The organism is Streptomyces sp. NPDC053474 (assembly GCF_044544845.1).
Lineage (GTDB): Bacteria > Actinomycetota > Actinomycetes > Streptomycetales > Streptomycetaceae > Streptomyces.
Genome location: NZ_JBITXV010000013.1, coordinates 227189 through 283883, shown reverse-complemented (window position 1 = coordinate 283883; position 56695 = coordinate 227189). Strand labels below are relative to the sequence as shown.

General features: G+C 73.4%; 47 protein-coding genes (2 of these 47 cut by a window edge). 25 read left to right on the top strand and 22 right to left on the bottom strand.

Going from position 1 to position 56695, the window contains the following annotated elements; genetic code table 11:
• Positions 1-1004 carry the 5' portion of a beta-ketoacyl-[acyl-carrier-protein] synthase family protein gene (locus ACIG3E_RS29520; RefSeq protein ID WP_399622531.1) on the bottom strand. 316 nt of this gene lie to the left of the window's left edge, so the window shows 1004 of its 1320 coding nt (coding positions 1-1004); its start codon is at positions 1002-1004; its stop codon lies off the left edge, out of view.
• A 260-nt stretch (positions 1005-1264) separates the two neighbouring features.
• Here ACIG3E_RS29520 and ACIG3E_RS29515 point away from each other — a divergent pair, with 260 nt between their 5' ends.
• From ACIG3E_RS29515 to ACIG3E_RS29505, 3 genes are read left to right on the top strand one after another with little or no spacing between them, the layout of a single operon-like run.
• Positions 1265-2584: a beta-ketoacyl synthase N-terminal-like domain-containing protein gene (locus ACIG3E_RS29515; RefSeq protein WP_399622530.1), complete on the top strand. Its 1320-nt coding sequence runs from the start codon at positions 1265-1267 to the stop codon at positions 2582-2584.
• An 11-nt stretch (positions 2585-2595) separates the two neighbouring features.
• Positions 2596-3630, top strand: coding sequence for a beta-ketoacyl-ACP synthase III (locus ACIG3E_RS29510; RefSeq protein ID WP_399622574.1), 1035 nt, complete (start codon positions 2596-2598; stop codon positions 3628-3630).
• A 60-nt stretch (positions 3631-3690) separates the two neighbouring features.
• Positions 3691-3921 carry an acyl carrier protein gene (locus ACIG3E_RS29505; RefSeq protein ID WP_399622529.1) on the top strand — a complete coding sequence of 77 codons (231 nt, stop codon included), beginning with the start codon at positions 3691-3693 and terminating at the stop codon, positions 3919-3921.
• Between the two features lie 157 nt (positions 3922-4078).
• Here the strand turns inward: ACIG3E_RS29505 and ACIG3E_RS29500 are convergent, their stop codons facing one another.
• Entirely contained in the window at positions 4079-5740 is a 1662-nt protein-coding gene (locus ACIG3E_RS29500) for an MFS transporter (protein ID WP_399622527.1), read from the bottom strand.
• A 155-nt stretch (positions 5741-5895) separates the two neighbouring features.
• Between ACIG3E_RS29500 and ACIG3E_RS29495 the strand changes: the two genes are divergently transcribed.
• Positions 5896-6567, top strand: coding sequence for a TetR/AcrR family transcriptional regulator (locus tag ACIG3E_RS29495; RefSeq protein ID WP_399622525.1), 672 nt, complete (start codon positions 5896-5898; stop codon positions 6565-6567).
• Positions 6568-6583: 16 nt separating this feature from the next.
• Here the strand turns inward: ACIG3E_RS29495 and ACIG3E_RS29490 are convergent, their stop codons facing one another.
• Both ACIG3E_RS29490 and ACIG3E_RS29485 read right to left on the bottom strand, forming a co-directional pair.
• Positions 6584-8776, bottom strand: coding sequence for an MGH1-like glycoside hydrolase domain-containing protein (locus tag ACIG3E_RS29490; protein WP_399622522.1), 2193 nt, complete (start codon positions 8774-8776; stop codon positions 6584-6586).
• 5 nt (positions 8777-8781) lie between these two features.
• Positions 8782-10098: a cytochrome P450 gene (locus tag ACIG3E_RS29485; protein ID WP_399622520.1), complete on the bottom strand. Its 1317-nt coding sequence runs from the start codon at positions 10096-10098 to the stop codon at positions 8782-8784.
• A gap of 140 nt (positions 10099-10238) precedes the next feature.
• Between ACIG3E_RS29485 and ACIG3E_RS29480 the strand changes: the two genes are divergently transcribed.
• Positions 10239-10646: a DUF3224 domain-containing protein gene (locus tag ACIG3E_RS29480; protein ID WP_399622517.1), complete on the top strand. Its 408-nt coding sequence runs from the start codon at positions 10239-10241 to the stop codon at positions 10644-10646.
• 82 nt (positions 10647-10728) lie between these two features.
• Here ACIG3E_RS29480 and ACIG3E_RS29475 read toward each other — a convergent pair whose 3' ends face one another.
• A complete protein-coding gene (locus ACIG3E_RS29475) occupies positions 10729-11571 on the bottom strand; it encodes a DUF1206 domain-containing protein (protein ID WP_399622515.1) in 843 nt (280 codons plus the stop codon).
• Between the two features lie 342 nt (positions 11572-11913).
• On the opposite strand from ACIG3E_RS29475, the gene ACIG3E_RS29470 reads away from it, so the two are divergent.
• Positions 11914-12651, top strand: coding sequence for a trypsin-like serine protease (locus ACIG3E_RS29470; RefSeq protein ID WP_242714561.1), 738 nt, complete (start codon positions 11914-11916; stop codon positions 12649-12651).
• A gap of 116 nt (positions 12652-12767) precedes the next feature.
• Here the strand turns inward: ACIG3E_RS29470 and ACIG3E_RS29465 are convergent, their stop codons facing one another.
• Positions 12768-13376, bottom strand: coding sequence for an MEDS domain-containing protein (locus tag ACIG3E_RS29465; protein ID WP_399622512.1), 609 nt, complete (start codon positions 13374-13376; stop codon positions 12768-12770).
• Positions 13373-13873 carry an STAS domain-containing protein gene (locus tag ACIG3E_RS29460; RefSeq protein ID WP_399622511.1) on the bottom strand — a complete coding sequence of 167 codons (501 nt, stop codon included), beginning with the start codon at positions 13871-13873 and terminating at the stop codon, positions 13373-13375. Before ACIG3E_RS29460 ends, ACIG3E_RS29465 begins: the two co-directional genes overlap by 4 nt.
• A gap of 505 nt (positions 13874-14378) precedes the next feature.
• On the opposite strand from ACIG3E_RS29460, the gene ACIG3E_RS29455 reads away from it, so the two are divergent.
• From ACIG3E_RS29455 to ACIG3E_RS29440, 4 genes are all read left to right on the top strand, one after another.
• Complete coding sequence (locus ACIG3E_RS29455; RefSeq protein ID WP_399622509.1) at positions 14379-14657, top strand: hypothetical protein; 279 nt, start codon at positions 14379-14381, stop codon at positions 14655-14657.
• A 271-nt stretch (positions 14658-14928) separates the two neighbouring features.
• Positions 14929-15288: a hypothetical protein gene (locus ACIG3E_RS29450; protein WP_138957777.1), complete on the top strand. Its 360-nt coding sequence runs from the start codon at positions 14929-14931 to the stop codon at positions 15286-15288.
• Between the two features lie 9 nt (positions 15289-15297).
• Positions 15298-15594, top strand: coding sequence for a hypothetical protein (locus ACIG3E_RS29445; protein WP_399622506.1), 297 nt, complete (start codon positions 15298-15300; stop codon positions 15592-15594).
• Positions 15581-16789 (top strand): ATP-binding protein, encoded by a 1209-nt coding sequence (locus tag ACIG3E_RS29440; protein WP_399622504.1) that lies wholly within the window; start codon positions 15581-15583, stop codon positions 16787-16789. The genes ACIG3E_RS29445 and ACIG3E_RS29440 overlap by 14 nt, the downstream gene beginning before the upstream one ends.
• Before the next feature lie 55 nt (positions 16790-16844).
• Here ACIG3E_RS29440 and ACIG3E_RS29435 read toward each other — a convergent pair whose 3' ends face one another.
• Positions 16845-18062 carry a S8 family peptidase gene (locus tag ACIG3E_RS29435; protein ID WP_399622502.1) on the bottom strand — a complete coding sequence of 406 codons (1218 nt, stop codon included), beginning with the start codon at positions 18060-18062 and terminating at the stop codon, positions 16845-16847.
• A gap of 429 nt (positions 18063-18491) precedes the next feature.
• Here ACIG3E_RS29435 and ACIG3E_RS29430 point away from each other — a divergent pair, with 429 nt between their 5' ends.
• The 5 genes from ACIG3E_RS29430 (at position 18492) to ACIG3E_RS29410 (ending at position 23657) form a co-directional block, all read left to right on the top strand.
• Complete coding sequence (locus ACIG3E_RS29430) at positions 18492-19820, top strand: ABC transporter substrate-binding protein (RefSeq protein ID WP_399622572.1); 1329 nt, start codon at positions 18492-18494, stop codon at positions 19818-19820.
• A gap of 9 nt (positions 19821-19829) precedes the next feature.
• Positions 19830-20792 (top strand): carbohydrate ABC transporter permease, encoded by a 963-nt coding sequence (locus ACIG3E_RS29425; RefSeq protein ID WP_399622501.1) that lies wholly within the window; start codon positions 19830-19832, stop codon positions 20790-20792.
• Entirely contained in the window at positions 20789-21676 is an 888-nt protein-coding gene (locus ACIG3E_RS29420) for a carbohydrate ABC transporter permease (protein ID WP_399622498.1), read from the top strand. The genes ACIG3E_RS29425 and ACIG3E_RS29420 overlap by 4 nt, the downstream gene beginning before the upstream one ends.
• Before the next feature lie 57 nt (positions 21677-21733).
• A complete protein-coding gene (locus tag ACIG3E_RS29415) occupies positions 21734-23056 on the top strand; it encodes an alpha-glucosidase/alpha-galactosidase (RefSeq protein ID WP_399622496.1) in 1323 nt (440 codons plus the stop codon).
• A gap of 112 nt (positions 23057-23168) precedes the next feature.
• Positions 23169-23657, top strand: a complete 489-nt coding sequence (locus ACIG3E_RS29410) for a cupin domain-containing protein (protein ID WP_399622495.1) — start codon at positions 23169-23171, stop codon at positions 23655-23657.
• Between the two features lie 57 nt (positions 23658-23714).
• On the opposite strand, the gene ACIG3E_RS29405 is transcribed toward ACIG3E_RS29410, so the two are convergent.
• From ACIG3E_RS29405 to ACIG3E_RS29395, 3 genes are all read right to left on the bottom strand, one after another.
• Positions 23715-29405 carry a hypothetical protein gene (locus ACIG3E_RS29405; protein WP_399622492.1) on the bottom strand — a complete coding sequence of 1897 codons (5691 nt, stop codon included), beginning with the start codon at positions 29403-29405 and terminating at the stop codon, positions 23715-23717.
• A 173-nt stretch (positions 29406-29578) separates the two neighbouring features.
• Positions 29579-31051 carry an alpha/beta hydrolase gene (locus ACIG3E_RS29400; protein ID WP_399622490.1) on the bottom strand — a complete coding sequence of 491 codons (1473 nt, stop codon included), beginning with the start codon at positions 31049-31051 and terminating at the stop codon, positions 29579-29581.
• 162 nt (positions 31052-31213) lie between these two features.
• On the bottom strand, positions 31214-32950 hold the full coding sequence (locus ACIG3E_RS29395; RefSeq protein WP_399622488.1) for a dihydroxyacetone kinase family protein: 1737 nt from the start codon (positions 32948-32950) through the stop codon (positions 31214-31216).
• A gap of 349 nt (positions 32951-33299) precedes the next feature.
• On the opposite strand from ACIG3E_RS29395, the gene ACIG3E_RS29390 reads away from it, so the two are divergent.
• Positions 33300-34100, top strand: coding sequence for a helix-turn-helix domain-containing protein (locus ACIG3E_RS29390; RefSeq protein ID WP_399622486.1), 801 nt, complete (start codon positions 33300-33302; stop codon positions 34098-34100).
• 156 nt (positions 34101-34256) lie between these two features.
• The gene (locus tag ACIG3E_RS29385; RefSeq protein ID WP_399622484.1) at positions 34257-35621 is read left to right on the top strand and encodes an FAD-dependent oxidoreductase; all 1365 of its coding nucleotides are present in this window, start codon (positions 34257-34259) and stop codon (positions 35619-35621) included.
• A gap of 58 nt (positions 35622-35679) precedes the next feature.
• Here the strand turns inward: ACIG3E_RS29385 and ACIG3E_RS29380 are convergent, their stop codons facing one another.
• The gene (locus ACIG3E_RS29380; RefSeq protein WP_399622482.1) at positions 35680-36702 is read right to left on the bottom strand and encodes a YncE family protein; all 1023 of its coding nucleotides are present in this window, start codon (positions 36700-36702) and stop codon (positions 35680-35682) included.
• A 320-nt stretch (positions 36703-37022) separates the two neighbouring features.
• Here ACIG3E_RS29380 and ACIG3E_RS29375 point away from each other — a divergent pair, with 320 nt between their 5' ends.
• The gene (locus ACIG3E_RS29375; RefSeq protein WP_399622480.1) at positions 37023-37619 is read left to right on the top strand and encodes an EF-hand domain-containing protein; all 597 of its coding nucleotides are present in this window, start codon (positions 37023-37025) and stop codon (positions 37617-37619) included.
• Here the strand turns inward: ACIG3E_RS29375 and ACIG3E_RS29370 are convergent.
• The 5 genes from ACIG3E_RS29370 to ACIG3E_RS29350 all read right to left on the bottom strand — a co-directional run bounded on the left by ACIG3E_RS29370 (position 37598) and on the right by ACIG3E_RS29350 (position 43772).
• The gene (locus tag ACIG3E_RS29370; protein WP_399622478.1) at positions 37598-38671 is read right to left on the bottom strand and encodes a hypothetical protein; all 1074 of its coding nucleotides are present in this window, start codon (positions 38669-38671) and stop codon (positions 37598-37600) included. The two genes, ACIG3E_RS29375 and ACIG3E_RS29370, sit on opposite strands and share 22 nt — an antisense overlap.
• Before the next feature lie 478 nt (positions 38672-39149).
• Positions 39150-41906, bottom strand: coding sequence for an ABC transporter substrate-binding protein (locus ACIG3E_RS29365; protein WP_399622477.1), 2757 nt, complete (start codon positions 41904-41906; stop codon positions 39150-39152).
• A gap of 147 nt (positions 41907-42053) precedes the next feature.
• A complete protein-coding gene (locus ACIG3E_RS29360) occupies positions 42054-42599 on the bottom strand; it encodes a YceI family protein (protein ID WP_399622475.1) in 546 nt (181 codons plus the stop codon).
• Between the two features lie 104 nt (positions 42600-42703).
• Positions 42704-43375 (bottom strand): molybdopterin-dependent oxidoreductase, encoded by a 672-nt coding sequence (locus tag ACIG3E_RS29355; protein WP_399622473.1) that lies wholly within the window; start codon positions 43373-43375, stop codon positions 42704-42706.
• Positions 43376-43577: 202 nt separating this feature from the next.
• Positions 43578-43772, bottom strand: coding sequence for a hypothetical protein (locus ACIG3E_RS29350; RefSeq protein ID WP_399622570.1), 195 nt, complete (start codon positions 43770-43772; stop codon positions 43578-43580).
• Between the two features lie 212 nt (positions 43773-43984).
• Here ACIG3E_RS29350 and ACIG3E_RS29345 point away from each other — a divergent pair, with 212 nt between their 5' ends.
• Positions 43985-44587: a hypothetical protein gene (locus tag ACIG3E_RS29345; protein ID WP_399622471.1), complete on the top strand. Its 603-nt coding sequence runs from the start codon at positions 43985-43987 to the stop codon at positions 44585-44587.
• Between the two features lie 36 nt (positions 44588-44623).
• On the opposite strand, the gene ACIG3E_RS29340 is transcribed toward ACIG3E_RS29345, so the two are convergent.
• Positions 44624-44785 (bottom strand): FCD domain-containing protein, encoded by a 162-nt coding sequence (locus ACIG3E_RS29340; protein ID WP_399622568.1) that lies wholly within the window; start codon positions 44783-44785, stop codon positions 44624-44626.
• A 14-nt stretch (positions 44786-44799) separates the two neighbouring features.
• Between ACIG3E_RS29340 and ACIG3E_RS29335 the strand changes: the two genes are divergently transcribed.
• From ACIG3E_RS29335 to ACIG3E_RS29325, 3 genes are all read left to right on the top strand, one after another.
• Positions 44800-45480, top strand: coding sequence for a TRAP transporter large permease subunit (locus tag ACIG3E_RS29335; RefSeq protein ID WP_399622469.1), 681 nt, complete (start codon positions 44800-44802; stop codon positions 45478-45480).
• Positions 45481-45563: 83 nt separating this feature from the next.
• On the top strand, positions 45564-46409 hold the full coding sequence (locus ACIG3E_RS29330; protein WP_399622467.1) for an aminoglycoside 6-adenylyltransferase: 846 nt from the start codon (positions 45564-45566) through the stop codon (positions 46407-46409).
• 178 nt (positions 46410-46587) lie between these two features.
• On the top strand, positions 46588-48438 hold the full coding sequence (locus tag ACIG3E_RS29325) for a serine/threonine-protein kinase (RefSeq protein ID WP_399622465.1): 1851 nt from the start codon (positions 46588-46590) through the stop codon (positions 48436-48438).
• Positions 48439-48459: 21 nt separating this feature from the next.
• Here ACIG3E_RS29325 and ACIG3E_RS29320 read toward each other — a convergent pair whose 3' ends face one another.
• Positions 48460-49254, bottom strand: coding sequence for a LysR substrate-binding domain-containing protein (locus ACIG3E_RS29320; RefSeq protein ID WP_399622463.1), 795 nt, complete (start codon positions 49252-49254; stop codon positions 48460-48462).
• A gap of 105 nt (positions 49255-49359) precedes the next feature.
• Here ACIG3E_RS29320 and ACIG3E_RS29315 point away from each other — a divergent pair, with 105 nt between their 5' ends.
• The 3 genes from ACIG3E_RS29315 to ACIG3E_RS29305 all read left to right on the top strand — a co-directional run bounded on the left by ACIG3E_RS29315 (position 49360) and on the right by ACIG3E_RS29305 (position 52146).
• On the top strand, positions 49360-49749 hold the full coding sequence (locus tag ACIG3E_RS29315; RefSeq protein WP_399622461.1) for a DUF5997 family protein: 390 nt from the start codon (positions 49360-49362) through the stop codon (positions 49747-49749).
• 152 nt (positions 49750-49901) lie between these two features.
• A complete protein-coding gene (locus ACIG3E_RS29310) occupies positions 49902-50729 on the top strand; it encodes a pentapeptide repeat-containing protein (protein ID WP_399622459.1) in 828 nt (275 codons plus the stop codon).
• Between the two features lie 184 nt (positions 50730-50913).
• The gene (locus tag ACIG3E_RS29305; RefSeq protein ID WP_399622457.1) at positions 50914-52146 is read left to right on the top strand and encodes a cytochrome P450; all 1233 of its coding nucleotides are present in this window, start codon (positions 50914-50916) and stop codon (positions 52144-52146) included.
• Between the two features lie 73 nt (positions 52147-52219).
• Here the strand turns inward: ACIG3E_RS29305 and fabD are convergent, their stop codons facing one another.
• The 3 genes in view from fabD to ACIG3E_RS29290 are tightly spaced (at most 4 nt apart) and all read right to left on the bottom strand, a layout consistent with a single transcriptional unit that may run on beyond the window.
• Entirely contained in the window at positions 52220-54136 is a 1917-nt protein-coding gene (gene fabD, locus ACIG3E_RS29300) for an ACP S-malonyltransferase (RefSeq protein ID WP_399622455.1), read from the bottom strand.
• A 4-nt stretch (positions 54137-54140) separates the two neighbouring features.
• Positions 54141-56495 (bottom strand): enoyl-CoA hydratase/isomerase, encoded by a 2355-nt coding sequence (locus tag ACIG3E_RS29295; protein WP_399622453.1) that lies wholly within the window; start codon positions 56493-56495, stop codon positions 54141-54143.
• Positions 56483-56695 carry the end of a hydroxymethylglutaryl-CoA synthase family protein gene (locus ACIG3E_RS29290; RefSeq protein WP_399622451.1) on the bottom strand. The gene runs 1053 nt beyond the window's last position, so the window shows 213 of its 1266 coding nt (coding positions 1054-1266); its start codon lies off the right edge, out of view — the gene reads right to left on this strand; its stop codon occupies positions 56483-56485. The genes ACIG3E_RS29295 and ACIG3E_RS29290 overlap by 13 nt, the downstream gene beginning before the upstream one ends.

Below are 56695 nucleotides of genomic sequence, written 5' to 3'. Positions count from 1 at the left end.
TCGTTCTTCGGTGTCGCGGTGCCGTGCGCGCAGAACCAGTCGACGTCCTGCGGGGTCCGGCCCGCGTCGTGCAGCGCTTCGGTGACGACCGCGGCCGTCACCTGGCCGCTCATGTCCATGCCGAAGGGGTGGGTGGCCTCGTTCAGCGCCCGGTGGGAGAGGAAGCGGGCGTATGCCGTGGCGCCGCGCGCCCGGGCGTGGCTCTCCCGTTCCAGGCACAGGGCGACGGCGCCCTCGCCGAAGGCGAAGCCCTCGCGGTCGCGGGTGTAGGGACGGACGGCGCGCCGGGGGTCGTCCGTCTCGGTCGACAGGACGCGGTCGCCCATCGCGCGGAAGGACCGGAAGACCAGGGGCGTCAGGGGGAATTCGTAGCCGACGACGACCACGGCGTCGGCGGTGCCCGCGCGGATCAGGTCGGCGGCGAAGGCGAGGGCGTGGTGCCCGCCGACACAGGCGCTGCTCAGCGTGGTGACGAGCCCGCGCACGTCGCCGTAGATGGCGGACAGGGTGGCCGGGGCGCCGGGCATGCCGCGCAGCATGGCGCCGCTGTCGCCGAAGTGGTCCGTGCCGCCCGGCTCTGGGGCCCCCTCGCCGTCGTCGGCCGTCAGTGCCTCGCCGACCCACTCCAGGGGTCCCCGGGAGGACGAGGCGATGAGGGACAGGCGGCGCGGGTCGACGTCGTCGGTTCCGAGCCCCGCGTCGCGGCGGGCCTCCTCGACGGCCGACATGGTCACCAGCGCGTCCCGGGTGTAGCGGGCGGCGAACTTCTCGTTCAGCTCCGGCAGGAACTTCCGGTGGTCGAAGTCGCGCAGTTCCGCGGCCGCGCCGACACCGGCGCGGTCCGGATCGACGCGGGTCAGACGGCCGATCCGGGAATGGCCGTCGCGCACGTCCTGCCAGAATTCATTGACGTGGGTCGCGCCGGGGAGCATGACGCCGATACCGGTGACCAGTACCGAGCCCCGGCGGTCTTTCCGTCCAGCGGATCCAGCCAGTTCAGCCATGCGGGAAAACTATCCGGCGGCTTCCCTGGCGGCATCGATCCCTCGGTACCCGGGAGAATTCGGCGCCAGTACGTGAAGTACCAATTATCTATGTCGGTACCAGCAATACCTGTCGGGCGCGGAAACCGGGTACCTGCGGCCGGTTACGCCACGGCAGGTCAGCGCCCTAACGTCGGCAGCCGTCACCGGCACGGTGCGTCAGCGTGCGCCCACCGCGTGCGGGCGGCCTGTCGACAGCGGCACGCAACCCAGGGAGTCTCATGGCGGACCAGCAACAGGATCCCGGTCGCGACACCTTGATCACGGGCATGGGATTCGCCCTGCCCGGCCCTGGCGGACTGTGCGCGACGTCCGCGGAATTCCTGGACATCGTCTCCACCGGCGCCTGCCACGTGGAAAACGACGGTGTCTTCTTCGGTCAGGTGCGCACCGATGTCGCGGATGTGCAGGAGCGCTATCCCGAACTTCCCGTCAAGGCCCTGAAACTCTATTCCCCGGTGCAGTTGCTCGGCCTCATCTCCATGGCGGAGGCCTGCGGCGACGCCGGACTCGACTGGCGTGCGGGCGCGCTGTCCGAGGCGGCGATCCTCGCCGCCCGCGACGGCGGTGACTGCTGGTCGGCCCAGTACGCCGACATCCTCGCCACCGACCGGGCCAAGGCCACCAAGGACGAGATCAACGAGCTCGGCACCCGGCTCGCCCTCACCGGCATCCCCATGGACGTGGCCAACGTCCAGGTGTCCGTCGTGGCCGGGACAGGACCCAACTTCACCGTCTCCAACGGCTGTACGTCGTCCGCGGTGCTGCTCGGCATGGCCCAGCGGATGATCGCGTGTGGTGAGGTGGACGTCGCGGTGGTCACCGGCGCCGACGTGTTCGGCCTCGACTTCCTGCGGCACTACGCCGACCTGCTCGACCGCTACGCCGAGCTGAGCGCCGAAGAGGGCGTCACCGTCGACGCCATGGAGGACGCAGCCCTGGCGATGGGCGCGCAGATGCGCCCCTACGACAAGAACTCCCCGGGCTCCAACATGGGCAGCGGCTCCGTCACGATCGTCGTGGAGAGCCGCGCGCACGCCGAGCGACGTGGCGCGGCGCCCTATGCCCGGATGCTGGCGCAGCGCACCCGGCGCAGCCCGCAGCACAGCGCCTTCGCCATCGACCGCGCGGGGACCGGCATGGTCCAGGCCGCGCGGGACGCGATGGCGGGCCTGGTGGAGCCGGACCAGATCGACTACGTCAACGGCGGCGCCGAGGGCGACCGGGTCTTCCACGAGACGGAGTCGGCCATCGTGCACAGCCTCTTCGGGGACCGTGCGAGGCGCATGCCCGTCACGGTGCAGGAGGCCTGCTTCGGCCACAACGGCGGGCCGCTCGGTGGCCTCGGCGTGGCGGCCACGTCGCTGATGATCAAGGGCGGCGCGGTGTTCCCGACGGCGGGCTGCGTCGACCCGGACGACGCCTGCCTCTTCGACCCGGTGCCGGGCACCACCGCCCGGCCGCTGCGCGTCGAGCACGCGCTGTCCTTCAACTACACCGTCGGCATGGTCAGCAGCGCGATTCTGCTGGGGAAGGCGTGAGGGCCGAGGAGATGGACAAGCACCGCACACACGCGGCCGTCCTGACGGGCGTCGCCGGCTATGTGCCGCCCGGCACGGTCACCAACGCCGAGTTGGAGGCCCGGCTCGACACCACCGACGCCTGGATCCGCAGCCGCACCGGCATCGCCGAGCGGCACACCGTGGCCCCGGGGACCGCCACCCGGGAACTGGCCGTGGAGGCAGGCCGGTTGGCGCTGAAGTCGGCGGGCCGCGACGGCGTGGACGCCGTCGTCCTCGCCACGGCGACCCCGGACCGGCTCTGCCCGGCCACCGCCCCCGAGGTCGCCTCGGCGCTCGGCCTCGGCCCCGTCGCCGCGCACGACGTCGCCGCCGTGTGCGCCGGGTTCCTGTACGCCCTGTCGGCCGGGGTCGGGGCGATCGCCGCAGGCTTCGCCGAGCACGTCCTCCTCATCGGCGCGGAGACGTTCTCCGCCATCGTCGACCCGGAGGACCGGAACACGGCCGTCATCTTCGGCGACGCCGCGGGTGCCGTGGTCCTTCGCGCCGGTGACCCGGACGAGCCGGGCGCCATCGGCCCGATCCGGCTCGGCAGCGACGGCACGTACAGCGACCTGATCCAGATCCCCGCGGGCGGCGCCCGGCAGCGCTCCGCCGACGCCGCGCCCGAGGCGGGCGACCACCATCTGCAGATGCAGGGCCGCAAGGTCTACCGGCACGCCAAGGAGCGCATGACCCAGTCGGCGCTCGACGTCCTGGAGCGCTCCGGCTGGGCCGTCGAGGACGTGGACCGGCTCGCGACCCATCAGGCCAACGCGCGCATCAGCGAGGCCGTGGCCGACGAACTGGGCGTCCCGCGCGACCGGGTCCTGTCCAACATCGAGCACGTCGGCAACACCGCGGCCGCGTCCCTGCCGCTGCTGCTCGCCGACTCCGCGACCCAGGGCGAGCTGCGCCCGCACGACCGGGTGCTGCTCGCGGCGTTCGGCGGCGGGCTCGCCTGGGGCGCGGCATCGCTGACCTGGCCGGACGTGACGGCCTTCGCGGCGCACGCCTATCGCGGGTGAGGTTCTCCCGGCGCGGGCCCCGCGCCGGCCCCACCGACACTGCGCTCCCGGGAGGAAACGGTGTACGAAACGGTCAAGTCCCTGCTCACCAAGGAGTTCGACGTCTCCGAGGATCAGATCGCCCCGGAGTCCACGCTGGAGGACCTCGGCCTGGACTCGCTGGCCACGGTCGAGTTCGCCCTCGCCCTGGAGAAGGGTCTCGACGTGGAGATCACGGACGACGAGGTGGTGGAGCTGGAGCGGCTCGACAAGATCCTGGAACTCGTCGAGCGCCGCAAGCGCGCGTCCTGACGCGGTCGTGCGCCGGCCCGTGGAGAGAGCCGCGCGCACGGGCGTGCCCACCAGTGCCGGACAGCCGGGGCCCGTGCCGGGCCCCGGCTGTCTCGCCGCCTGCCCCCGCGCGCGACACACGGGAGGCGTACGGTCGCGACCCGTGGAGCGCCTGCGGTCAGGACCGGTCCGCGGACTCGGTCCGGTTCTCGGCGGGCTCCCCCGGTGTCTGCTTCACCAGGTCCACGCTCGCCTCGGGGTCGCCCTCAGCGCCCTCGGCCGCCGGGGTGACCCGCCCGGCCGAGCGCGGGATGAACAGGAACACGGCGATCGCCACCAGGACGAGAATGATGCCGGTGCACAGCGACGTGAACCCGAACGCGTCCGCGAACGCGTCGTCGGCCCGCCGCTTCAACTCCTCCCCCGCGGAGCCCGGCAGCGTTCCGGCGACCCCGATGGCGTCGGCGAGGCCTTCCCGCGCCGCGTCCATGGACTTCTCGTCCACGCCGGGTACGGAGGTGTCCATCTCCCTGCGGAACAGGGCCGACGCCACACTGCCCATGATCGCCACGCTGAGCCCGTTGCCGAGTTCGTAGGAGGTCTCCTCGATGCCCGCGGCGCCGCCCGCGGTCTCCGCCTCGGCCGTCGACATGATGGCGTCCGACGCGGCCGTCATGGCGCAGCCCGCCCCGGCGCCGATGCCCGCGAGGGCGATGGCGAAGACCCAGTACTCGGTGTCGGGCTTGACGTTCATCAAGACGAAGAACGCCCCGCCGATCAGCCCCATCCCGATCATCATCGCGTACCGCGTGCCGTACCTCGGCACGATGACCGACATGATCGGAGCCCCGATCATGGTGGCGAGGAGCAGCGGCAGCAGCCGCAGGCCCGACTCCATCGGCGAGGCGCCGCCGATGAACTGCCAGTGCTGGGTGAGCAGCAGCATCAGCCCGCCCATGCCGAACATGGCGAGGACCACGCTCGCGACCGCCACGGAGAACGCGCGGTTGCGGAACAGCGCCGGGTCGAAGAGCGGGTCGGGCACCCTCAGGACCCGCAGCACCAGCGCGGTGAGCAGCACCAGGCCCAGGACGCCCGTGACGATCGTCTGGGCCTCCAGGCCCTTCGCGCCGCCGTGCTGGATGGCGTACACCAGCGAGATCAGGCCGGTGACGGAGAGCAGCGCGCCGACGGTGTCCCAGCGCGGCGGGTCGGGGTGCCGGGACTCCGGCACCAGGGTCACCGCGGCGAACAGCGCCAAGACCATGATCGGCACATTGATCAGGAAGACCGAACCCCACCAGAAGTGCTCGATCATGACGCCGCCGATCACGGGCCCGACGGCGGCACCGGCCGCGGACATGGTGGCCCACACGGCGAGCGCCACCGTGCGCTCTTTGCGATCCGTGAAGACATTGCGAATGATCGACAGCGTCGACGGCATGATGATCGCGGCGCCGAGGCCGAGCAGCGCGCGGGCCGCGATCAGCATCGCGGGCCCGTTCGCCCAGGCCGCTGCGGCCGAGGCGGCGCCGAAGACGACGAAGCCCAGACACAGGAACCGCTTGCGGCCGAGGCGGTCGCCGAGGGTGCCGCAGCTGATGAGCAGCCCCGCCACGACGAGCGAGTAGACGTCGACGATCCACAGCAACTGCACCGACGACGGCTGGAGTTCGGTGCTCAGCGTGGGCAGCGCCACGTTCAGCACGGTCAGGTCGAGGGCGACGACCAGCAGGCTCAGCGAGAGGACCCCGAGCACCGCCCACCGGTTCTTCGCCCCGGGGACTTCACCGCCCCCTCCCTTGCCGCCGCCTCGCCTGTCGTCCACCACATCATCCATGGCCGGCCTCCTTCGGGATTCCGTCAACTCAGTCCCCGTACGGCATACCATCTATCGTACGACGTACGAGTCTGCGTTAGCATAGAGACGTGACTGAAACTTCTGGACGACACACGACACCGAACGGCCCACCTGGCTCGATCTGGTTGCGCGAGGTGAAGCAGCGGCCGGCCAAGCAGCCGCTGAGCCGGGAGCAGATCGTGCGGGGGGCGGTGCGACTCCTGGACGAGGGCGGCGTGCGCAACCTGCGCATGCGCCAGCTCGCCGAGTCACTGAACTCGGCGCCGATGTCGCTCTACTGGCATGTGCCGACCAAGGACGACCTGCTGGAACTGGCCATCGACGCCGTCTTCCCCGACCCGCTCACGCCGTCCGGGCCGGGGAACTGGCGCACCGACATCCAGACCTGCGCGACGGACCTGTTCGAAGTGCTGCTCGAGCACTCCTGGATGATCGAGCTGATGGGCGGCCACCCCCCGGTGGGACCCCGGGCCCTCGCCCACACCAGCGCCATCATCCAGATGCTTGAGCAGGCCCACTTCTCCCCCGACCAGCTGGACTCCGCGCTCTCCGCGATCTACTACTACACCGTGGGCGCGGCCCTGTCCGAGGCGTCCTGGCAGGCCATGTCCCGGCAGAGCGCCGAGAGCGAGGAGGACTGGGCGAACCGCCTCGGGCCCTACCTCAGCACGGCCACCCAGGACTATCCGAGCTCCCTCGCCGACTACGTCAAGCGCAGCGCCTCCAGCAGCACGGGCCAGCGCTTCCGTGACGGCCTGGAGTGCATGGTGTCCGGCATGGACCACATGCGGTCGCGGACCTCATGACCCGCGGTCGCGGAACTCATGACCCGCTCAGCATCGGCAGCAGCGCCGCCGCCGACCAGCTGAAGTTCGGGGAGTTGAGCGGTGCGCCGGTGAGCGGGTCGTAGTTCTCCATCACCGGGCCCCGGTCCGCGAGACCGGCCGCGTGGGCGAGGAGGCGGTCGGTCAGCGCGCGGGCCTCGGCGGTGTGGCCGTAGCGGCGCAGCCCTGCCTCGGCGAAGTACGCCTGGTCGAGCCAGACGGGGCCGCGCCAGTAGCGCCGCGGGGCGAAGTAGGGCGAGCTGCGGGCCACCGTCGGGAAGGGTACGGGTGTGGCGAACTCGCCCGGGTCCGTCAGCTTGTCGCGTACGGCCGCCGCCTGCGCGGGCGTCGCCGTGCCGGTCCACAGCGGGACGGCGCCCTCGATGCCCCGCCCGCGCGCGGTGAGCCGGGAGCCGTCGGCCAGGTCCGTGTCGTAGAACCAGCCGCTCTTCGGGTCGTACATCCGCTCGCGCACCGCCTTGTGCGTGGCCCGCGCGCGGGCGCGCCAGTGCCGCTCCCCCGCCTTGTCCCCCAATTCCCGCGCGATGGCGGCGAGATGGGTCTGGTCGGCGGCGAGGTAGGCGTTGAGGTCGACGGACTCCTGGGTGAGCGAGTAGCCGGTCACGCGGCCCGAGGCGTCCTGGTTGGCGACGACGGAGGTGCCGAGGGCGGCGTCGAAGCGCGGCGCGTTGTCCATGCCGCTCTCCCAGGCGGCGGCGAGCCTGCGCTGCTCCGCGCTGTCGTTGGCGGGGTCGAGGGTCGCCCCGTACTCGGCGAGCCCGTCGCCGTCGTGGTCGCGGTTGCGGTACCACCACGCCTGGTACGCGGCCAGCTTCGGGTACATCTCGCGCAGGAAGCCCCGGTCGCCGCCGCGTTCGTAGACCTCCCGCACCGCCCACGCGGCCAGCGGGGGCTTGCTGTTGCGCTCGTTCCAGTTGCCGCCGCCGTCGGAGGGGTCGTTGTAGAAGACCGCGTCCGGGATCATCCCGGCGTCCTGCGGCCTGCTCGCCGAGCCTGGGCGTATCTGGTGGTCGAACATGGCGCGCAGCTGCGACTCGGCGAGCCGCGGGTCGAACCGGGCGGTGCCGACGGCCTGCTTCCAGGTGTCCCAGGCCCAGATTCCGCCCGCGAACCACTTGTACGACAGCGAGGGGCTGATCGCGTCGTGCCGGATCCGCCCCGCGGCCGAACGCCAGTTGGTGACCAGGGTCTGGAGCGCCTTCACGGCGAGGCGGCGGCGCGCGGGCGGGACGGGGTCGGTGACAGCGGCGACGTAGCGGCGCCAGCGCGCGTCCCCGGCCGCCGCGACGGCGGCCGGGTGGGACAGGGCGCGGCGCACGGCGGCGCCCTCGCGCGCCTGCTCGGCCGGGGTGAAGGTGTAGCTCTCCGCCCAGTCCAGGGTGCGGGCCGCGCCGGGGGCGAGGCGCAGCGGCGCGGCCAGCTCGGTGCGGTAGGCGTCGTGGTCGAGCGTGGTGCGGACGGGCTCGCGGTGGGTGATCTGGAAGCGCTCGGTGCCGTCGGTGAGGTAGTCCCACTTCTCGCGCACGCGCGCGAAGTCGACGGCGACGCCGCGCGCCGTGGTGGCCAGCGCGGGCGCGTCCCGCTGCGGCCCCTGCTCGGGGCGCAGCAGGCCGCCGGACCAGTCGGCGGCGAGCGTACGCGGCGTACGGCCGCTGTTGTGGACACGGGCGCGGACCAGTGCGGTGCGGTCGGTGGCGAACCGCAGCTCCAGGGTGAGGTCGAGGCCGTCGAGGCGGTAGCGCTGGCGCAGCAGCCCCGGCAGCGACGTGAAGCGCGGCGCGCCTCCACCGGCCAGATCGAGCGTTCTCCCCGCTTCCTTCAACCGGATCCTGCTGAAGGACCGGCTCAGCCACCAGGGGTACTCCTGGGCCAGGTAGAGCGGCCCGGTGAAGCCTCCGTACGTCGTCGGGTCGCCCGCCTCGGGCAGGGCGTACGCGTGCCAGGCGCCCCGGTCGGCGAACACGTTGACGGGGTTGAACTCCCCCGGCGACGCGGCCTTGGGGGCGCCTTCGAGGTCGAGGACGTTCTCGTACGCGGCCGGAGTGCGGGCGGCGGACGCGGTGGGGTGCCGCGGCGCGGCGTCACTCGCCCCCGACGGGGACGTCGTGCCCGCGGCGAGGCCGAGGGCCAGGGCGAGCGCGGGCAGGACACGGGATCTACCGCTGGTCACCCGCGTCACCGCGCGCTCACCCGCATCGGGATGCCGTCGGCCGCCCACAGCACGAACCGTTCGATCGGCGTGACCCGGTGCCCCGGCACCGGCCGGAACGTGAGGCGCTTGAGGAGCACGGCCAGGACGAGCTGCGCCTCGACGGTGGCCAGACCCGCGCCCTCGCAGCTGCGGGGGCCGAGGCCGAAGGGGATGTAGGCGAACCTCGGCCGCTTGGCCGTCTCTTCCGGGGTGAACCGCTCCGGGAGGAACCGCTCGGGCTCGGGCCAGTGGTCGGGGTTCAGATGGACGGCCCAGAAGGGGTAGAAGATGGTCGTCCCCGCGGGGATCTCGTACTCCCCCAGCGTGAGGGGCTCGGTCATCTCCCGCGCGCCGTACGGGCCGGGCGGGTAGAGCCGCATCGCTTCCTTCAGGGTCATGTCCAGATACGTCAGCTGCCGCAGGTCCGCGTACGTGGGCGCGGCGCGGTCCCCGAGCACGCGGTCCACCTCTTCGGTGACGCGGGCCGCCACCTCGGGGTGCTGGCCGAGCAGGTGCAGGGTCCAGGAGACGGCCACGCCGGTGGTGTGGTGGGCGGCGAGCAGCGTCACCATGACGGTGTCGCGGATCCGCGCGGAGCTCTGGCCCGCCTCGACGAGCGCGCCGATCAGATCGCTCCGGTCCGCGCGGCCGCCGGAGCGGTGGTGCGCCGCGATGACCTGGTCGACCGTGGCCCGCAGATACGCGAGGGCCTCGTCCGCGCGCCGGGCGCGCTCGTCCTGCGTCCCCGGGACCGGAGCCTGGTAGAGCCGTCCCAGGTACTCGGTGAGCACCGTCTCGAACGCTTCGGTGACCTTCTCGGGGTCCTCGGCGTCGCCGCCCAGGGAGTACGCGCAGATCATCCGGAGCGTCAGCGCGGTGAGGTCCTTCTGCAGCTCGACCGGCTCGCCCCCGGCACGCGCGGCCCAGCGGTCCGCGAGGTCCGTCGCGAGCTCGGTGAACCGCGCGAAGTGCCGCTCGTGGGAGGGGCGTCCGGCGAAGACGGAGAGGAGCAGCCGCCGCCACGGGGTGTGCTGGTCGGCCGCGAGGACCTGGAGGTTGTCCGCCTCGCAGAGCGGGGCCAGGAACGCGAAGAGCCGCTCGGGCCGTTTGTCGATGTGGGCCGTGGCTTCCAGGAGCACGGGGTCGGCGACCGACACGGCCTCCTCGGCGCCCGGGAGTTGGAACCGCACGACGGGTCCGTACGTTGCGTGCAGCCGCAGTTGATAGGCGTGCAGTCCGCCCGCATCCGTGACGGCGCCCACGCCGCCGTCCGGGCGGGCTTCGGGTCCCGGGATCTCCATGGCCGCGTTCCTTCCCTGCCCGTGGGTCGAGCACACGTACGCATCCGGAGATTCTCCGGGCGGCGGTGCCGGGCCATCCGTCTGGTAGATCAGGCTTTGTCCTCTGGTGGCCGTACGGGTGGCGGGGCCTACGATCCGGTATGCGAGCTTCTGGAACGTTCAAAGTCGCCGACTTCACTCCGGTCACCACGCCGAGCCCGGGGATCGAGACCGCGGTGCCCATGGCGGTGGCCACGATGGCCAAGCAGTACGAGGGCGAGGTCGTCGGGCACTCCACGACCCTGTTCACCGCCGCGGCCGACCAGTCCACCGGCACCGGCACCTATGTCGCGATGGAGTCCTTCGAAGGGACGCTCCACACGCGGAGCGGCACCTTCAACTTCGCGCACTCGGGGACCACCGTGGACAGCCGCAAGCAGGGCGCGTTCTTCGTGATCGTCCCGGGCAGCGGAACGGGCGACCTCGCGGGGATCAGCGGAACCGGAGGCATCGCGGTCGACGAGGACGGCACGCACCGGCTCTGGTTCGACTACGAACTCGGGCCGTAGCGCGGCCCCTCCGTGAATGCGGCGGCCGGGGGACGCCCCCTCCCCGCCGCCGCACCGTGCCCCGGCCGTACCCCCGCGAAGCTCACACCTTCCGCCAGCGGGCGCTGGCCCACGAGAAGACGCCGAACGCCATCAGCGCCACCGCCAGGGCGACCAGCAGCCACGGCCCGCCCGCGGTGTGGCTGAAGGAGCGCAGCGTGTCGTCCATCCCCTTGGCCTCGCCCGGCTCGTGCCGCACGGCGGCCACGACGAGGAACACGCCCGCCGCCGCGAAGGCGCATCCGCGGCCGCAGCCGCCGACCACCCCGAGCACGTCCACGCCCCGGCGCACAGGGGCGGACATCTCCCCCATCCGCAACCGGCGGCGGTACCTGCGCAGCGCGGCCCTGCCGATCATCCACAGCCCGGCCGCCACGACGCCGAGCCCCGCCGCGCCCACGATCCACTGCCCACCCCGCCAGCCAAGGACGGTCGCCGTGAAGTCGTCGGCGTGCCGGTCGGAGGAGCCGCTGCCGCTGCCCTTGTCCCCCGTGACGTAGGCCAGGACCAGATAGCTGACGACGCCGTAGAAGACGAACCGGGCCGCCGACAGGAGGCGTTTGCCCGGCTTGCGTCCCTCGGGGCCCGCCTGTCCGAACAACGCCTCGGACAGCCGCCACAGCGCCATTCCCACGAGGCCGAGACCGAGGAGCCACAACAGGGCTTCCCCGAAGGGCTTCTGGGCGAGCTCGGTCAGCGCGCCGCCGCGGTCGGCCTGCTTTCCGTCGTCGTCGGAGAGCGCGATGCGCAACGCCACCACGCCGACCAGTACGTAGATCGCGCCGCGCGCCACGAAGCCGGCCCGCGCCGCTACCTCCACCACACGGCCGCGGGCCAGCCGCCGCGCCCGGCCTGTCCCGTTTCGCACCAGCCCATCAAAGCCCATGGTGGCCGAATCCCCCGGGACCCGCGGCCCATGCCCCTCGGGGGCGAGGCAGAGGCCACACCGGAGGCCAGGAGCGCCCCGCCCGCCCCCGCAGGAGCGACCTTTCGCCACGCAATAGTCCAGACCATACGTTTTCGCTTGACTATGCATGTGTCCGCAACTCTACGCGAGTAGCCGTGCCCCAACCCTTGCGACAGCACTGGCCCATCTGCCAGATTCTCAAGGGCCTTTGATGGCATGCACGCGACAGGATTACCCGCCTCGCGCGTGTACCCCTGACCGCATACCTATGCGGCTTCGTCCTCATGGAGGACGCTCCACCCCCACACAATGGAGATGAACGTGCGAATATCCAGACTCCTCCCCGCCGTCGCGGCGGTCGCCCTGACCGTCCTGGGGCTCGCCCCCACCGCCGCCGCTCAGGCCTCCGCGGCCGAGCGGGCGCCCGCCGCCCCGTCCACCACCTCGGCCCAGCCGATCATCGGCGGCGGCTACGCCAGCAACGCCCCCTGGGCGGCCCGGCTCTTCTCCAACGGGCGACAGACGTGCACGGCCACGATCATCGCCCCGACCTGGATCCTCACCGCCAAGCACTGCGTCAGCGGCGGCGGCCTCTCCTTCCGCATCGGCAGCCTCGACCAGACCACGGGCGGCACCCAGGCCAACGGCGTCAGCGTCACCAGCAACCCGTCGGCCGACCTGTCCCTGGTCAAGCTCGACCGCTCCGTGGCGGGCACGTACTCGCCGCTCGGCCAGCCCGGTTCCGTGACCGTGGGCCAGTCCGTGCAGGTCTACGGCTGGGGCGCGACCTCCCAGTGCGGCCAGGAGATCAACTGTCAGTCCCGGCTCCTGAAGGTCGCCAACGTCACCGTCACCGGTGGCTGCCGCGACGCCTACCAGGGCCAGGCCATCTGCGCCCGCCGGGGCAACGGCATCACCGCGGGCGGCGACTCGGGCGGCCCCATGATGGCCAACGGCCTCCAGGTCGGCGTGGCCTCCACGAGTGACCGGCAGACCACCACCGCGTACACGAACGTGACGGCGTACCGCTCCTGGATCCAGAGCGTGGCCGGAGTCTGAGCCATCCCTCCCCTCCGCGTGGCGCCGCGCGGAGGGGGCACGGGCCCCGGTTCAGCGCCGGAAGTAGAGGCGCACGACCGAGCCGTCCGGGCCGAGCCGCTCGGTCATCAGATCGCTCAACTGCCGCTCCACAGCCGCAGCACGCCGTGCCCGCCGCCGAAGCGGAGGGCGTTGACCACCGTCTCGTGCACGGCGACGACCAGGTCCTGGACGCGGCCCTCGGCGAGCGACCGGCCGCGCGCGAACTCGGCGGCGGCCGCGCGGGCCACGGCCGTCCGCCCCCGCTCGAAGGGGATCTCGGCGGCCTCGCGACAGGCCGACCCGGCCAGCTCGCGTTCGGCCTCGTCGCACTCGGCGTAGAAGTCGGCCGGGGCGGCGTAGCGGTCGTTGCGCAGCAGCGCGTCGTCGCCGACGGCGAGCTCGGGGTGGGTGCGGCGGGCGGTCGTGATGACCTCCTCCGGCAGGGCCCGGGTGTCGTACGGACACAGGATCCAGTGGCCGGACGCGGCGAACGCGACGTTCAGGAGCGACTCGTAGCGCATCCACTCCTGGACCTCCAAGGTGGTGCGACCCGTCCAGACGGGTTCGCCGTTCACCCGGACGCGGCGGGCGCCGCTCCGCTCGCGGGCGGCGCAGTACGCGTGGTACTGGCCGAGGGTGCCCTCCGGGAATTCCTCGTCCGCGCCGTAGCACAGCGCCTGATGGGCGAAGCCGGTTCGCGTCACAGCTCCTCTTCCCCCCTGTCGATCTCCAGGCCGGGGACCGCGTCCCAGCCCGTGGCCCGCATCACCCGGCGCACGTGCGGGGCGACCCCGGTGAGGAGGAGGCCGCCGCCCCGCGCCCGCAGCCGCAGGCCCGTGTGGACCAGCAGCCGCAGGGCGCCCACGTCGATGAACGACACGTCGCGCAGGCTGAGCCGGGTGCGGTGGCCATCGGCCCGGCCCGCGGTGCGCGCGGCCTCGCCGTGCAGGGCCCGGGCCACGGCCGTGACGTTGGTGTCGTCGATCTCCCCGGAGAGCGCGAGCACGGGCAGGGCCTGGAAGACCGGGGCGAGCAGGCGCTCGGCGTCCTGCGACTCCTTGAACGCGTCGCCACCGGGACCGCGTACGACGTCGAGGGCGGCGAGCAGCACCTCGCGCTCCTCCTCGGTGTCGTAGCCGAGGAGGAGGTGGTCACCGCACCTCATCTGCCCGACGGCTCTGAGCACCGGTTCCCTATCCATCCGACCCACCACCCTCGCGCCGCACCCCCACCGCAACTACGCGGTGTGCCGAGCCGGTTACACGCCACGCCGGAAACGGGACCTCCGTAGCCGATACGGTGATCCACACCCCACGGCGCCGGGTGGGGCTCGCACGGTTCAAGGGACGCCGAGGACAGCCATTCCCCTGACGGGGCTGTTGACCGGGCTGTACCGTCCCATCCTCCGCACCACGTCTCCCGGGCGTCACCTCCGTCACTCCGGAAATCACACAGGGAGTCGCCGCGCTTCCCGGAAATAAGGCGGTACAAGAAAAGGCTTTCGCCGCTACACTCGCTCATCGGGATATCCGGCTTCGGGGGATTTCGGGGGGCGATCACGCATGGCCGATGATCCACACTCACAAGATTCAGCGGCACGGCACGGACGCCGCCGCCCTTGGCACCGGGAAGTCCCGCCAGAGGCCGCGGAAGCCGTCGTCGGAGTTCTGCAACTCCTCGGCGATGTCGCGATCAAAATCGCACAAGTGCCGCGCCCGCTGCAGCTGAAGAAGCTCACCTTCGACGAGGTCGTCCGCTATTTCGTGGAGGAACGCCCGGACGTGCCCCAGGTGCACCACGGCGCCCTCCTCACCCGGCAGGGACGTTCCTACGGATTCCCCTGTCTCCAGTTGTTCGTCGACCGGGACAACCGCCCCTGCCTGCGTCCCTCCGGGGAGCCGTACGGCAGGTTCATGGTGGCGAAGGAGCTGGACGGTGAACTCCTGGGGATGTTCGGCGGGCGGGAACTCATCATCTTCGAGTAGCGCCACGGCCGGGAGTGGGGCAGTGCGGGAGGAATCGATGGCGAAATGGGCGGCCGTGGCCGCCGGATTGGCCGTCGCGGTGCCGTTGGCCGTCGCGACGTTCCGCGCGCGCAGGAAGAGGAACCGGTTGGACACAGAGATCGATCAAGCAGAACTGAACCGATGGTTCCGGCGCCATCGCTGATACGAGGGCGGCCACACACGACGAGTCCGTAACCACATCCGAACGACAACGGAAGAAAAACGAACACTATCGGGGGGAAAGACACCAATGGATCCACTCTCCCTCATCGCCGCGATCGCCTTCTTCGGCTATATCGCGGTGGTGATCGTCTCCATCACCGTGGAAATCATCACGGAATGGTTCCGGGCGCGCGGCAGGATCAAGGCGGACAACGCCAACGCGATCGCCTTCTCGCTCGCCGAGCGCATCGCCAACAAGGACTACGCCAAGGTGGGCGGGGTGTTCGACAAGACCCCGACGACCGCGTCCACGCGCATCGTGCAGGGCTTCTTCGACGAGCGGACCGGCCGGGTGGTCCAGGCTCGGGCGCTCGCCAGCGCCCGCCAGCCCGACGCCGCCGTGGTGCGCCACCACGCGGCGGGCCGCGGGCTCGTCGTCTACACCTGAGGGGCAGCGGTGGAACCCATCAGCCTCCTCCTGCTCCTGATGGCGGGAGGCTTCGCCGCCGGGGCCGTCCTCGCCCTGGTGACCTGGGACATGGTGAACGGCTGGATCTCCGCGCGGGCGGTGCGGGGCGGCTACGCGGAGATCCTGTCCGAGCGCCTCACCACCGGCGACTACCACGTCGTCGGCGGCATCTTCAGCCCGTACGGCGTCAGGACGGCGACCCAGGTCTGGGACGCCCACGCCATCGACCCCGAACTCGCCCGCAGGCTCCGCGCGTCGAGGGGTGTGATCCGTGTCCAGACATGAGCGCGGCCTCGACGACCACGGCACGGACAACGGCTCCTGGTCCGCGCCCCGGCTCTTCCTGAGCGGCTTCCCCGCGGACCTGCCGGACCGGGAACTGGTGAAGTTCCGGGTGCGGCTCTTCGCCATGCTCGGCGAGATCGTCGACCACTACCGGCCCGGCCCCTTCGTCCTGAGCGCCGGATACGGCACGCTGCCCCCGCGGCCCGGCCACGACCCCGCGCCGTGGCCCGCCCAGGAGGAGGAGCCGCAGACCCCGTCCTTCTCGACGGTGGAGCCGCTGTACACCTTCGACCAGCTGGTCCTGCCCGAGGAGACCGTCAGCAGGCTGCTCGACTGCGTGTCGCTCGTGGAGGTGGCCCCGCTCGTCTTCGACACCTGGAACCTGCGGTCGATCGAGCCCCATCCGTCCACGGCGGTCAACTTCCGGGGCCCGCCCGGCACCGGCAAGACCATGGCCGCGCACGCCATCGCGCACCGGCTCGGCCGCCGCATCCTGTCCTGCCGCCTCTCGGACCTGGAGAGCAAGTACCACGGCGAGGGGCCCAAGAACCTCGCTGCGCTGTTCGCCACGGCCAAGGAGCAGAACGCGGTCCTCTTCGTCGACGAGGCCGAGTCGCTGCTCTCGCGCCGGTTCGCCCAGCCCCAGCAGGCCGCCGAGAGCGCCATCAACTCCATGCGGACCGAGCTCCTCATGGCCCTCGACACCTTCCAGGGCCTGGTGATCTTCGCGAGCAACCTGCCGCACAGCTACGACGCGGCCGTCGAGTCCCGGTTGCTGCACGTCGACTTCGCCCTGCCCGACCGCGCGGCCCGGCGCCGGATCTGGCAGACCCATCTGCCCGCCGAACTGCCGCTGCACGACGACGTGTCGCCGGAGGACCTGGCCGACGTCGGCGACGTCTCCGGCCGGGACATCAAGCTGGCGGTCATCCTCGCGGCGGTCGGCACGGCCCGCCGCCGGGAGGCCGCCGTCACGCGGGAGACACTGCTCGCCGCCCTCAAGGAACAGCGCACCGTACCGCCCCCGTCGCCGGTCCCGGACGAGGCGGGGGCCGAACTCTCCGACGAGGGCAAGGAGTCGGTGGCCGCACAGCTGCGCCGACGCCTGGCCGACGCCAAGGGCGACAGCGGCGCGCAGGACGGGGACGGAGGTGTCACGGACCAGGGCGACAGCGGTGCGGACGCCCCGGCCTGAGCCGTGCCGCGCCGCGTGCAGACGGCGGCCCGCGGGCCCGGCCGGGACCGCGGGCTCAGCCGTTGTCCTCCTCGGGGTCGTCCGGGGTCAGCGAGGGAGCCAGGTACAGCAGGCGGTTGGGCGAGCCCGGGCTGACGGTGAGGACGTCCTGCGTGGCGTCGTCGATGATCCGCTGCTTGAGGGCCGCCGGGGTGCTCTCCGCGTCGTCGTCCAGGGCGAGCAGGACGGCCCCGGTGACATAGGGCGCGGCGAAGGAGGTGCCGCTGGCCGTGGCGGACCCGCCGCCCATCGCCGCGGCGAGGACCTGGTGCCCGGGGGCGTAGAGGCTCACGCAGCGGCCGTAGTTGCTGGTGACGGACTGGACGTCGCTGCGCGTGCTGTTGCCGACGGCCAGGACGCTCGACGCGCGCGCGGGCGAGCGGGTGCAGGCGCTGCGGCCCTGGTTGCCCGCGGCGGCGACGGTCAGGATGCCGTGGTCCTTCGCGAGGTTGTTGACGGCCGTATCGATGGTCGGGAACATCGGCGAGCTCAGTGAGGAGTTCACCACGGCCGCCGGGACCGCGTTCTTCGCGATCCACTCGTACCCGGAGAGCAGCCCCTCGCTGGTGCCTCTGTTCTCGCAGTTGAGGACCCGCACCGACACCAGCTTGGCCTTGCGCGCGACCCCGTAGGTGGCCCCGCCCACGAGGGAGGCGACGCTGGTGCCGTGGCCGTAGCAGTCCTTGCCGTCGCCGCCGAAGGCGTCGAAGCCGAGCGTCGCCCGGCCCTCGAACGCGACGTGGTCGAAGTCGATGCCGCTGTCGAGGATGTACGCGGTCGCGCCCTCGCCGTCCTCGCCCGGTGTGAAGGAGCCGTCGAGCGGCAGCTGGGCCTGGTCGATGCGGTCCAGGCCCCACGATGTGGTGGCCTCCCGGTGGCGCCTCGAGGTCGTGCTGCGCGGGCCGGAGATGACGCCGACCTCCTCCACCGCCACCACGCCCGGAAGGCGCCGTACGGTGCTCAGCTGCCGCGGGGTCAGATCGGCGGAGAAGCCGTTGAGGACCGCGCGGAAGGTCTGGCGCACCGGCAGGCGCCACTGCTCCGCCGCGCGGTCGGACGGCACGCTCTTGGCCAGGGTGACGATGTACCGGCCCGGCAGGGCGTGGGCCGCCTCGTGCACGGGGGCGGGCGCCCGCTCCCCGGCCGTCGCGCCGGGGGCGGCGACGAGACCGGCCGTGAGGGCGGCGGTGGCAGCGGCGACGGCGGTGACGGCGCGCCGAGGTGGTCGGGGCATGGGCTGCTCCAGGTGAGGGTGGGGGGCTGGTGCGTACCGCACGGCCCGCGGGCCGCTCTGTATCTCTCACCGGGCCGCGCTCGCGTGTACCCGCCCGTCCCCCTGATGGCGCACGTCCCCTTGGTCCGCCGGGCCGTCGTGGGAACTCGTACGGCCGGGAGCGGGATCCGGCCTTGCTGCCGCGGGCCGTCGGCGGCGCGGTCGCGCGCGACGGCGTGCGAGCCGCGGACGCCCCCGGCGCCCGCACGGCCGACGATCGCGACCGCACCGCCGCCCGGTGCGGCACACGCGGTCGGCCCGCACAGCCGGACCGCCCCGTTCCGCGCGGCCGGAACCCGGCTCCCCCGCCCCCAGCCCTCTTCTCGCCACGGACATCCCCTCGTACGTTCCCCTCGACTCGACGCAAGGACCGATCCTCCGGAGGTGGCGATGCCCGCGGTGCCCGGTGCGTCAGGTCCGCTCTCTCGGCGCGGGCTGCTGCGCGCCGGTGGTGCCGGGGCGCTCGTCACGGCGGGTGGCGCGGGGTCGGGCTGCGCGGCGGGCTCCGGCGGCGGCGTCGGTCCCGACGGGCGCGTCACCATCCAGCTGTGGCACGGGCAGACCGAGATCGCCGCGAAGGTCATCAAGGGCCTGGTCGCCGACTTCGAGCGCGGCCATCCGGACATCCGCGTGGACATGGGCGGCGGCGTCGTCTCCGACGCGATGCTCCAGAAGGTCACCGCGGCCCTGGCCGCCGGTTCCTACCCCGACATCGCCTACGTCTTCGGCTCCGACCTGGCCAGCGTGGCCCGCAGCCCGAAGGTCGTCGACCTGACCGGGCACGTGCGGCGGGCCCCGACGCCGTGGCGCGACTACTGGGCGGCGGCCCGCGACGCCGTCACCGTCAACGGCCGGGTCCGGGCGGTGCCCGCGCTCCTGGACTGCCTGGGCGTGATCTGCAACAAGAAGGTGTTCGCCGCGGCCGGGCTCGACCTGCCCGAGGCGGGCTGGACCTGGCAGGAGTTCGTCGACACCGCGCGCCGCCTCACCAACGCGGGCGAGGGACGGTTCGGCACCAGCTGGCCCGGCACGGGCGACGAGGACACCGTGTGGCGGCTGTGGCCGCTGGTGTGGGACCTGGGCGGCGACGTGATCGCCGACGACGGGCGGAGCATCGGCTTCGCCACGGCGGGCGTGCGCGCCCTGGAGGTCGTACGGGACCTGGCGCGCGACCGGAGCGTCTATGTCGACCCCAAGCCGGGCAGCGAGCAGATGTACCAGGTCTTCCTGTCCGGGCGGATGGGCATGGTGATCACCGGGCCCTGGCAGCTGCCGGACCTCCGGCAGGCGGGCCTCGACTACCACGTCGTCCCGCTGCCCACCTTCAGCCGCGGGCCCGTGACCATCTCGGGCCCCGACACCTGGGTGCTCTTCGACAACGGCGACGCCCGCGCGCGGGCCGCGCGGACCTTCGTCACCTGGCTGATCCAGCCCGCCCAGGACAGCCGGTGGGACGTGCGGGCGGGCAGCCTGCCGCTGAGCCGTCGCAGCGGGGCGCGCCCCGCCTGGCGCGCGCACGCCGCCGACACGCCCGGCCTGCCCGTGTTCACCGAGGCGCTGACCGCCGCGCGCGTACGCCCGGTGCACCCCGCCTACCCCCGCGTCTCGCGCGCCCTGGGGCAGGCCATCGTGTCCGTGCTGCTCGGCCGCGCCGGTCCCGCCGACGCGGTGCGCTCCTGCGCCGACGAGGCCAACGCAGCCCTGCTGATCCCGCGTTGAGGACGTGACATGCCCCCGCATCCCCCACCGCTGACCCTGCCTTCGGACCGGTCGGGGGCGCGTGCCCGGCGTCGTCGGCGCCGCCGCGAGTCCGCCACCGCCTGGGCGTTCGTCTCCCCCGCCGTGCTCGTCGTCCTCGGTCTGAGCGTCGTGCCCGTCGTCTGGTCGCTGCTGCTGTCCTTCCGGGCCGACGACCTCGTCACACCGAGCCGCTGGGTGGGCCTGGACAACTACCGCGCCCTGCGCCACGACCCGAACTTCCACGAGGCCGTGCGGAACACCGTGGTGTACACCGTCCTCTACGTGCCGCTGAGCATCGCCCTCGGGCTCGCGCTCGCCCTCGTCCTCAACCGGCGCATCCGCTGCGCGGGCCTGTACCGCACCCTGTTCTTCGTGCCGTTCGTCGTCTCCGCCACGGCACAGGGCGTGCTGTTCTCCTTCATCCTCGACCCGGAGTTCGGCGCGGCCAACTCCGTCCTGCACCGGCTTGGCGTCTCCTCGCAGGGGTTCCTCACCGACCCCTCGCAGGCGCTGTTCGTCCTGGTCGCCATCACCCTGTGGAGCGGCACGGGCCTGTGCACCGTCATCTATCTGGCCGCGCTCCAGGACGTACCGCGGTCGCTGGTCGAGGCCGCCCGGCTCGACGGGGCGGGACCGCTGCACCTGCTGCGGCACGTGACGCTGCCCACGCTCGCGCCGGTGAGCCTGTTCCTGGTGCTGTGGCAGACCCTCCAGGCCCTCCAGGTCTTCGACCTGGTCTATGTGACCACCAAGGGCGGCCCGCTGGGCTCCACCACCGTGATCGTCTACTTCGTCTGGGAGCAGGCCTTCAAGGAGTTCACCGCGGGGTACGGCGCCGCTGCCGCCTACGTCCTCGCCGTGGCGCTGCTCGTCGTCGCGGTCGCGCTGCGGGCGGTGCGCGGCCGTGTGCGGCTCCCGCGGCCGCGGCGCACGAAGGCGGCCGCCTCATGACCGTGACCACGGGCCGCCCGGCCCGCGCCCGGGCCCGTCCGGCTCCGGCGCCCACGCGGCGGCGCGGCCCACGGCTCCCGTTCAGCCCCTGGCACCTGGTGCTCGCGCCGCTGGCCGCGCTGTTCGCGGTGCCTCTGGTGTGGCTGGTGCTCAGCTCGGTGATGAGCAACGCAGAGATCAACCGCTTCCCGCCCGCCCTGTGGCCGTCCGGGCTCGACCTGGGCGGATACCGCTACGTCCTCGGCAACGCCCTGTTCCCGCGGTGGCTGCTGAACTCGGCGGTCGTCTCGGCCGCCGCGGTGGCCTCCAACCTCGGGTGCGGCGCGCTCGGCGGCTACGCCTTCGCGCGGATGCGGTTCGCCGGTTCGCGGCTGCTCCTCGTGCTGATGCTGGCGACGATGGCGGTCCCGTTCCAGCTGACGATGATCCCCACGTTCCTGGTGATGAAGTGGCTCGGCCTCATCGACACCCTCGGCGCGCTGATCGTGCCGTCGCTGGTCACGCCGTTCGCGGTGTTCCTGTTCCGGCAGTTCTTCCTGGCGCTGCCGAGGGAGCTGGAGGAGGCCGCGTGGATCGACGGCTGCTCGCGCCTTCGGGTGCTCCGGTCGATCGTGCTGCCCCTGGCCCGGCCCGCCTTCGCCACCGTCGCCGTACTGACCTTCCTGACCACGTGGAACGACCTGACCTGGCCGCTGATCGCCATCAACCACGACACCCAGTACACGCTCCAGCTCGGCCTGACCACCTTCCAGGGGCAGCACCACACGCGGTGGTCCGCGGTGATGGCGGGCAACGTGATCACGGTCCTGCCGGTGCTGCTCGCCTTCCTCCTCGCCCAGAAGACCTTCATCCGCTCGATCACCTCCAGCGGCATCAAGGGCTGACCGCCCGGCGCCCGCCCCGAGCCGCCCCAACGCCACCAGCATCGGAGTGACCACCCCATGACGCATCCCAGGATCGCCTTCATCGGGGCGGGCAGCGTGGAATTCACCCAGGGCCTGCTCGCCGACCTCTTCGCCTTCCCCGAGTTGAAGAGCGTCCATGTCGCCCTGCACGACATCGACGCCGAACGGCTCGCCACCGCCGAGGCCGCCGCCCGCCACATCGCCGGGGAGCGCGGCGCCGACGCCCGCGTCACGGCCCATCTCGACCGCCGCGCGTCCCTGGCCGGTGCCGACTTCGTCATCAACACCGTGCAGATCGGCATGGCCGAGGCGACCCGCACCGACTTCGCCGTCCCCGCCCGCTACGGCCTGCGCCAGACCATCGGCGACACGCTCGGCATCGGCGGCGTCTTCCGCGCCCTGCGCACCTTCCCGTTCCTCAAGGGCCTCGGCGAGGACATCGCCGCGCTGTGCCCCGACGCCTGGCTGCTCAACTACACCAACCCCATGGCGATGAACGTCCAGTACGTCACGCGGGCCACCGGCCTGACCCGGGTCGTCGGCCTGTGCCACTCCGTGTACTGGACCCTGCGGGACCTGGCCGAGCTCCTCGGCGTCCCGTATGACGAGATCACGTACCGGGCCGCGGGCGTCAACCACCAGGCGTGGGTGCTGCGCTTCGAGCACGAAGGCAGCGACCTCTACCCAAGGATCGACGAACTGATCGCCCAGGAACCGCAGTTGCGGCGGCGGGTCCGCATGGACATGTACCGGCGCCTCGGCTACTACCCGACCGAGACCAGCGAGCACTCGTCCGAGTACGTCCCCTGGTATCTGCGCCACGACAGCGAGGTCGAGCGGCTGCGGCTCCCGGTCGGCGTCTACCTCGACATGACCGACGACAACGTCGCCACGTACCACCGGACCCGGGACGCCCTGGCCAAGGGGGCGCCCCTCGCCGTCGAGGGCACCATGGAGTACGCGCCGCAGGTCATCCACAGCGTGGTCACCGGCACCCCGCGCACCATCTACGGCAACGTGCCCAACCACGGCCTGATCGACAACCTCCCGGCCCACGGCGTCGTCGAGGTGCCCTGCCTCGTCGACGCGTCCGGCGTCCAGCCCACCCGCGCCGGATCGCTGCCTCCGCAGCTCGCCGCCCTCAACCGCACCTACCTCAGCGTGAACGACCTGGTCGTCCGCGCCGCCCTCGACGACGAGCCGCGCCACATCCGGCACGCGGCGATGACCGACCCGGCCACGGCCGCCACCCTGACCGTGCGCGAGATCTGGCGCCTGTGCGACGACATGGTCCGGGCCCACGGGGACCTGCTCCAGCCGTCCCTGCGCGCGCTGCTCGCCGACCCGGCCGACGGCTGACCGTCCCGCGCGGCGCACGGTGCCGTACGGGTGCTCTGTCCCTGGATCCCGCCCCTGTGGGGTCCCGGCCCTCTAGGATTCCACCGTTTCGCCGCACAGCCAGGAGGTGCCGATGTCCGCACCGGAGAAGCCCCGCCTGCTGGTCTCCTTCGACCAGTACCTGCCGTACGTGTCCTCCGAGCAGACCGGAGCACTGTGGAAACTGGCGGAGGGGCGACGGCAGCTCGACGCCAACCTGATCAGGCTGCCTCCGTCGGGCGGCGTGGCGGCCCACGTGGAGCACTCCCTGGACGTCCTGCTCGTCGTGGTCGCGGGCGACGGCCGCCTCGACGGCGACGGCGAGCAGCTCGCGCTCGCCGCCGGGTCCGTGGCCTGGCTGCCCCGCTCGTCCCGGCGCGGGCTCAGCGCCGGGGCGCACGGCCTGGTGTATTTGACCGTGCACGCGCGCCGCCCCGGCCTGAGCGTCACCGGCACCGCGCGGGAGGGCGGCGAGGCGCCGTGCTCCCTGGACCGGGTCTGCCCGGAGTGCGGCACGATGCGCGCCGAGGCCGGGGCACCGTTCTGCGCGTGGTGCGGCGAGCGGGTGTCCGCCGCGACCTGAGCCGAGCCCGCGCGCGGCCGCCTCCCTGAGCCTGCCGCCCGCCGTCAGCGCGTCGCCCTAGGACTGCTCGGGCAGGTCGGCCGGGGTGCGGCCGAGGACGAGCTGGTCGAACAGGGCCCCGCCGCCGACGGTCCGCAGACTGAGGCTCCGTACGCGGTACGCGGCCTGGGCACGGGCGAGTTCCCACAGGTCCAGGCGCACGGTCGACCAGGTGCGCGGGGGCGTGGGGAAGGTGACCTGGGCCAGGACCGCGGCGTCCGGCCAGGTGGGGGAACCGGCGAGGACCAGCACCGCGGGGGCGTTCCAGGCGAGGCCGAGCCGCAGGCCCATGGCGGTCGTGGCGGGGCCCGCCGCCTTCCAGGCGAACTGGAAGTACCGGTACTGGCCCGGCTCGGGGTGTTCCGCGATCTCGAAGTCCCACTCGGGGAGCACATGGCCGAACGGCGCGAAGAACTGCGGGTGCGCGTCGGCCGCCGAGACGCCGTCGTGGACGTCCAGGCGTACGCAGGTGCCGCCTTCGGGGCGGGCGTCGCCGCGCTGGAAGGTGAGTCCGCCGTGGACGAGCGTGCGCAGGTCGCTCACCCGGTCGTCGAAGAGGGTGGCCCGCTGCCGCCGGTCGATGACGTCCCGGTGGGAGTTGCCCAGGACCACGCCGTGGAAGGCCAGTTCGCCCATGCGGAGGTTGCCGACGGGCCAGGCGCCGCCGCCGGTCGTGACGAACCGGAACCAGGAGGCCACCAGCGGTGTGGTGAACAGGTGCGTGTGCACGGCCCGGTCGGACAGCAGCATCGGCCCGTCGGCCCAGCGCCCGGCGTGGGTGTCCCACCACTGGAGCCGGACGTCGCGCAGCCACGACTCGGGGTGCGCGGGGTCCTCGGCGATGGTGACGCCGTCCAGGCGCAGGAGGTTCCGGTAGGTGTCGACGGTCAGCTCGAACGTGCCGTGCCAGCCGCTGTCCACGGAGTTGACCACCCACCAGGGCAGCCACGGCCTCGGGGGCGGCTGCGCGCTGCCGTCGAGCAGGAGGCCGGTGTCGTTCTGCTGCGACAGATAGATCTCCTGGTCCCGGTCCAGGAGCCGGGAGCGGAGGACGACGCCCGTCTGCTTGAGCACGTTGTCCGTCAGGGGCCTGGGCGTGGCGGCGGCGTTGCCCCAGGTGCGGCGCACCAACGGGGTCGGGTCCGGAGCCCGCAGCTTGGGGCGGAGGTCCTGCTCGGTGGGGGCGAGCCTGCTCTGCCAGCGGGGCCTCAGATCGGGCCGGTAGCGGACCACGGTGCCCATCCAGGTCGCGGCGACCAGGTCGCCGTCGGGCAGCCAGGCCGGGACCGGCAGCGCCAACAGGTCGACCGCGGCGACGACGGCACCGTCGCGGGTCAGGACGGCCAGGGTGCCCAGCTCGCTGCCGACGGCGACGCGGCTCCCGTCGGGCGAGACGCGGGGGCGGCGCAGCAGGTCGTCGCCGGTGTACGTCCACAGCAGGCCGCCGTCGGCGCCGAAGACCTTCAGCTGCCGGTACTTGGTGACGGCGATGAGGGATCCGTCCCCGGAGAGGGAGACCTCGTCGGCGGCGGCCGGGACGGTGGTGCGGAGCGCGCCGCCCCGGATGACGTAGAGACGGCCGCCCTCGGTGTCCGACCAGATGACGACGGTGCGCCGGTCCCGGCTGACCACGCCGCCGCCGAAGGCGCCGGTGTCGGCCACGTGCAGCGACCACAGCGTCGCCCCGTCGGCCGCCGCGAGCCCGGTGATCCGGCCCTCCGCGAAGGTGATCAGGGTCGCGTCGTCGGCGGCCAGGAGCCGCAGCGGTGCGCGCCGGTGCTCCGCCCACCACTGGTGCGCCCACCGCTCGGCGCCGGAGCTGTCCCAGACCGCCAGGCCGAGATCGCCACAGGTGGCGACCCAGGAGCCGTCGGGTGCCACCGCGAAGTTGTTCAGGCCGAGGTCGTAGCCCCAGTCGCCGCGCGCCCAGTTGGTGGCCCGCTTGGGCAGGCCGAACAGGGCGAAGCGGCGGCGGGCGGCGCCTGCCGCGTCCAGCAGGTACAGGTGGTAGCCCTCGGCGCTGAGCACGTCGAAGCCCTGCGCGGCGAACCCGCCCGCGTGGGCGACGGGTCCGTACGCGAAGTGGTGCCCGAGCCGTCGGCGCCAGGTGGTGCGGCCGGTGGCGAGGTCGATCCCGTAGACGTTGTGGTCCCAGTTGAACGTGGTGAGGGCCGCGCTCGTGCCGTCCGCGGAGACGGCGATGTCGCGGACGTGGGGGCCGAAGGCGTCCTCGGATGCCGACGGCAGCGGGCCGTGCGCCACCGGGACGACGGCGTAGAGCCTGCCGGGCACGGAGCGCAGGTCGGCGGTGAACTCGTCGCCGAGGAGCGTGCTGACGGGCTTGCCGGTGAGCAGGTCGACCACCTGGTGGAGGAGCGGGAGCCGCACCTTGATCCTGGCCATGACGGGGACGCGGTGGGCGCACAGCAGGCCCACCCGCCAGGCGAGGCCGGGCTCCCAGTCGAGCAGGGTGTTGTTGACGGCCCAGAGGTAGCGGACGCCGCCCGCGGTCCACTCGCTGAGGTGCACCTCCGGGTTGTCGACGCACTCGGCGAAGGGCGTCACGGCGCTCAGCGCGGAGCGCAGGACGGCCGCCTGCTCCAGGAAGAGGGCGCGCAGCGCCGCGTAGGCGGCGTCGTTGTTCTGGATGGGCTGTTGGTAGGCGTCCTTGTTCTGCTGTTGGGTCTTCTCCACGTGGTCGAAGCCGATGGCGAGGCGGGTGAAGCCGGTGACCCGGTCGGCGTGGCAGGTGGCGTCGGCGAACACCGGTACGCCGGCCGCCGCGAGGGCCGCCGAAAGGGGCGGGTCGAGCTCCACGGTCTGCCCCACGACGAGCACCGCCTGGTAGCGGCGCAGCACCTCGGCGCTGACGTCCTCGGCGAACACGAAGGACGCCGGGCGCTGCGCGTACAGACAGGCGTTGTACGCCTCGTACAGGCGCTGGAAGTAGACGCCCGCGTACTGTCCTTCGTTGAACTCGATGCGCTGCATGCGCGTGGACACGACGATCGCGACGGGGTCGGCGCCGCGGGCCCCGGCGGTCACCGGGCCGAGCCGTGCGCACAGGTCGAACAGGGCGCGCAGGACCGAGGTCTTGCCCGCGCTGCCGCTGCGCGGGTCGCCCGGGACACCGCCGCTGCCGCCGGCGCGCGCGTCCTGGGCGGCGGCTCCCTCCACGTGCTCGGCCCCGATGTCGGTGACCATGCCCGTGCCGTGGGCGCCGCGCATCACCTGCTGGAGGAGCGTCGGCATGATCATCCCGCCGGTGCCGTCGTCGTTTCCCAGCTCGGGGTGGCCCCAGGCGGGGCGGCCGGGTCGGCGGTAGAAGTCGACCATGTGCCGGGTGACCTGCGGCGGCTGGATCTGCTCGGCCTGGAAGTGCAGGTCGACCTCGTCGGCGCTCGTGAACACGAGCTGCGGCGGGACCTGCCGCTCGCGGTACGGGGCGGTCATCGCGCCGATGCCGCCTGGCAGGAGTGACGTCAGGACGGCGCGGAAGTGGGCCGCGGCCTCGCGCTTGTGGGCGAAGGTCCGGTCGCTGACGGTGTCGAGCACGGCCGACCAGGCGCCGTTCGCCGTCTCCGCCAGGGCCAGGGCCTGGCGGTACGCGGTCCGCTCGGCCTGGTCCTTCGCGGCGGCCTCGCCGACGGCGCCCGCCCACAGCCACCAGTTGGCCGCCCAGGTCCAGCCCCGGAAGGCGGCGTACGGCAGGAAGGTCCGGGTGACCGCCGTCAGATCGGCGTCGAGCTGCGCCAGGGTCCGGCGCTCGAAGTTCTTCGGCGTGCCCTGAGGGAGGAAGGGCAGGGAGGCGTCGTTCGTCAGGAGGATGGCCTGGGTCTCCATGCCGTACGCGCCATAGGCGGCGACGGCTCGGCGGCGCGGGTCCTCGACCCTCGCCTTGCCGGGGGCGACGCCGTCCGGCGCCTGGGTCAGACGGGCCACCAGGTCCGGCCCGACGCCTTGGTGGATGCCCTGGTCGGCGGGCACGTCCCCATAGGCGCCGGGCTCGGCGCGGTCCACGAAGAGGTTGATGCCGAGCACCCGCGCCCGCGCCACGTAGGCCGCGGTGGTCTCCGGCGCGTCCCTGAACTCCGGCAGGTCCTCGCCCCGTCGGACCTGCTGCGTCGCCCGGGGGTCCGCGGGGTAGCCCTGGGCGTAGATGTCGGCGTACTGCGTGATGTGGTAGCCGGGCCGCTCGGCGAGGCCCGGTCCGATCTCCAGGTGCTGCGGGGCGACGGTGAAGCCCTCCACGTCGGCGTCGAGGAGGTGGCGGCCGGGGGTGAGGCCGCGGGTGACGTCCGCGGCGAGGGCCAGTGTGCCGGTGCCGTCCGGCCCCAGGGGGACGTCCCGCGCGGTGATCTCCTCGCCGCCGCGAAGGAGCCGGACGCGGACGGACGTGGGCAGCCGCGTACCGGCCGCCGCGCGGGCGTGGACCGTGATCCTGTCGGCGGGCCCGCCGTCGGCGCTGCCGAGCGGCTCGCCCCGGCCGTAGTGGAAGCGGTTCGACGGCGTCCAGATCGACACCGTGCCGCGGGTGCCCGGTCGGCGTACCTCGACGATGCCGTCGACGACGTACTCGCTGTACCGGCCGGTGGTGTCGGCCGACACCCGCAGCTGGTGGAGGCCCCGGGCGTCGGCGGGCGGGGTGACCGCCCCCGCGGTCAGCGGGAGTTCGGTGAACTCCGGTACGCCCAGGGGCCGCAGCCACACCTTCAGGCGGGGGCGGCTCGGCCAGCGCCCGGGGTCGTGGGTGACGGTCAGCGGCATGCGGGCCCCGGCCGTCCAGACGTCCGCGTCGTACGTCACCGTCAGCCGCTCGACGTCGGCGGACACGCGGGCGACGAACGCGCCGGTCTCCAGGTCGTAGCGCTCGAACAGCGTCACGTGGTCGCGGCGCGCGGCCGGGGTGACCTGGTCCGACCTGCGGACGACGAACTCCGTGCCGCGGACCCTGAGGTCCGTGACGTCGTGGTCGGTGTCGGGCAGGGCGAGGACGCGGGTGCCGGTCCTGTTCCCGTTCAGGTCGAAGACCTGCACCTCGCGGCCGCCGGTCAGGACGTAGAGGTGGCCGTCGTCGGACACGTCGTAGCCGCTGAGGACGAAGCCCACGGGCTTGGCCCGCACCGGGTTTCCCACGGGCGTGCCGTCGAACGTGCACATCCGGATCACCCCGGACTGCCACGCCGTGACGAGCAGCCCCCGCTCCTCCGCCACGCGCAGTCCGACCGTCTGCCTGCGGTCCTTGGGGTCGCTGCTCAGCCGGCTCAGGTCGATGGTGTCGACCACCGTGTCCGGGGTCAGCCGCAGCACCCGCAGGGCGTGCTGGTCCATCGCGTAGAAGTCGCCGGACGGGCCCGCTTCCACGGCAGGCGGGGCGAAGTAGCCGTCCGTGTCGTTGACGGTGAACTCGTCGCAGGAGCCCAGAGGGCGGAAGTCCTTGTCCCAGAACGCCACCCGGTGGCTGAAGTGGTGCTCCGCGGTGGCGATCACGCCCGCGCGATTGGCCGTGACCGCGAGCAGCGCGCTGCCCGCCTTGCCGACGCGCGTCGTCGAGCCGTCCAGGGACAGCCGCAGGACGACGCTGGCCGGGGCGGCCGAACTCGCCACGTACACCTGGTCGTCCCGGCCCACGCCGAGGCGTGCCGCCCAGGGCTCGAACTTCGGGTCGTGCCGGGGAACGATCTGCTGCAGCGTCCTCGTCGTGCCCACGCGGCCTACCCCCTTGTGGTCGCCCCGCACGCTGCTGGGGGTCTCCATCAGGCTCGCATGGGGCGATCGGGGCCGTTGTCACCCGATGGGGTGATGCCGCACGTTGGCCGATAGTGCGCGCCGGAGGCGGCCCGTGGAGGCCGCCTCCGGGCGTGCTCGCATAGCCCCTGAGGTCAGGGGGTCGGAGCGGGGCTCGCCGGGCAGGTGCTGTCGCGCGTCGGCAGCTTGCCGGTGAGCAGATAGCGGCTGCCGTGCTTGTCCACGCAGGAGTTGGCGTCGAACAGGAACTGGCCGTGGTTGCCGCCGCCCGCGACGACCAGGCGCGAGCCCTTCAGCGCCGCCTGCATCCGGCGCGCCCCTGCCAGCGGCGTCGCCGCGTCGTCCTTGGCCTGGAGCAACAGCGGGGGCGGCACCCGCACGGAACCGATCTTCACCGGAGTGACGGGCTTGGCCTTCCAGAAGGCGCACGGGGCGCTGTACCAGGTGTTCAACCAGCCGAACAGCGGCGCCTTGCGGGCCGAGGCGCGCGTGTCCGTGCGCCAGGTCTTCCAGTCCCGGGGCCAGGGGTCGTCCACGCAGGAGTAGGCGAGCATGGCCGGGTTGACGCCGCCGTCGGCGAGCTGGTCGGTGGCCGCGAGCAGGGCGCCCGTGTCGCCACGCCGGTAGTCGGACACGGCCCGCGCCAGTTCGCCCCAGGTCAGGTCGGTGTACATGCCGGAGGCCAGCAGGTCGTCGAGCTCGGCGCTCCCGGCCCGGCCCCCGGCGGGGCGGGCGTCCAGCTTCTTGCGGGCCGCTTCCCAGGCGGTGGCCACCTTCGCGCGGGTGGTGCCCAGGTGGTAGGTGCGGTCGTGCCGCGCGGTCCAGGCGAAGAACTGCCCGGCCCGGTGCTGCAACGCCGTGTTCTGCCGGAACTGGGACGCGTAGGAGCTCGCCGTCGGGTCCACCACGCTGTCCAGGACCATCCGGCCGGTGCGCTTCGGGAAGAGCGTCGCGTACGTGGCACCGAGGCGGGTGCCGTACGAGTAACCGAGGTAGTCGAGCTTCGACTTGCCGAGCGCGGCCCGGACGCGGTCCATGTCCCGGGCGGCGTTCTCGGTGGTCATGTGCGGCAGCAGGTCGCCGGAGTGCCGCTGACACTGCTCGGCGACCTTGCGGGCGACGGTCAGCCGCTTCTTCTCCTCGCCCGCGTCGCGGGGCGTGTACGGCAGGGCCGGGTGCGGGGTGAGCTTGCTCGTGTCGCCGCAGGAGACGGGGGTGCTGGCGCCGACGCCGCGCGGGTCGAAGCTGACGACGTTGTACTTCTCCGCGACCTTCTGGGGCAGCGAACTCCACACCAGCTTGGCGACGCCGATGCCGGACTCGCCGGGGCCGCCCGGGTTGACGACGAGGGTGCGCGGGGCGTTGCCCGTGCCCGCGATGGACAGCGTCAGCTTGATCTGGCGTCCGTCCGGCTTCTTGTAGTCCAGCGGCACCTTGAGCGTGGAGCAGTAGGTGCCGCGCGGCGCGTCGGTCCCGGCGGGGCAGGTGCCCCAGCGCGGTCCGGCCGCCGGGGCCGCGGCCTGCGCCGTCGCGGGCATCCCCACGGCGAGCAGGCTCAGGGCCCCGGCGACGGCGGCGGCGCCGCCGACGATGCGCTTCGGTCTCATGTGCTGTCTTCCCGTCCATTCGATGGCTCTCGGCAGGGAGGACGGCAGAAACGGAGACCAGGTTTCCCCTCGGTCGCAGGAGACGCGCACCGGCCCGGCGTGGGTCCAGGACCGTGGGACGGTTCCTGAACCCACCCCGGGCCGGTGTCTGGTGAGGCCGGGTCAGATCGTGGTCAGGTGGCCCGGGGCGGGGAGGCGGGTGGCCCACGTGGGCTCGTGCACCTCGGCCAGGGTCGTGAAGACCAGGGCGACGGCGAGCGCGCCCGGGTCCGGGACGCCCAGGGCGTGGTCGCCGACGTAGCTGGCGCGGCCGCGCCGGGGGCGCAGCGACGCGGTCGAGAGCGCGCCGCGGATCGCGGCCTGTGCCGCGGTGGTCAGCGGGGCCTCGGCGAGCTCACCCGTCGGCTCCCCGGCCGACGCGGCGGCGAGGGACTCGGCGGCGGGGACCAGCGCGTCGACCAGCGTGCAGTCGCCGACGCGCGCGCCGCCCACGCGGTTGATGGCCGCGCTCGCGGCGGCCGCGGCCTCCGCGAGTGCCGCGACGGACGGCGCCTGCCCGTCGCCGGGTTCGGCGGACGCCAGGTCCTTGAAGAACAGCCCGAAGAGCGGCCCGCTCGTGCCGCCGACGTCGTTGAGGAACGCCTCGGCGAGCGCGGCCGTGCCCTCGATGCCCGTCTCGTCGGCCAGGCGCACCGCGCGCCGGACGCCACCGGAGAGGTTGTCCCCGAAGTCGCCGTCGCCGACGAGCTGGTCGAGCTTGGTGAGGTTGTCGCGGACCTGCGCCACGACCTCCGCGTACCGGTCGAGCACGATCCGGCCGCCCGCCTTGCCCGTCGTCGCGGCGGGCGCGGGGGCCTGCGCCGCGGGGGCCGCCGCCGGGGCGGCCGAGGTGCCCGCGGGGCGCACGGTCCGGGGCAGCGTGAGCGGGGTCTCGGTCGGTGCCGTCCACAGGTCGACCCAGCCCTCGTCGAGGCGGGTGAGGGTGAGCGAGAACCCGGCCATGTCGAGGGCGGCGGTGTACGTACCGGCGAGGGTGACGGCGGGGCGCAGGCCGCGCTCGGCGAGCCGGTCGTGCAGCAGCGAGCTGACCGCGTGCAGTTCGAGCTCGGTGGTGGCGCCGAGGCCGTTGACGAGCGCGAGGACGTCGTCGGAGCCCTCGGGCAGCGCGTCGATCAGGTCGTCGGTCATCCGCCGGACCAGGTCGTCGACGGAGGGCCGGGCGATGGTGCGGATGCCGCGCTCGCCGTGGATGCCGACGCCGTAGTCGAGCACGCCGGGCTCCAGCGTGAAGGCGGGAGCGGCCGTGGTGGGCGAGGTCTGGGCGCGCGCGGCCACGGCGACGCTGCGCGACTGCGCCACGACGCGGGTGCCGAGCTCCTGGAGCTCCTGGAGGGACGCGCCCCGGTCGGCGGCGGCGCCGAGCAGCTTCTCCACGACCACCGTCGCCGCCGTGCCCCGGCGGCCCGTCGCGCTGTCGGCGATGTCGGTGGCGAGGTCGTCGTCGACCAGGACGGTCGCGACCGGGATGCCGTCGTGCCGCAGGCGCTCCGCCGCGATCTGGAAGTTGATCACGTCGCCCGTGTAGTTCTTGACGATCAGCAGCACGCCCGCGCTCTTGGCGACGGCCGCGCTCGCCTCGTAGATCTGCCGGTTGTGCGGGGAGGCGAAGACCTCGCCGGGGCAGACCGCGTCCAGGCCGCCGCGCCCGAGGAGGCCGGTGTGCAGCGGCTCGTGCCCGGAGCCGCCGCCGGACACCAGGGCGACGCGACGGCCGGGGTCCGCGGCGCGGGCCCGCAGGTACAGCGGGGCGCTGTTGACCTCGACGATGCCGGGGTGGGCCAGGGCGAGACCGCGCGCGGCGGTCAGCACGGGGGCGGATTCCGGCAGGAAGTAGCTCATCGGTCGGTTCTCCGTAGGTCGGCTCGGGTCGGCCTCGGCGACGGCGTCCGCTGGGGCGTCGGCACAGGTGTCGGCAGCTGGGTCGGCATCGGCGAGGGCTCGGCTTCGGACGGCCGGAGCCGGTGCGGCCACCGCACAGCCCCGTGCGCCGACCCACGCCCCGCTCCGGACGTGCGCCCACCCTGGCCGCCGGACGGCGCCCAAGGCCGGAACTCCATAGTGCCGGAACCCCAGCGTTCCGGTGCGGGCCGCGCCATGCGATCCTGCCACCAGCGCCGAAGGGGCCCCGAGGCGCACGCCGTGCCGGAAAACCCCTGATCAACCCCACCTTCTTTGCGAGATCTTTACCATGACCAACGCCCGCCGCGAGGACCTCGGCCGCATGCTCCGCACCTGGCGCAGGGCACGCGGTCCCGCGCCGGCGCTCGGCTCCCTGCCCGCGCGCGGGCATCGCACCTATCTCACCCAGCTCGACATGGCGCTGCGGCTCGGCGTCTCCGAGCGCTGGTACCGGGCGCTGGAGAAGGGCGAGGACCGCCGGTACAGCCGCGAGATGATCGCCGGGGTCTGCCGGATCCTCGACCTCGCCCCGCGGCAGGCCGCCGCCCTCCACCGGGGCACCGGACACGAGCCCCCGGAGCCCGACCGCGGCCGCGGCCTCGATCCGGCGCTCGTCCAGCTCATGCGCCAGCAGCGGTACGTCAGCTACCTCTGCGACCAGGCGTGGGACGTGATCGAGGCCAACGTGGTCGCCGCCCGGCACTGCCCCTGGCTCGCCCGCCCCGGCGCCAACGTCATGACCTGGGCGTTCTCCCCCGAGGCCCGCTATCAGCTCCGCGACTGGGAGGACCGCTGGGCCGCCTCCCTGCTCACCCGGCTCCGCCTGGCCTGGCAGCGCCGACCGGATGACGCACGCCTCGACGAGGTCGTCCGCGAGGTGCGGGCGCAGCCGGGCGTCGCGGCCCTCTGGGACTCCCCCGCGTCCGCCGCCCCGGAACCGCTTCCGGGCGACGACATACGCCCGATGTTCTTCCCGCTGGTCGCCCCCGACCCGGTCGAGGTGCGGGTCCTGGCCTGCGGCCCGTACGACGACGTGACGGTCCGTTGGCATCTGGTGATGCCGGTGGACTCGACGCTCGTGTTCCCGTGAGCACGCGGCGCGGCCGGGAACTCGGGCCCAGCACCTCCCGCGCGCACGCGGCGCGGGGGCCGTGTGCGCGTTAACCGACCCCGCCTGCTAGGTTAGGGTCCCCTTAGTTTACGGTTGCCGTCGAGTCAGTCGTCACCGCTCGAAGGGAACCTGAGCATGCACCGCCCCCTGCGGGTAGCCATCGTCGGAGCCGGACCCGCTGGGATCTACGCCGCCGACGCGCTGCTGAAGTCCGACGTGGCCGCCGAGCCCGGCGTGTCCATCGACCTCTTCGAGCGGATGCCCGCCCCGTTCGGCCTGATCCGCTACGGCGTGGCCCCCGACCACCCGCGGATCAAGGGCATCGTCACGGCCCTGCACCAGGTGCTCGACAAGCCGCAGATCCGTCTCTTCGGCAACGTCGACTACCCGCGCGACATCAGCCTGGACGACCTGCGCGCCTTCTACGACGCGATCGTCTTCTCGACCGGCGCCACGGCCGACCGCGCCCTCGACATACCGGGCATCCAGCTCGACGGCTCGTACGGCGCGGCGGACTTCGTCTCCTGGTACGACGGTCACCCGGACGTCCCGCGGACCTGGCCGCTCGACGCGGAGAAGGTCGCCGTCCTCGGCGTCGGCAACGTCGCCCTCGACGTGGCGCGCGTACTGGCCAAGACGGCGGAGGAGCTGCTGCCCACGGAGATCCCGCCGAACGTCCACGAGGGACTCAAGGCCAACAAGGCCCGGGAGATCCACGTGTTCGGCCGTCGCGGCCCCGCGCAGGCCAAGTTCAGCCCGATGGAGCTGCGGGAGCTGGACCACTCCCCCACCATCGAGGTCATCGTGGACCCCGAGGACATCGACTACGACGACGGCTCCATCGCGACCCGCCGCGGCAACAAGCAGGCCGACATGGTCGCCAAGACCCTGGAGAACTGGGCGATCCGCGACGTCGGCGACCGTCCGCACAAGCTCTTCCTGCACTTCTTCGAGTCGCCCTGCGAGATCCTCGGCGAGGACGGCAAGGTCGTCGGCCTGCGCACCGAGCGCACCGAGCTGGACGGCACCGGCAACGTCAAGGGCACCGGCACCTTCAAGGACTGGGACGTCACCGCGGTCTACCGCGCCGTGGGCTATCTGTCCGACGCGCTGCCCAAGCTCCCCTGGGACGTCGAGTCCGGCACGGTGCCGGACGCCGGTGGCCGCGTGATCGAGGAGTCCGGGGAGCACCTGACGTCGACGTACGTCACGGGCTGGATCCGCCGCGGGCCCGTCGGCCTCATCGGTCACACCAAGGGCGACGCCAACGAGACGGTCGCCAACCTCCTGGACGACCACGCGCACGGCCGTCTGCCGGAGCCCGCCTCGCCCGCGCCGGAGGCCGTGGACGCCTTCCTCACCGAGCGGAACGTCCGCTTCACGACGTGGGAGGGCTGGTACCGCCTCGACGCCGCCGAGAAGGCGCTCGGCGAGCCGCAGGGCCGGGAGCGCGTGAAGATCGTCGAGCGCGAGGACATGCTCCGGGAGAGCGGGGCCTGACGCCACACCGCACCGCTCCGACCGGCCGTCGCTCCCCCGCGACGGCCGGTCGCGCGCTTCAGGGGTGGGCGGGCAGCAGGACCGAGGAGTCCGGCTCCCGTTGGGTGCCGAAGCCGCCGACGACGGCGAGCCGGTCCAGGTCGACGACCGCGACGCGGTCGGTGTCCAGCAGGGACACGTACGCCAGCGGCTCGGTGGGGTGGAGTGACACGGCCGCCGGCGTGCCGTCGAGGTGGAGCGAGCGGATCGGCCGCAGGTCGGTGCTCCAGACGGTCAGGGTCTTGGCGGCGATGTCCGTCGCCAACAGCCGTTCCTCGTCGAGGGTGTAGACCCGCAGCGGGTCCCCGCCCGTCTTCCGGCTGTGTCGCACCTCCATGGTGTGCGCGTCGACGGCGACCAGGGCGGAGCTCTTGCGGGCCCCGACGAACAGCGTCTTCTCGTCCCGGCTCAGACAGCTGCTCTCGGGCAGTTGGCCGGGCGTCACCAGGAGCGGCGCCGCGGCGGCGTCGTGCGGGCGCACGAGGCTCACCGTGTGCGACAACAGGCCGGTGACATAGGCCCGTTCGCCGTCGCGGCTGAGCGTGAACAGATGCGTCTTCACCCCGTGCGTGGGCACCGCCCTGGACGGCGCCTCGTCGGTGGCCGGGTCGTCGAAGCCCAGCAGGACCGCCTTCTCCTCGCTGAGGGCGTACAGCCGGTCGTCACGGTCGATCCCCATGCCGTGGACGCGGCGGAACGGCCGTGTGTCGATGGTCCGCGCCAGCGTCCGCTTCGCGAGGTCGATGACGAAGACCGCGGCGCCGCCCTCGCCCACGGTGGAGGCCATGCGGACGCCGTAGTGCCCGACGTAGGCGAACCGTCCGCGCGCGTCGACGACCATCTCGTGCGGGTAGTCGGGCAGGTGGACCGTCCCCAGCCGCCGCCCCGACCCGACGTCGTAGAAGCCGACCGCGTGGCTGCTCTTCTCCACCACCACGAGCGTGTCACCCTCCGCCGCCCGGGAAGCACCCCAGGCCGGAGTGGCCGCCCCGCTCGCCCACACCCCCGCGCCCGCCGCCTTGATCACCGTACGACGCGTCACCACAGACCCTCACCCCGATCGCTCGACACCCGTCATGGCGCGGACGCGAGGCCACGGCCCGCACCCGCGCGCCCGAGCCTGGTGGACGAGGGACGGGGCGTCCAGCTCCCCGACAGCCCCAGGAGTCACACGCGGCGGGGGCATCGAGGAGATGTAGTCGCCGTCCAGGGGTTGAGCGAGTGACTCACCCCGGCGGAGCCCTGTGGCGCCGGGTGCAGGGCACTCGTATTTACCCGATTAATGCTGAACGCGCGGCTTTCTCTGCTTCTTGGGTATCTTCACGGCTCCGAAGTCATGGCGAGCAGCCGGGAGGCAGCACGATGTCCAGCCCAGGGTCCGACTCACGGCAGCACCGCATCTTCGCCACGCTGGACGTGGACGGCGACGGCGCTATCACCCGTGCGGAATACCTCGGGCGGGTCGACCGCGTGGCCGCCGCCGCGGGCCGTTCCGCCGAGCACCCGGTCGTCGCCGCCTCGCGAGCCGCCCATGAGGCCGTGTTCGCCGACATGGACGGTGACGGCGACGGCCGCGTGACCTTCGACGAATACCGCTCGTGGGTGGGGCACGACGCCTTCGAGCGCTCCTGCCGCCCCGCCCTGGGCTCCCTGTTCGACATCGCCGACGCGGACGGGCATCTGAACCGCCAGGAGTTCACCCGCCCGCGCACGGCCGCGGGCAACGCCGAGAGCGGTGTCGACGCGGCCTTCGACGCCCTCGACACCGACCGCGACGGGCTGGTCGAACGCGGGGCCTACCTGGCGGGCATCCACGACTTCGTCACCCACGGAAGCTCCCCCCATGGCGGCGGCGTACGGCGGCCCGCGACCGGTGCCCGGAACCCGCCTCTGAGCCGGTACGTCCACCAGGACCCCGGGCGCCGCGTGGGCGCGGGCTACCACGTCACGATGACGTAGCCCCCGCCCCCCGTGCCGCCCGAGGTGCCCTGGGAGCCCGCGGCGCCGGAGCTGCCGCCGGTCTCGTCGCGGGCGCTGTCCTCTCCGGGGCCACCGGCGCCACCCGTGCCGCCGGTGCCGCCCGTCCCGCCGTCGCCCCCGGTCCCGGTTCCGGCGGGCGGGGTCACGTCGACGGTCGGCGGGGCCCCGCCGGTGCCGCCGGCGCCTCCCTCGCCGCCCCGGCCTCCGGAAGCCCGCCGTCCGCCGTTGTTCCCCGATCCCGAAGCGCCGCCCCTGCCCGCGTCGCCAGGGGTGCCGCCGGTGCCGTCCTTCCCGGGATTGCCGGGGGACGCCGTCTGCTGCACCTCGGTGGAGGCGAAGCACGGCAGCAGGACTTCGCCGCCATCGGCACCGCCACCCGGGTCCCCGACCGCTCCGGGCTGTCCCGCCGCGCCACCGGCGCCGCCGCTCTGACCGACCTTCCCGTTCTCCCCGCCCCCGCCGCCGCCTCCACCGCCGCCGCCCTTGCCGCCGCCCGCGGGGTGGCCGCCCCGGGCCGTGATGTCGGCGAAGAAGTCGTCGGGCTCGGGGGCCGTGGGGTCCGGCTCCACGGGGTCGGGGAGGGTGGGGAAGCCGAACTCGTCGAGGTCAGGGAGACGCAGGACCGGGGACGACACCCTGGTCGTGTCATAGATGCCGCCACCACCTCCCGACACACCCCCGTCCGCACCCGTCCCGCCGCGGGAGCCGGAGCCGCCACTGGAGAAGAGGCTGCCCTCCGACCCCCCGCCCCCGCCGCTGCCTCCGCCACCGCCCTGGCCGCCCTCGGCGACGGCGGTGCCGACCGTCACGTCGAAGGTGGTGCCCGGCTTGACGGGCAGCGTGCACACGGTCACGGCGCCGCTGCCTCCTCCGCCGCCGCCCGAGCCGCCGCTGCCGCCCGCCCCGCCCGCGCCGCTGCCGCCGTACATCGGCGAGGTCGACAGAGCCGTCTTCTCCCCGCCGCCGCCTCCGCCCGATCCGCCGCCCCCGGGGCCCCCGGCTCCCCACAGGTGGAACGTCACCTTGGTCACGCCGTCCGGCACCGTGAACTGCTGGGACTCCAGCTGCCCCTTGGCCCGAACTCGGCCCGCCCGGGCACCGGCTCCGGCGCCCCGGCGCCCGCCGCCGGGCCCGCCCCCGCACCGGCCACCGCTCCCACGACCGCCATCACCACAGCACACGCCAGCCGCCCGCGGCGGGGGCACGGCTCCACAGAAGTACGCATACACACAGAGCCCCATAGGGCGGGCCCGTCCGCCACCCCACCTATTCCGGTCGGCGGTACCCCACGGACCACGGCCTGGCGCGCTCCTCGGCATACTGGGCCGGGCGCGACCTCATCGGTCGGGCTTGCGGCGTACTGGACCGGGCCATCGGGGGCACTCGCACACCATGAAGATTCTCTTTCTCCTCGCACTGGTCGGCATCGCCATCACCCTGTGGTCCATGCGGTCGAGCAAGCGCAAGCGGCAGTGAACGCTACGCCGGAGCCGTCCGCCCGGACGCCGGTCAGGCCGCGGGGCAGGCGAAGCGCTCGCCCCACGTCTTGGCGTTGACGCTCTTCGTCATGGCGCCGCAGACCGCCTTCGCCCGGCCGTCGCCGCTCATCACGAACACCAGCTTGTCGGGGGTGAAGCGGCCGCCGCCCGCCGCGCCGGAGGCGTCGACGCGGCCGGTGGCGCCGTTGAAGCCGCCGCCGCCCAGGCCTTGGTAGAGCACGGACTGCACCTGGTCGGCGCCGAGCCGGTCCTCGTTGCCGCCGAGGGTGGCACGGGCCTCGTCCACGGCCTCGGACAGATAGCGCAGGGCGTCCCAGGCGAGCACGGGGTGGCCGTCCGCGCGCATGGCCCCGCCCCACTGGTGGCGGCGGTTCACCCGGTCGTAGGCCTGGAGGAACTCCTGGGCCTCGATGGCCGAACGGCCCGCGGCGCGCCGGAGTTCGGGGGCGCTGCCGTGCGCGACGTAGTACAGGGTCAGACCGGGGAAGCGGCGCCGCGGGGGCTCGCCCTGGAGCAGGGAGTTGGTGACGTCGTCGCCGCCGAGGACGGTCAGGCGCGGGCACTCGCCGCTCAGGCGGTTCATCTCGTCGAGGAAGGCCGTGAACTCGTTCGCCCGCGCCGTCCACACGAGCGCCGTGCGCGGCTCCTTCACGACGGCCCCGCACACCTGCCGGGCGAGGTCGGGGGCGCTGGTGGCGAGCGAGCCGCGGACGGCGTTCGCCACGCGGGGGCCGCCGGTGTCGTCCTGCGGGGTGTGCTCCCACACGGTCGTCGGGGTCCGGCCAGCGGACTTCAGGAACTCCCTGGCCAGGTCGTTGCTGTACACGTCGGTGGGGTCGGCGACCAGCTCGATCCGCCGGGCGGTGCGCGACCCGTCGGCCACCGTCCTCGCCTGCCGCGTGAAGGCGGCCATGACCTGGGCGAGGCGGGCGTTGGTGGGGGCCAGCTGGAAGTAGTAGGGGCGGCCGGTGCGCAGCAGCTCCGCGGCGGTGCCGGAGGTGCCGACCATGGGCAGGCCCGCCTGGTTGAGCACCTTGATGGCGTCCAGGGTGCCGGGCCTGCTCTGCCCGAAGCCGACGACGCCCACGACGGCCGGGTCGCGCCGGGCGAGCTGCGCGATCTGCTGGGCCACCTTCTCGGCGTCCTGGAAGCGGTCCCCCGCGTTGGCGGTCAGGACGCGCAGGGGTACGCGGTCGTGGCTGGCCCGCGCGAGCTGGTTGATCCGGGCCTGGGCGAGGGCGAGGCCGCGCAGCTCGGGCAGGGTGCCCCCGCGCACCGGGTCCTGGGCTCCCCGGCCGCCGCTGAGCGGGCCGAGGTAGACGACCGTGCGGGGCCGGGCGCCGCCGCCCGCGGCCTCCTTGTCCCGGGCGGCCGCGTCGAGCTGGCTGTTCTGCGCCTCGATCATCCGCAGGGCGTCGCGTACGCCCTGGTCGTCCTTGCTGCTCCCGAAGCCCTTGGCGCCCTCCGCCACGCCGACGCAGGTGCCGTCGGTGCCCAGGAAGGTCTTTCCCGCGCAGGCGTCCCGCTCCCCCCGGTCGAGGGGCCGCCAGGCGAAGAGCCCGGCCAGGACGACGAGGGCGAGCGCCAGGCTCCCCACGGTGCCCACCACTTCGGTGCCCGGCGAGAAGCGCTGGGCGGGCGGCACGAGCCGGGGCTGGTGCCGCAGCCAGTACGCGGCCCGCTCGTCCGGCGGCGCGTCCTGCGCGGGGGCGGGCACGGTCATCCCGCTCGGCCGCTCCGGTCGCATCCCGCTCTCCACGATCAGGTCGAGTTCGGCGCCCGCGTGGGCCAGGTCGGACGGCTCGATGTCCGGGACGCGCGCGGCGAGCGAGCGGACGCCGGCCGCCACCACGAACACCGACGTGGTGCCGAGGTCCGCCGACGCCGTGCGCAGCTCCCGCACGAAGCGCTGGGTGCGCGAGTCCGCCGGGCCCAGCTCCTCGAAGAGCACCACGAACCGTGTCGTACGGCGGCGCCGCCAGGGGTTGAACCGGCGCGGCCGCGCGGCCGCGTCCAGGTCGGCGAGGAGCGCGTGCATCAGGACGCGGTCGACCTGCTCGGGGTCGGGGGCGTCCGGGGCGTCGTGGTCGTGGGGTACGAGGTCGAGTGCGGAGCGGAAGAAGTCCGTGGGCGGGGAGCCGTGCTGCTGCCGGTACCACTGGGCGTACCAGCGGCGGTTGCGGCCGTGGCCGAGGATCCGGCGGGTGGCGCGCAGGCCGAACAGGGCGCAGGGCAGCTGCTGGAAGAGGGGGCCCGAGAAGAAGTTCCACAGCAGCTCGATGAAGCCGGCGCCGCTCGTCTGGTCCCCGCCGCCGAGGCGCCACAGCGCGGCGGACAGCGGTGACCACTGGCGGTGGTCGGCGTAGCAGTGGTCGCGCAGGGCGTGGTGGCGCCGCTCCACGGGCCCCTCGAAGCGGGGGGCGCTCAGGACGGCGTGCAGGAGCCGGTATCCGGGCAGCTTCAGGCGTCCCGCGCCGGGCGGCATGGAGTCCGTCAGCTGCTGGGTGATCTGCTCGAACAGCTCCAGGTGCGGCGCGTCGTGGCCGTCCGGGGCCGGGGGGACGCAGGCGTGCGGCGCCAGCATCACGTTGTCCCCGCGCAGCCGCGCCCGCAGCCCGGTCACGATCCGCCGCCCCGCGAAGCCGCCGCCGGGCTCGGTGAGCAGCACGGCGGGAAGGCGGCTGCGGCTGCGCCGCGGCTGCACCACCAGCTTGTCGAAGGCGCCGACGAAGCGGTCCATGCCTGCGTACGGTGGTATGCGGTCCATCGATCCCCCACTGACACGCCGCCCACTGCTGCGGCCCCCGTGTGGCCAGCACGTGTCAATGATAGGTCAACGCCCTGATCCAGAGGGGTAGTTGAGCATGACGGACACCGCCGGGGAGGCGATGAGCGCGGGAGGCTGCCGTGCGCGTCAGGACCTGCGGACCGCCGTCACGTCGAACTCCAGGGTCACCTTCGGGCCGACCATGAGGGCGGTCATGCCGTTCCAGTTCACGCCCCAGTCGCGGCGGTCGATGGTGGCGCCGCCCGTGAAGCCGAGCCGGACGCCGCCGTCGGGGGCGGTGGCGGCGTCGGCCAGGGCGATGTCCAGGGTGACCGGCGCGGTCACGTCCCGGATGGTCAGCTCCCCGGCGACCTTGTAGCGGGTGCCGTCGACCTGCCGTACGTGGACCGAGGTGAAGGTGAGGGCCGGGTGGTTGTCCGCGTCCAGGAACTTGCCGCGCAGCAGGTCGTCGCGCTGCTTGTTGCGGGTCTGGATGCTGGCCGCGCCGATCGTGAGGCGGACGCTGGACCGCTCCGGACGGTCCCCGTCCAGGAGGGCGCCGCCCTCGAACTCGGCGAACTCCCCGCGCACCCGGGTGGACATCGTGTGCCGGGCGACGAACCGGATCCGGGTGTGCGCGGTGTCGAAGGCGTAGTCGCCGGTCAGCTCGCTGAGGTCCGTGATGGTGGGCATGGTGGTCACTCCTGGGCAGGCGAGAGGTGGTTGGTCCCAGGAGTACGACGAGGCAGCCCGGCGGAATGTGAGGTCGCGGCTTCGCCGTCCGCCGGGCGGCTCCCTCAGCGCGGCCGGGTGCGGCTGCCTCGGGCGCTCAGCGCGCGGATCGGTCCGATCAGCCCGCGGTAGACGGGGCGTACGACCCGGCCGGGAAGGCGGCGGTGGCGTTCCTCCTGCCAGACCCTCCCTCGGGGGTGCGCCGCGATGGGCGACCACCGGTCGGGGTCCGGCGGCGCGGAGGTGTGGAATTCCATGCGGCAGAGGTGCTTGGTGCTGACGAAGCCGTACTGGCTGGGACTGACGAGGCGCAGCGGAGCACCGTGGTCGCCGTCGAGCGGCCGCCCGTCGAGGCGGTCGGCGATGAGCACGTCCTCGGCCAGGGCGTCTTCGAGCAGCGCGACCGACCGGTAGCCGTCGAGGCCTTCGAAGACGACGTGACTGATCACGGCGTCCGGCGCGAGCAGCGGCACGACGTGGGCGCGGTAGACGGTCTCGAACGGGACTCCCTCCCACAGCAGGCCGGTGGCCGACCACCCGGCGACGCAGTGGAAGTCGGCTCCCAGCTCGCGCCGCGGCAGCTCGGCGAGGTCGCCCAGGGTCAGGCTCGCGCCCTTGGCCAGGGCTCCCCCGATCGCGATCGCCGGTTCCGCGGGCACGGGCGGCGGCGGGTGATGGAGGTGCGTACCGAAGCGCGGGAATCCGTCGACGGCACGTTGGCCTGGGGGAAGCGTCATGTCGGTCCTCCACTGAGCGCGTGTCACGTGGGGTCGCCTGAGAGGTGCGGCTACGTGTACGGATCGCTGGCCACAGTCTTCCCTTCGCGGTCGAGCGCGTCGATGGTGCGGACGCGGACTCGCCGCGCGGCTTTACCGCGCGCGGGTGGCGGAGGAGGTGAGACGGCGAGGGAGGGGAAGCGTCACTTCCGGCGCCTGGGGCTCAGAGGCCCAGGTCCGCGGCGAGGCAGTTGAAGGTCTTCCAGGAGCCTTCGGGGTTGTAGTCGTGCCGGGCCGGGTCGTCCGGTGTCGCGGTCTCTACCTCGACCATGTCCTCGAAGCGGATGCGCTCGGGCAGCTTGCCGAAGCGCTCCTGCCGGGCGGCGGCGGCACTGTCGATGGCGTTCTGGCCTTCCATGGTCGAACTCCGTTCGGTCACGTCCACCAGTGTGTGGCCTGACCCTCCCACGCCGCCTGTCACCGGTCAAGGGGGTGACTCATGGCGGGGCGCGCCTCCGGAAGCGCGCCCCGCCCCACCCCGGGGTTCGACCCGCACCATAGAGTGGCCGGTCGGCCGTGGCCCAGTGGGCCGCGGTCCGTTGTCACGGATTTCTCAGCCAGGAGTTCTTCTTGTCCCTCCGTACAGGCGTCCCGTCGTACGCCCCCTCCGCCAGGCCGTCCCTCGTGGTGGCCGCTCTCGCCGTCACGGCCTCGCTGATGGCCGGAGCTCCGGCCCACGCGGGGGACGGCGGCGGGGCGCGGGCCGCCGCCCCGCTCGCGGCCCCCGTGTCCGCCCCCGCGCGGACCGTGGTCACCGAGGGGCAGGTGAAGGAGGCGGGGCCCGGCGGCAGCCTGCTGTACCCGAGCGTCACGAGCTGTCTGACCCTCACGGTCCAGCTGCGGTCGGGCGGCGCGGTGGGCGCGCACGCGAGCCTCTTCCAGGTGCCGGGCGAACTGCGCTCGGACCAGATCCTGGACCGGATCAAGGCGGTGGCGGGCGGCCGCGCGGTGGCCTCCGTGGACGTGCGGGGCGCGGTCGGCGCCTGGCACCCGGGCTACTTCACCAAGGCCATCGAGAGCTACGGCGAGGGCGAGGAGGTGCCCGTGCCCACCGGGCAGGACGCCGCCGGAATCGCGGCCGCCGTGGCGCGGGGGCTCGGCGTACCGACGGACCGCGTCACGGTCACGGACGTACCCGACGGCGACCAGCTCGTCGAAGTCCCCCGGATCTGAGCGACGGCACCCGCGCCCTTGGGTCCTGACCGGTCGTCAGGCCGTCTCCACCGCCTGGCGGTCGGTCAGGGCGCGGGCCTTCGCGTTCTCGATGTGCCGCCGCATCCGCTTCGCCGCGCCCTCCGCGTCCCCCGCCGCCATCGCCTCGTGGACGGCCCTGTGCTCGCGCGCCGGTGACTCGGCCTCGGACGCACCCAGTTCCGTGGGCGGCGATGCGCGGGTGGAAGCGCTCGTCGGCGGCCCAGCTTGACCAGCTCGCGCTCGGTGAAGAGCGGGGCGACGCGGTAACCCTTGAGCGCCTCGCGCCGTACGAGGCCCATGTGTTCCAGGCGGGCCTGCTCGTCAGCGAACTGCTCACCCGCACCGGCCTCAGGCAGCGGATGATCGACATCCTCAGCTCGCTGCTCGGCCGCCGCCGGGGCGGCTCCGCGTACGCGGCGACCGTCGCCTCCAGCCTGGGAGACGGCCGCGCTCGTCCTCTCCGGGAACGCCGGTGTCGGCGCGGCCTTCCCCTTCAGCGGCGCGTTCTTCGCGCTGCTCGCCGCGCCGACGGTGCTCTGCCCGTCCTGGCCTCCGTGGCCGTACCCGTGCTCCTGACGTCGGGCCCCGTCAGTGACCGGGCGACGGACCGGCTCGGCGGGCCCGACACCACGGACGCGGTGCCGCTGCTCGTGTGGCTGCCGGTCCGTAGCCCGGCTCCTCGTGGAGCGCCGGACACTGCCGCACGGCGGCGCGGCCTGGTGGCGGCTGCTCGGCGACGTCGGCCCGCAGCTCGGCCTCGGCGCGGAGCTCACCCCGTACCTGGAGGACCTGCGGGACGGGCCCCCCACCTGGTGCCGACGTACGTGTGTGGCGTCCTCATCGCGACGGGCGCCCTGTGGATCCCGGGCTGAGTGCCCCTTCCTCCACTCGTGCGTCCACTCGTCCGTCCGGGAGGGGGGCCGGGCCGCCGACGGCGACGCAGTAACGTGACAGCATGATCGTTGCATCCGGGGACGACAGGATCGTCGAGCGGGTACGGGAGTGGGCGCGGGGCCGGGAGGACGTCCGGGCCGTGCTGCGGACGGGCTCGCGGGCGCGGCGCGACGGGACGGTGGACGCCTTCTCCGACCACGACATCGAGCTGTACACCACCGACCCCGACCGCTACGAAGGCGGCGCATGGGTCGAGGAGTTGGGACCGGTCGTGGTGCGGGTCGGCCTCGAAGGGCCGTGGGACAACCCGGCGCTGCTCGTGCTCTTCGAGGGGGACGTCAAGGTCGACTTCCAGGTGGTGCCGGTCGGCCTGCTCGCGACGATGGCCGCGGACGGCCTCGACGACCTGCACGAGCGCGGCTACGAGGTGCTGTGGGATCCCGACGGCGCCGCCGCCCGCCTGCCCGCCCCCACGGGCGAGGTGGCGGCGGAGCTCCCCGACGCCGAGGAGTTCGCGGAGCTCTGCGCGGAGTTCTGGTTCGAGATGGCGCATCTGCCGCGCTGTCTCGCCCGGGGCGAGCTGTGGGTGGCCAAGTCCCGTGACTGGACCACCAAGGAACTCCTGCAGAGCGTCATCGAGTGGCACGCCCTGACCCGCGAGGGCACCGACCACGACGTCTGGTACGGCGGCACCCGCATGCGGCAGTGGGCCGCACCGGAGGTGTGGGAGCGCCTGCCCGACATCTTCGGCGGCTTCCCCGCGGCCGACGCCCTGCGCGCCGCCCGCGCGACCGCCGACCTCTTCGCCCGCCTGGCCAAGGAGGTGGCCGAGACCCACGGCTTCCCCTACCCCCACAAGGCCGAAGAGACCATCCGCCCGACCCTGGAGACTCTCCCCCGGGGCTAGGCGCGGCCGGTGCCCCTGCGCCGCCTGCCCGTTGCTGCTGTGCGGCAGGCCCACGGGACGCCTGAGAGGCGCTCAGGAACGGTCTCTACCGTGCAACTTCGGTCATGGGCTGCGGGAAGTCGCCAGTGGCTGGATGATGACCCAGCGAGTATCAGGGGGCGCGTTCCGGGGGGTCGCGATGGTTGAGGGCGGGCAGCCATTCGGTGACAGGTTCCAGCTGATCGAGGAGCTGGGGCGGGGTGGCATGGGAGTGGTGTGGCGGGCCGTCGACACGCTCCTCGGGCGCGAGGTCGCCGTGAAGCACGTGCGCGGGCCCGGGCAGGGGGCCACGCCCCTGGACACCAAGGCCACCGCGCGGCTGCTGCGCGAGGCCCGCGCGGCCGCGAAGCTCAATCACCCGGGCGCCGTCACCGTGTACGACGTGGTGCGCTCCGGCGCCGAGGTCGTCATCGTCATGGAACTCGTCCGCGGGACCACCCTGGCCGCGCTCGTGGCCCGCGAGGGCCCGCTGCCGCCCGCCCGGGCGGCGTCGATCGGGGCGCAGCTGGCCGAGGTCCTCGGCGCCGCCCACGCGCTCGGCGTGATCCACCGCGACGTGAAGCCGGAGAACGTGATGCTCCTCGCGGGCGGCCGCGTCAAGCTGGCCGACTTCGGGATCGCCCGGCTCTCCAGCGAGGTCACCACCACGACGAGCGTCTTCGGCACCCCGGCCTACATGGCGCCCGAGCAGATCCGCGGGACGCCCGTGCCCGCCACGGACCTGTGGGCCCTCGGTGTCACCCTCTTCCACGCGGTGGAGGGCGTGTCGCCCTTCGCCCGGCCCGCCGCGGTGGAGTCCATCGCGGCGGTGCTCTCCGACCCGGCGCCGAGGCCCCGGCGCGCCGGGTCCGCCCTCACGGCCGTCCTGGACTCCCTGCTGGCCAAGAACCCGGAGGACCGGCCGCACGTCGCACAGGCCGCCGCGGAGCTGCGGCAGATCGCGGAGGGCCGCGCCACCACCTTGCTGGCCGCCCCGACGGCGCCCCGGCGTCCGGCACCCGTGGCGAGCGTCTCGCCCGTGCCCGCGCCCCTGCCGACACCGCCGCGGATGCCGCCGTGGCGGCCCGCGCGGCCCGCCTCCCTCGCGTACCCCGTCCTGCCGGGGCTCCTCGGCCTCGGCACGGTCGGCCTGTGGGTCCTGTCCTGGTTCCAGCTCGACGGGCACGCCGTGCTCACCGGGCCGGGCCTCCTGGTGTTCCGTACGCGCCCCTTCGAGACGTGGTGGATCGACGCGGGCCACACCCCCGACGCCTCCGGCCCCGCGTCCCCCTGGGCCACCATCGCGGCCGGTGAGCCCTTCGGGGACGACGGGGTGCTCAACGCCCTGTTGGTCCTCACCCACCTCCCCTTCCTTGCGCTGCTCGTCGGCTCCTGGGCGAGTCTCGTCTCGACGCGGCGGCGCGCCTGGGCCGGGCTCCTGGCAGGCAGTAGCATCCTCGCTCTGACCAGCGGCTTCGTCATCAACGGCGTGCACAGGCACTTCGACGCGCCCGGCCACGACGTCTGGCTCAACAGCGGGCCCTACCTCCTGGCGGGGGCCGTCGGCCTGCTCGCCGCCGCGCACCTGGCGCGGCACGGCGGACGGCGGGCGCCTTCCCTCGACCGGCGCCGCCTGATTCCGGTGGCGGCCGGTGCCGTCACGGGGGCCGTCGCCGCGGGCATCGCCGTGCCGGGGCCGATGAGCGGTGCGGCGGCCGTGGTGGGCACCCTCGCCGTGCTGCTCTGGGCGGGCCTCGTGCTGCCGCACCGCCTCGCCTCGTCGGTGCTCGGCGGCTGGGCGCTGGCGCTGGCCGTACCGCTGGTCCTCGGGATCACCCTCGCCACCCACCCGGATCCCACCGCGTCCGCCGCGCCCGTCGCCACCTGGCGCCTGGTCGTCCTCGCCACGGCGGTGGCGGCGGTGGGCTGCTGGGCCCTGGTCCGCTCCCACCAGGCGCGGGAGGCGGAGGCGGCCCACGCCGCCGCGTTCCTGCGGAACCAGCCCTGGTGACGGGCGGCTTCGCCCAGGCCGCTACGGCCTGCGGCGCGGCTTGCCGCCCTTGGCGCCCTTCGGGCCTCCGGAGCCGCGGCGCGCGTTCTTGGCGGACGGCTTGCCCGCCGCCTTGCCCGAGCCCCGGCCGCTCCCCTTGCCCCCGGCCTGCTGCCGTCGCGGGCCGCCCTTCTCCGGGCGCTTCTCCTTGGGCTCGGCGTCGGCTCGGCGGCCCCGGGTGCTGTTGACGGTGCGGCCGCGGACGATGCCGATGAAGTCGTCCACCATGTCCGTCGTGGCCTCCTGCGGCCACGACAGCGCCACGCGAGACGTGGGGACGTCCGTGACCGTGCGGTACGTGAGGTCCTTGCGGTGGTGCAGTCGCGCCAGGGACTGGGGGACGACCAGCAGGCCGACGCCCGCCGCCACGAGCTCGATCGCGTCGGCGGTCGTGGCGGGGCGCTCGATGGCGGGGCGCCCCGGCGGGTGCTCCCAGTCCAGGGTGTCGTCCAGCGGGTGCAGCACCAGTTCGTCGTCGAGGTCCGCCGCGGCCACCTCGTCGGCCGCCGCGAAGAGGTGGTCCTTGGGGACCACGACCACCGTCGTCTCCTCGTAGAGGGGGATCGCGCTGAGGTCCTCGCCGTCGACCGGGAGCCGTACGAACCCCGCGTCGGCCTCGCCTGCGCGCAGGACCCCGCAGGCCTCCGGCGCGGTCACCTGGAGGAGGGTCAGGGGGATGTCGGGCAGCCGCTCGTTCCAGATGCGCACCCACTTCGAGGGCGTCACCCCGGGGACGTAGGCGAGCCGGAACGCGGGAGAGTCTTCCGAGCCTGTCACCTCGCCAGACTACCGGGCGTAGTCAGTGGCCGACGCACCGGCGGGCGCCGCCGCCGCGGGCCCGCCGTGGTCAGCGGTCGCGCATTCGCTCGATACCCTTGTCCCATGACGTCGCACCACTCCACCCAGACCATGAAGCCCGCCACCGCGGCGAAGAAGCTGGGTGTGTACCTCGAAGCCACCCCCGCCGAGTTCCGGGAGGGCGTGGTCTCGCGGACCGAGCTCAACGCGCTGCAGGCCGACCCGCCCCAGTGGCTGCGCGACCTGCGCGCCAACGGCCCGCACCCCCGCCCCGTCGTCGCGGCGAAGCTGGGCGTCTCCGTGTCGGGCCTCGCCCGTGGCGGCGTCACGGAGGCCCTCACCACGGAGCAGATCGACGCGCTGAAGGAGGAGCGCCCCGAGTGGCTGGAGCGCGAGCGCGCCACGCAGGCCGAGGTCCGCAAGGAGGCGGCCCGCCTGAAGGCCAAGAAGGCGGAGCAGGCCGACAAGGACTGACCTCGGGGCCGGGGCGCCTTAGCGCCCCCGTCCGGCCGTCCGTTCCCTCCGCGCGCACTCCGGGGCCGCGTCCCGTCACCGTCCGCGTACGAGGGACAATGGAGGCGTACGACCGCCGTACGCCGCCGCCCACCGCATCAGGAGCCACCGCCTTGTCCGAGCGCACCTCGCACGCCGCCCAGACCGACCTGCAGGCCGACTGCGGGAACTGCTTCGGTCTGTGCTGCGTGGCGCTGCCCTTCTCGCGCTCGTCGGACTTCCCGGTGAACAAGTCCGCCGGTACCCCCTGCGGGAACCTCCAGGAGGACTTCCGCTGCGGCATCCACGAGCGGCTGCGCGACAAGGGCTACAACGGCTGCACGGTCTTCGACTGCTTCGGCGCGGGCCAGAAGGTCTCCCAGGTCACCTTCAAGGGCGTCAGCTGGCGCGAAGAGCCGGACTCGGCCCGCGCGATGTACGAGGTCTTCCCCGTCGTCCGGCAGCTCCAGGAGCTCCTGAAGTACACCGCGCAGGCCCTCGACCTGCCCGCGGCCCGGCCCGTCCACCGCGACCTGCGGCGCGCGTACGAGCGGATCGACGCGCTCACCCGGGACACCGTCGAGACCCTGATGGCCGTCGACGTGGACGCCCTGCGGGGCGAGGTGAACCCACTGCTCCTGCGCGCCAGCGAACTGGCCCGGGCGGCGGTCCCGGGGCGCAAGAAGAACCACCGGGGCGCCAACCTCATGGGCTCGCGGCTGCGCGGCGCGAAGCTGCGCGGCGCCAGCCTGCGCGGCGCCCTGCTCATCGCGGCCGACCTGTCCGACGCCGATCTGCGCGAGGCCGACCTGATCGGCGCGGACATGCGCGACACGAACCTGTGCGGGGCGGACCTGCGCGGCGCCCTGTTCCTCACCCAGCCCCAGCTCAACGCCGCGCGGGGCGACGCCCGGACGAAGGTCCCCCACCCGCTGGAGCGCCCCGCCCACTGGGCGGCCTAGTCCCCGGCAGGCCCCGCCGGGTACTCTCCTGCTCTCTTCCCTGTCACGTGCCGCCGGTCCTCCCGGCGGCACTACTGTGACCTGCGAACTCTCATCCAACCGGGGCCGAGGGCCAAGGCGGTGCATCCCATGCGGATCCCCGCCGGGGGGTCCCTCACGCCGGTGCCACCACAAGGAGCACGAGATGACCGGGGGCGTTCTCCCTCAGGAACAGATACCGCTGTTCAACCCCTTCGCCGAGGGGTTCACCGACAACCCCTACTCGCAGTACGCGACGCTCCGCGAAGTCGCCCCCGTCTATCCGCACCCTTTGGGGTTCTGGGTGGTCACCCGGTACGAGGACGTGTTCGGCCTGCTGCGCTCGGGCGCGTCGGTCGAACTGCGTAACGTGAACTCCGGCGCGCTGGAGAACCTGCGGCAGAAGGACGAGTCGCGCAAGACGCCGCTCATCGACGGCTTCTCGATGATCGACCGGGACGCCCCGGACCACACCCGGCTGCGGCGCCTGGTGCAGAAGGCGTTCACGCCGAGGTCGATCCAGGCGCTCGCGCCGCGCATCGGCGAGCTCGTCGACGGCATGCTCGACCGGATCGCCGAGGAGGGCGGCGCCGACCTGGTGCCCGCGCTCGCGTCGCCGCTGCCGTTCACGGTGATCGCGGACATGCTGGGCGCCCCGCCCACCGACCACGAGCGGATCCGGGAGCTGAGCGGCACGATCGTGCGCTCCCTTGAGCCCGTCGCCGACCCGGCCGTGATGCAGGAGATCGAGAACGCGGACGCGGAACTGGCCGTCCTCACCGCCGAGATGATCGACTGGAAGCGGCGCAACCCCGCCGACGACCTCATGACGGCCCTGATCGAGGCCGAGGAGGACGGCGACAAGCTCAGCGACGACGAACTGGTCGCGCAGATCCAGCTGCTGTACATCGCGGGCCACGAGACGACCGTGAACCTGCTGGCCAACGGCACCCTCGCGCTCCTTCGCCACCCCGAGCAGCTCGCCGCCCTGCGCGCGGACGCCGACCTGATGCCAGGCGCCGTCGACGAACTGCTGCGCTACGACAGCCCGTTGCAGTCGAGCCGGCGCATCACCCTGGAGCCGACCGTGCTCAGCGGCGTCGAGATCCCCGCGGGCGCGATGGTGGTCGCCGCTCTCGCCTCCGCCAACCGCGACGCGGCGCGCTGGGGCGAGGACGCGGACACGCTGCGCCTGGACCGCGAGGGCGCCCGCGCCCACCTGGCGTTCGGCTCCGGCTCGCACCACTGCCTCGGCGCGGCCCTGGCGCGCCTGGAGGCGAGCATCACCTTCGAGCGGATGCTGAAGCGGTTCCCGGACCTGTCCCTGGCCGGTGACGTGTCCTGGAACGGCCGCATCAACGTGCGCGGCGTGGCCTCGCTGCCCGTGTCGGTCGGCTGACCCGCACTCCCCGCCCGAAAAGGCGTCAGGGGGCCCACCGCGCGGCGGTGGGCCCCCTGTGCCATGCCTTGGGTCAGACCAGGGCGGGCGCCGTCCTGGTGACGTCCTCCAGGCCCTCGCGCAGCCTCCGCATCGACGCCGCGTTGTTGCCGAACTGGTTGATGGCGAACGCGCCCCGGTAGTCGGGGCCGTAGCCGTGCTTGAGGAAGTTGACGAAGGAGCCGCTGGCGCTCAGGTCGACGAAGTAGTGGCGCGCCGGGTCGCGGAACGCGGTGGCCATCAGCTCGTCGAAGCGCACGCGCCCCCGGATCACGTCCCACGTGTAGTCGTCCCAGCCGGTCAGCGCCGCGCCGTCCAGCTCTCCTGCGTACGCGCACGAATAGACCGGCAGGTTCGGCGAGTTGACCGTGACCGCGCGGCCCAGGCTCCGGCACTCGTGCCGGACGTCGTCGAGGAGGCCGGAGTGGAAGCCGTGGCGCACCGGCAGCCGGACGGCGATCACCCCTTCCCCGTCGAGCGCGGCACGGGCCTCGGTGACGCGTTCGGCCGCGCCGCTGACGACGAAGTTGCCGGTGGTCTCGCCGGTGAAGTTGACGCCCGCCAGGGCGAGTCCGGCGAACAGGTCGCGCCGCCGCTGGTAGAGGGAGGGCGGGGCGAGGACGCTCAGCATGCCGCCGGGGCGGCAGCGCGCCTGAAGGAGGTGGGCCTGCTTCATCACGAGGTCGAGGCCGTCCTCGAAGGACATCGCCCCGGCGACGGTGGCCGCGACGTACTCGCCGAGGCTGTGGCCGAGGACCGCGTCGGGGCTGAAGCCCTCCGCGCGCAGGGCCTCGGTGAGGCTCCAGCCGATGCTGTAGAGCGCCGCGTGCGTGAGCAGGATGTCGTCGAAGTCCTGGCCGCGCCGGGAGGGGTCGTACAGGGCCGTCACGAGGGACGTGCCCTGGGCCGCCTCGTACAGCGCGCCGCACCGGTCCATGGCGTCGCGGAACGCCGGGTGGGTGTCGTACAGCTCCTGCCCCATGCGGTAGTACTGCGTGCCCTGGCCGCCGTACAGGAAGACGACCTCGGGCCGCCGCAGCGGCCGGTGGGGGGCGGGGGCGGCCGCGGGCCGCGGGGCCGCGGCTTCCTCGAAGGACAGCGGCTCCTCGCGGATCTTGCCGGTGAGCTTGGTCAGGACGGTGCCGGGGCCGATCTCCCGGAAGTCGTCGTGGCCGCGCGCCAGCAGCCAGGAGACGGACTCGTACCACCGCACGGGGCTCGATATCTGCCGCACGAGGAGGTCGGCGTAGCCGGTCGTGGGGTACGGCCGCGCCGTGCAGTTGGCGATCACGGGGATGCGCAGCGGGCGGAAGTCGACCCCCGACAGATGGCGGGCGAACTCCTCCTGGACGTCGGCCATGCAGCGCGAGTGGAAGGCCGCGCTCACGTTGAGGGGGATGAACCGCGCGCCCGCCTCGGTGTAGGCCTCGCGGACGTCCGGGGCGTGGACCTCGTCGTAGGTGCCGGAGAGGATGCACTGCTGCCGGGAGTTGATGTTGGCGATGTCGATGCCGGAGTACGGCAGTGCCGCCAGGATCTCCGCGACGCGTTCCTGGTCGAGGTTGACGACGGCGGCCATCGCGCCCTTGGGGGCCCGGCTCATCAGCTCGCCGCGCCTGCGCACGAGGTCGAGGCCGGTCGTGAAGTCGAAGGCGCCCGCGGCGAACAGGGCGCTGTACTCGCCCAGGCTGTGCCCGGCGACGACGGCGGGCGGGGCGCCGCCGGAGTCGACGTGGTCGAGGTACTGCAGGGCGCTGACCGCGTAGAGGGCGGGCTGGGTGTACTCGGTGCGGTTGAGGACCCGGTCGGGGTCGTCGACGCACAGGTCGCGCAGGGAGTAGCCGAGCAGCCGGTCCGCCCGGGCCACGAGGTCGGGGTACTTCTCGAACAGCTCCTCGCCCATGCCCTTGCGCTGGGAGCCCTGCCCGGGGAATACGTACACGGAAGTCATGTGATCACTCAGCCGTCGCGAGAGGTGCCGGTCCGCCGGGGGCGGTGGGGGGCGTGGGTGGTGTGCTGTCGTTGGCCAGGGCGCCGTAGGTGGCCAGGCGCTCGGTGAGCAGGGCCGCGGTCTCCCGCAGCAGCCGCTCGGCGATGACGTCGACCCTGCGGCCGCGCCACGGTTCGAGGTCGGTGCCGCGCACCCAGGTGTTGAAGGCGCCGAGCGCGGGGCCGCAGTGGATCTGGTAGTCGACGCGCTGGTCGGCGCCGCGCAGCGCCAGGCGCGTGGAGTGGACGAAGTACCAGCGGAAGACGTGGGCCATCTTCTGCTTGGGGCTGCGCTCGACGTCCGCGAGGCGGGCGGGGAAGCGCCGCGCGAGGTACGTCCGGGTCTCCTCCCACACCTCGTCGAGCGAGCGCTTGAAGTACTTGGCCTCCAGGGTGGCCCGGGTGCGCGGATCGAGGTCGTCGAGGGAGTCGTGGCGTACGTAGAGCTCGTACAGCTTCTGGGCGCGGGCGGGGAAGAACGTGCTCTTCCTGACGGCCTGGACGCGGGCGCCGACCTCGAACATGTCACCGGCGGGCGCGTACTCGGTGTCGTGCACGCCGAGGCCCTGGAGCAGGTCCTTGACGGCGTCGCTGGTCCCGGCCTCCACGGTGCACTGGTTGATGGAGCCGGTCACGAGGAACTCGGCGCCCAGGGTCAGGGCCGCGAGGGCCGCGTCGGGGGTGCCGATGCCGCCCGCCGCGCCGACGCGCACGGCGGCCTCGCCGCTCTCCGTGGGGTAGCCCTCCTCGCGCGTCACGCGGTCGCGCAGGGCGCGCATGGCGGGCATCAGGACGTAGGCGTTGCCGCCGTCGGTGTGGCCCGCGGAGTCCGCCTCGACGCACAGGTCCTGGGCCAGCGGCAGGCGGGCGCCGAGCGCGGCCTGCTCGGGGGTGATGAGCCCGTCGTCGAGCAGGCGGCGCACCAGGGGTTCCGGGGCCGGGCGCAGGAAGTGCTCGGCGACCTCGGTGCGCGAGACCTTGGCGATGATGTGGTGGTCCTGCCGCAGCCGCCCCTCGGCGTCGGTGCCGAGGCCCGCGAGGCGGTAGTGGACCAGGGGCAGCGTGGGCCGCAGATAGGCGGACGCCTCGACGGAGCGCACGCCGTGGCGCAGATAGAGCTCGACGGTGCGGGCTTCGAGGTCCGGGTCGTCGGGGTTGTTGAGGAGGTTCATGCCGAAGGCTCGGCCGGGGTCCAGGCCCTTCTTGATGCGGGTGATCGCGTCCTCGACCTCGTCCAGGGGGAGGCCTCCGGTGCCGAAGAAGCCGAGCATGCCCGCGTTGCCGAGCGCGGTGACGAGGTCGACGGAGGCGATGCCCTTGTACATCGCTCCGGCCGCGTAGGCGTAGTCGACGCCGTGCGCCGCGCGGAAGTGCGGGCTGCCGAGGGCCCGGGGCGACAGGGCGGGCGGCGGCGTGGCGGGGTGCGGGTGCTGTGGTTCCACGGTGGTCTCGCTCGGGGACGGCTGCGGGCGGGGCGGAGGCAGGGGCGCGGGCCGGGCCGCCGGGGCCGTGCCGGGGTCCGGGTCCGGGTCCGGCGTCGAGGCGCTCTCCCAGGGGAAGACGCCTTCCTCGGCGTAGCGCCGGATGGCCCGTACGTTGTCGGGGTCGCCGAAGACCTGGCGGTTGGTGGCGAGCGCGACGTCCTTGGTGCGCTCGGTCAGCGGGGACAGCTCGCGCAGGTAGGCCTTGTAGCGCGCGACGCCCTTCTTCGACAGGCGTCCCAGGCGCTGGAGGTGGCGGCGCAGGAGCGCGTCGCTGGGCGTGCCGAGCGCGTCGACGAGCCCCCACTCGTGGGCCTGCCGGGCGTCGATGGTCTGGGTGGTGGCGGCGAGGTAGTGGGCGCGCTGGAAGCCGGTCCTGCGGATCAGATAGGGCAGCACGACGGCCGGGATCAGGCCGAAGAGCAGCTCGGAGAGGCTGAAGGTCGCGCTCTCGTCGGCGATCACCACGTCGCACGCGGCGACGAGGCCGACGCCGCCCGCGTTGGCCTTGCCGCGCACGTGCGCGACGGTGAGCACGTCGGCGTAGGCCATGCGCCGGAAGAGCTCGAACATCGGCTCCGGGTCGAAGGACGTGTCCCGGCCGGTGCGTGCCGCGTCGCTGATCACGCCGAAGTCGGCGCCGAAGCAGAAGACCTCGGGCAGGCCTTCGAGGACGACGACGGTGGTGTGCTCCGCTGCGGCGGCGCGCGTGAAGACGTCGTCGAGTTCGTGGACGAGCGTGGCGTTGATGGCGTTGCCCGCCTCGGGCCGGTGGATCCGGGCGAAGAGGACGCTGCCCTGTTCGCGGACGCGCAGGGTGGAGTAGGTCAGTCGATCCATGCGTACTCCCGGTGGAACTCCTTGATCGCGCGCAGGACGAGGCGCGGCGAGGAGCCGGCGCCGCGCGGCGCGGTCCTGGCGACGAAGTCCTGGTTCACGACGGTGTCGCGGGTGCCGACGCGGACGAAGGCGCTCTCGCGCAGGAGTTGGTCGTACTCGTCGAGGGAGAGCTGGTAGCGCCCGTCGAGGTGGTCCTCGAT

Bases quoted from the DNA above. Each gene is read 5' to 3' on its own strand.
- ACIG3E_RS29515 (WP_399622530.1), top strand. From the start codon at position 1,265: ATGGCGGACCAGCAACAGGATCCCGGTCGCGACACCTTGATCACGGGC.
- ACIG3E_RS29510 (WP_399622574.1), top strand. From the start codon at position 2,596: ATGGACAAGCACCGCACACACGCGGCCGTCCTGACGGGCGTCGCCGGC.
- ACIG3E_RS29500 (WP_399622527.1), bottom strand. From the start codon at position 5,740: ATGGATGATGTGGTGGACGACAGGCGAGGCGGCGGCAAGGGAGGGGGC.
- ACIG3E_RS29485 (WP_399622520.1), bottom strand. From the start codon at position 10,098: ATGGAGATCCCGGGACCCGAAGCCCGCCCGGACGGCGGCGTGGGCGCC.
- ACIG3E_RS29480 (WP_399622517.1), top strand. From the start codon at position 10,239: ATGCGAGCTTCTGGAACGTTCAAAGTCGCCGACTTCACTCCGGTCACC.
- ACIG3E_RS29475 (WP_399622515.1), bottom strand. From the start codon at position 11,571: ATGGGCTTTGATGGGCTGGTGCGAAACGGGACAGGCCGGGCGCGGCGG.
- ACIG3E_RS29460 (WP_399622511.1), bottom strand. From the start codon at position 13,873: ATGGATAGGGAACCGGTGCTCAGAGCCGTCGGGCAGATGAGGTGCGGT.
- ACIG3E_RS29450 (WP_138957777.1), top strand. From the start codon at position 14,929: ATGGATCCACTCTCCCTCATCGCCGCGATCGCCTTCTTCGGCTATATC.
- ACIG3E_RS29435 (WP_399622502.1), bottom strand. From the start codon at position 18,062: ATGCCCCGACCACCTCGGCGCGCCGTCACCGCCGTCGCCGCTGCCACC.
- ACIG3E_RS29430 (WP_399622572.1), top strand. From the start codon at position 18,492: ATGCCCGCGGTGCCCGGTGCGTCAGGTCCGCTCTCTCGGCGCGGGCTG.
- ACIG3E_RS29425 (WP_399622501.1), top strand. From the start codon at position 19,830: ATGCCCCCGCATCCCCCACCGCTGACCCTGCCTTCGGACCGGTCGGGG.
- ACIG3E_RS29420 (WP_399622498.1), top strand. From the start codon at position 20,789: ATGACCGTGACCACGGGCCGCCCGGCCCGCGCCCGGGCCCGTCCGGCT.
- ACIG3E_RS29415 (WP_399622496.1), top strand. From the start codon at position 21,734: ATGACGCATCCCAGGATCGCCTTCATCGGGGCGGGCAGCGTGGAATTC.
- ACIG3E_RS29410 (WP_399622495.1), top strand. From the start codon at position 23,169: ATGTCCGCACCGGAGAAGCCCCGCCTGCTGGTCTCCTTCGACCAGTAC.
- ACIG3E_RS29400 (WP_399622490.1), bottom strand. From the start codon at position 31,051: ATGAGACCGAAGCGCATCGTCGGCGGCGCCGCCGCCGTCGCCGGGGCC.
- ACIG3E_RS29395 (WP_399622488.1), bottom strand. From the start codon at position 32,950: ATGAGCTACTTCCTGCCGGAATCCGCCCCCGTGCTGACCGCCGCGCGC.
- ACIG3E_RS29390 (WP_399622486.1), top strand. From the start codon at position 33,300: ATGACCAACGCCCGCCGCGAGGACCTCGGCCGCATGCTCCGCACCTGG.
- ACIG3E_RS29385 (WP_399622484.1), top strand. From the start codon at position 34,257: ATGCACCGCCCCCTGCGGGTAGCCATCGTCGGAGCCGGACCCGCTGGG.
- ACIG3E_RS29375 (WP_399622480.1), top strand. From the start codon at position 37,023: ATGTCCAGCCCAGGGTCCGACTCACGGCAGCACCGCATCTTCGCCACG.
- ACIG3E_RS29365 (WP_399622477.1), bottom strand. From the start codon at position 41,906: ATGGACCGCATACCACCGTACGCAGGCATGGACCGCTTCGTCGGCGCC.
- ACIG3E_RS29360 (WP_399622475.1), bottom strand. From the start codon at position 42,599: ATGCCCACCATCACGGACCTCAGCGAGCTGACCGGCGACTACGCCTTC.
- ACIG3E_RS29355 (WP_399622473.1), bottom strand. From the start codon at position 43,375: ATGACGCTTCCCCCAGGCCAACGTGCCGTCGACGGATTCCCGCGCTTC.
- ACIG3E_RS29350 (WP_399622570.1), bottom strand. From the start codon at position 43,772: ATGGAAGGCCAGAACGCCATCGACAGTGCCGCCGCCGCCCGGCAGGAG.
- ACIG3E_RS29335 (WP_399622469.1), top strand. From the start codon at position 44,800: ATGCGCGGGTGGAAGCGCTCGTCGGCGGCCCAGCTTGACCAGCTCGCG.
- ACIG3E_RS29330 (WP_399622467.1), top strand. From the start codon at position 45,564: ATGATCGTTGCATCCGGGGACGACAGGATCGTCGAGCGGGTACGGGAG.
- ACIG3E_RS29325 (WP_399622465.1), top strand. From the start codon at position 46,588: ATGGTTGAGGGCGGGCAGCCATTCGGTGACAGGTTCCAGCTGATCGAG.
- ACIG3E_RS29315 (WP_399622461.1), top strand. From the start codon at position 49,360: ATGACGTCGCACCACTCCACCCAGACCATGAAGCCCGCCACCGCGGCG.
- ACIG3E_RS29305 (WP_399622457.1), top strand. From the start codon at position 50,914: ATGACCGGGGGCGTTCTCCCTCAGGAACAGATACCGCTGTTCAACCCC.
- fabD (WP_399622455.1), bottom strand. From the start codon at position 54,136: ATGACTTCCGTGTACGTATTCCCCGGGCAGGGCTCCCAGCGCAAGGGC.
- ACIG3E_RS29295 (WP_399622453.1), bottom strand. From the start codon at position 56,495: ATGGATCGACTGACCTACTCCACCCTGCGCGTCCGCGAACAGGGCAGC.